Raw genomic sequence first — 43,457 nt, 5'->3', positions numbered from 1 at the left:
CCCGCGGAGCGGGCTATGACTCGGCAAGCCGAGTCATAGAGAAACGAATTGCGCAAGCGCAATTCGAATTCCGGCGCAAGCGCCGGAATGAAATTCCGCAAGCGGAATTTGAAAAGCAGGGTAATTCGCGCAAGCGCGAATTGGGACAGCCGCGCAAGCGCGGTTGCCTGAGCTGGCAACGAGAGCGGGGTGCATCACGCGCGGGCCTGTGTAGCGACTCGAAGTACCAGCCACCACCCCTTGCAGCGAATATGACGGACAGCCACTGCGGCAGATGCCGGCCTGCCGCGGTGAACGGGCTCCGCTGCGCTCTGCCCGAACCCCTCTGGAGCGCCCCAACTCGCTTCAGCATGTTCACCGGTCTCCCCCTCTCCTTCACTGCACTCCGCCGTCAGGGGTGCGGAGTCATCTCGCATCATCCTCGGTGATGCGAGATGACGTGAGGCTGATGCATCAAAGCTTTCCCCTGTGTAGAATCTGGTATCAGGCAGTACACCCAGGGACTACCTTCTTCACCCCGGGAATCCACTTCTGATGGCGCCTCACATCTCACGAAAAGGGGAACACCCGGGAATGACTGTGAAGCTGCGAGACCATCAGGTCGAGGCCGTGAGCAACATTGTGCGTGGCCTCGACATCCCGCCGGGCGGGATTCCCGGGCATGGTCTGCGTGGACAGGTGCACGCTGCCTGCGGTACGGGGAAGACGACTATTGCGGCGGCGTCGGCGAGGCGGCTGGTTCCGAGGGGGCGTGTTCTTGTTCTGGTGCCGACGCTGGATCTGTTGGCGCAGACGGTGAAGGCGTGGCATGACGTCGGGCATAGGGGGCCGGCGGTTGCGGTGTGTTCGCTCCAGGACGATCCGGAGCTGTGGGATTTGAAGGTGCGGTCCACCACGAATCCGGTGCAGTTGGCGTTGTGGCACGGGCAGGGGCCGGTGACGATCTACGCCACGTACGCGTCGCTGGGCGTGCTGGCGGAGGCGTTCGAGGGTGTCTATGGGCAGCAGTTGGCTCCGGTGGATCTGGCGGTGGTGGATGAGGCGCACCGGACGAGTGGGTCGATGGGCAAGGCATGGGCGGACATCCACAAGCAGACCGTGATTCCGGCGGTGCGGCGGTTGTATCTGACGGCGACGCCGCGGATCTGGCAGGAACGGCCGGCGAACTGGCAGGTGAAGGCTGGGGTGTTGGATCCGCTGCCGGAGATGATGGCGGCTTCCATGGACGACGAAGAGCTCTTCGGCCCCGTGCTGTACAAGCTGTCGCTCGCGTCGGCGGTCTCCCGCGGGCTGCTGGCGCGGTACCAGATCATCGTCCTCGAGCTGAAAGACCCGGTCGTCACACCCGAACGGCTGATGGGCGAGGAGCGGCACAGTGAGGAAGTGCGGGGTCAGCGCCTCGGTGCCCTCCAAGCCGCGCTCCTGCACACCATGAGCCAGCACAACCTCCAAACCTGCATCACCTTCCACCACCGGACGATAGAGGCTTCCGCGTACGCGGAGGGCCTTCAGCGCGTCGCCAAACGGCTGCACGCCGACCAGCCCGAGAAGTACCCCTCTGAGGTCTGGGCGGACTGGCTGTGCGGCGAGCATGTCCCCGAGCGCCGGCGGGACGTCCTCGGGTCCTTCGGGTCCACGGCGCGGCGGGCTGTGCTCTCGAACTGTCGGGTCTTGGGTGAGGGTGTCGATATTCGAAGCGTGGACTCGGTGGCTCTCTTGGATCCGAAGGGGGCGCCGCACGACATCGTCCAGGCCATCGGCCGGGCGCTGCGGCAGAAGCCGGGACAAGGGAAAATGGCCTCTCTGATCGTGCCGGTCTTCCTCCAGCCCGGCGAACAACCCGAGGACATGTTCACCTCTGGCTCCTACCGGCCCCTGGTTAAAGTCCTCGAAGGCCTGCGAGCCCACGACGAAGAAGCCGTGGAACTCCTCGCCATCCCCCAGGAACCCCAGAAAGACGTCGCGCAGCCGTCTGAGTTCATCGGTACGGCACCTGAAGAGGGCAAGGAAGAATCCCGCCTACTGCTCCGGTTCGCAGCCCCCAGGGATCCGGTGATGGTCGCGGACTGGGTGTCCTTCAACGTCATCGACACCGAACGCCAGGACTGGGCACGCGGCTGGGCGAAGCTGAAGACGTACGTCGAGCGGGTCGGGAACGCGCGGGTGCCCTACGGACATCGGGAGGGTGCGACACCGCTTGGGCAGTGGGTGGCAGAACAGCGAAGGGCGTACCAGGCAGGGCAGATGAGCGGCCAGCGCGCCCGCCGGCTGGAGAAGCTCGGCATGATCTGGTCGGTCGCCGATGAGCGGTTCCAGGAGAACCTCGAGGCCGCGAAGGCGTATTACAACCAGCACTGGACCCTGTGTGCTCCGAGGTCCGCAGTGGCCCTGTCCAGACCGGTAGGACAGTGGTTGAGCAATTTGCGCCGCCCCGGTGCGCTGGACGGTCACCCCGAGTGGGAGACAGCGCTCAAGAAGGTCGACGAGGACTGGAACCCGTCGTGGCCGGCTGAGTGGCAGCGGCACTACGCCGCCCTGCGCGAGCTCGTGCGCGACGAAGAGGGCCAGGCCGACGTCCTGCCCGGATTCACCGTCCACGGCATGGACATCGGGAAATGGCTCGCCCGACAGCGGACGCCGTCGGTCTGGCAGGCGCTGGCGAACGGGCAGCGCGAACGCCTGGAGCAACTCGGCTTCAAACCGCCGGCCCCGGAACCTGAGGCGACAACCGCGAAGTCACCCACAGCGTCTCTGAGCACCTTCGAGCGGGGCGTGGCGGCCCTCGCGCAGTACAAGGCCCGTGAGGGCTCCGTGACCGTCCCACGAGGCCACACAGAGCGGCTGGAAGACGGGGTGGAAGTCCGACTTGGCGTGTGGATCATGAACCAGAAAGGGCGCCGCGTGAAGCTCACCACCGACAAACTCGCCGCGCTCGCCGCGCTGGGGCTGGAGTGGGCCCTGAAAGGCTAAGAAACGGGATAAGTTTGTGGTTAAGTAAGCTTGCCTGGAGTGAGGGTGCAGGGTCATGGCATCTGAGGAAGAGCTGTTCGCGTCCGTCGACGCTCTGTTGAACGAGGAGCCGCATCTGCCGCCTCCGGCGGAGCGTGCCCGGCTTCGTGAGGCCGCCGGCATCACCCAGGCCCGCTTGGCCACCGCGCTGAAGACCACGACCCAGTCAGTGAAGAACTGGGAGAACGGCCGAAGCGAGCCGAAGTCGCCGCGCCTGGACGCATACCAGCGGCTGCTGAACGGGTGGGCGGCGAAGTACCCCGCCCCTGGCGCAGCTCCGACAGCCTCGGTTGCCGCCACGGCGCCCGCGGCGTCTACCGAAGCGGGTGCGTCCAAGGTGGAGAGGGCAGATGCCCCGCAGGCTCCCGCCGTTGCGGCTGCGGCGCCGGCGCGCCCCGCCGTCCGACCCGCTGCGTCATCGCGGCGTCCGGCCACGAAGAAGGCGGCGCAGCCCGCAGCCGACCCGCGCTTCCCACACGGGCCCCTCGCGGTCCTGGACGGTGACGGCTGCGCGTACGGCACGGGCGGCATCGTGCTCGACTGCCCCGCGACCACCGTGCCGGAGCTGGTGGAGTGGACGCTGCACGAGTCCGGCCTCGGCGCGCCCAAACTGAACCGCTACGGCAAAGACTCCGACCCCCTGATCGTCCTCACCGCCGCAGCCGCCGTGAAGCTCGGACTCCCCGAACGCCTGGAAGGCCATGAGCAGCGCCGCTCGCTGCGTCTGCCTGAGGATCACCCGGTGGTCAAGCAGGTGGGGAAAGCGAAATGGCGGCTCACCCAGCGCGGGTTCGGGCCGTGGGCAAGGATCTACCGCAAAGCCACCGGCACCCAGCGGCAGTGCGTGCAGCTCGCGATCCTGTCCTGGGACGCCCTCGATGATCGGTCCTGGCCCGGCGTCTCGGAGATGGAGCCGGCCGACATCGCCCGCGTCCTCGGCGTGTATGCCCAGCGGGTCATTACCCCGCGAGGGTCGACGGCCGTGTCCGGGCTGGAGCTGATGACGGCGCTGCGGCCGCCCACGCGCGCGGTGCAGGACCCGCAGACGGGGAACTGGGTGCCCGGCCACAACCCCGGCTCGCTGGGCACGGAGCCGATGGACCCGGCGCCGCCCGAGGCCACCGCCGAACACCCCGTCGTCGTCGACAGCGGCTGGAGCGGCGGGTTCCTGAACGAGGAGGCGTACCAGTGGGTGCGCGACGTCAGCCTGCTCAACGATGAGGAGTGCACGCTGCCGTACGCGGTCGGCCTGGACCTGAACACCGCCTTCCTCGCCGCCGCGGCTCGCCTGGTCGTCGGCCTGTCCGCCCCCGACCACTTCCACACCCCGACGTTCAACCCGAAGATCCCCGGCTCCTGGCTGGTCGATCTGTCCCACGTCGAGGTGGACCCGCGCCTGCCCTCGCCGTTCACGCCGGACGGCACCCGGCCGGCCGGGCCTGCCTGGTACCAGACGCACACCGTCGCCTACGCCCAGGAGCTCGGCTACAACGTCCAGCCCCTGGAGGCATACCTGCGCCGCGAGACCGGCGCCTACCTCGACCCGTGGCACGATCAGCTCAAGACCGCGTACGTCGACACCCTCGCCGACCTCGGCGTCACCAAGGACCTGACGGATGCCGAGTTCCTGGCGGCGATGGAGCGGCACAAGGACGTCGACCCCGCGATGGCGGCCGTGCTGGCCGCCATCAAGGCCACCGTCAAGGGCGGTATCGGCAAGCTGCGCGAGCGCCCGCAGGGCAGGAAGTACAAGGAGGGCGAGCGGTGGCCGGCCCTTCAGCGGCCAACCTGGCGCCCCGACATCCGCGCCGCCGTCATTGCCAAGGCCCGGGTCAACATGCACCGCAAACTGCGCAACATGGCCACGATGACGGGCCTGTACCCGCTCGCCGTCCTCTCCGACTGCGTCGTCTACCCCTCGCCAGGGGAGAGCCCGCTGGACTTCCTGCCGTATGCCGCGTCCGGCAAGCCGCAGCCCGGCGGATTCCGCCTCGGCCCCACACCTGGCCTGGCGAAACTGGAGGGCGTCCAGTCGATGCTCTGGGCGGTCGACCTGATGGAACAGGGCTACAACCCGGCCCGCCACATCAAAGGCGGCGACGCCGTCCTGGACGAAGGTGAGTAGGCGCTGTGGGAGAGATCGACGACGCCATCGAACGCGCCGACCGGGAGGGCTTCACCCGCCAGCCGCCCAAGACCCTCCAGGCACGCATCAACTTCCTGATGAAGCAGCTCAGGACGACCAAAGCCGTTGCCCAGGAGATCGGGGTCAGCCAGCGGTCGGTGGAGCGCTACCGCAAGGGCGAACGCAAGCACCCGCCCCAGGCGATCGCCGAACGGATCGACGCGGCCGTACGGGCGCGTTGGCAGCCCCAGGTACGCAGACGCCGCCGGAAGCAGGCCGCCACCACCACGGGCATCACGGTGGAGACGAGGGCCAGGTTCGGCTACACCGCACCCATCGGCACCACCGACGACGGACGCTTCCGACGGCTCACCGTCCACCTGCCCCCCACCTACGCGCAACGCCTGTTCAACGCCCGTGACACAGGCGCCAGCGACCAGCAGATGCACCAGATCATCGCCGAAGGACTCAAAGACATCTACTTCCAAGACAGCGGAGCCCGCGCCCTGGGACTCTCCGACGTCACCCTCAACGACATCGACTACCTCGACTTCGACTACTGACCCCGGCAGCAACCGGGAACCCGGACCTGCTCGTGTGACTTAGCGCTTGTTTGGCCACTTAAGTGCTTCACCTAGCCGTTCTGAGCACGGCATCTCGGCGAGCCGCCCGCAGCATCGGCGCCTTGCTGGAGGCGCAGCAGACCGGCTGGAGCCAGTAGGCGGAGTGCGGAGCAGCGGCTGCCGATGCCTCGCCGGGACAGTTGCGGCGAGCTCGGCCTATGGGGGTCTCTCCGGGCGGAAACGAATGATCCGGGCCCGCGATAGCGACGCGAGGGTCATGCTGTGCGTCGCAATTACGAACTGACAGCCCTGCGCGACCCGCTCGTACATCCACTGCACTTGCCGGGCACTGGCCTCCGGGTGCAGGCCAGCCTCTGGCTCATCGAGCAGAAACAGCCGGTTTGGCCCGTCCATACCTTCAAGGAGCGCATCCGAGCCCTCGGGCGAGGTGCCCAGGTACGACACGAACAGGCGGCTCTCCGGCTCCCGCGAGGTGGACCACCGCGCCTCCAGCCCCTCGGCGATCACACGGCTGAGTGAACTAAGCCCATGTGGCAGGCCGCCGTTGCTGAAGCGGCAGTGTGTCAGCAGTGCCAGTGCTTCCAGGACAGCCGACTTCCCCGAACCGTTCGGGCCCGCCAAGACAGTGATCCCGGAGTGGAACGAAACCCCCTTTTGCAAGCTTCGGATGATCGGCAAGGAGGACAGCCCAACGTGCTGCCCGCCGACCAGCCGCACCGACTGCAGGAATCCCGCCCATGTGCCGTTCTGGTGGGCGAACTCGTCGGAGAAGCCGTCGAGGACCTCTCCCGCAATCTCGACCTCTTGCCCCGTCAGGCCCAACATGCGGTCGACGTCGGCAAGCTCGCCATCCTGAAGATCGAGAGTCGGCGGAGCACTTGCCCTCGCGATGGTCGGCTGCGGCTCGCCGGGGCGGTCTCCTGGCAGCAGGAAACGGCTGAGATCGGCGACGTACTGCGACCACTCCACCAGCATGCGCTGGGCACGGTCCCGCTCCATCTCGGCAACGACCTGTTGCCACTCGCTCTCCTGCAGCCGGTGCTTCCATGCCAGCACCGACGAATCTCCCTCTGCCAGCTGTCCCCGGGCCTGAGCCAGCCGCAGATCATCCACGCGTTGCCGGATCCGCTCGCAGATCATCAGCAGGGCCCGTGCCACCTGCCGCATGCGGTCCCGCTCCGCCAGCAGCGCTGCCTCACGCTGCTCTGCCTGGCGCAGTTGCTCGGCGAGATCGAGTGCCCGGTGCGCCAGAGGGCTGTCCACCAGTTCGCGGTGAGAGACCGCCCTCTGGCAGGCCGCGTCCCAGGGGACGCGGACTTCGGCCAGACGCCGTTCCTGCAGTGCGGCGTTGTCCGTGGTGACATCCACAACGGCCTCGATGAATTCCCACGTCAGGCCCCTGCCCGCGAGGCGCTCATAAGTTGCAGTGCGTCGCGGCGGGGCACCATCGCCGAAGTGCTCCGGGGTAAACCGGTCGATCAAGGCGGGCACGGTGCAGCCGGCCTGGTCGAGCCACGACCGCAACAGCTGGGCCACTTCGTTGTGCGCGGCACTCGGTCCTGACAACGGCCCCCATTTCGTTCCCGCCCCGTTCATCGCCTTGCCTTCCTCCCCGCCTGCATCAACAGCCAGAACCATGCTGCCGTGCCGGAACCCCGTCCGGGCCCATCCGCCGGACAACCCGGACTGCTGGCCCGGCCCGCCCCGGCCGGACAAGGCTGAGCTCCGCCATCGGTTGACTCGCAAAGGAAAACCACAATGACTTCGCTCGACCATGATTCAGCACCGGCGCATTCGAGCCGCATGGAGAAGGCGCTGCAGTGGATCACCGCGCTGACTCTCCTGGCCACGGTCGCGGCCGTAATCGTGCTCGCCCTCACCGACAACGCCAGCTATCTCGGTACGGTCCTCGGGATCGGCGCTGCGGCGGCAGCCATCGGAGGGACCGTGCGCATTTGCATCCACGTCCGCGGCTGACTATTCGGCTGCCCTCGGGTGAGGCACACAGGCCGGCCCGGGGCGGCTGATCTCGTCGCGGACCGGTGAGTGCTCCAGTCGGCCACACTGGCCAACTGTGCCGCTCGGTCACAGCTCGTCTGAGCCGAAGCACGATAGTTGTCACACCACGGGATGGGTGGGGAAGCTGTTGCTGGCTGCGGGTGCCTTTCGGGTAGCTCCCTTGCAGGGTGAGATGACGCTGTCGTTCCTGGGGCGGATCGCGGACAGGTACGGCCTGACGGTGCGGAGTCTGCTGTCGTCGGTTACCGAAGTGGCCGGCCAGCAGGGCCTCGCCGGGGCTTTGCAGGGCGACAGTGAGGTGTTCTTGAACGCCGCGGCCCGGGACCGGGTCGCGGCGCTGTGTCGTGTGCCGCAGGTGGGCTTACACCGTGCGTTGCCAGCCTGGACGCGGGAGGAGCCGCTGGGCCCCTCAAAGGAGAGGCCGACGGCGCGGCTCCACAAGGGGGTCGAGACGGTTGCCGCCTGGGGTCCGGCGTGCCCGGGCTGTGTGGCTGCGCGGACCGGCCGCGTGGCACCAGCCCGGGTGTACCTGGCGGCGCACCAGCGGGTCTGCTCACGCCACCGGTGCTGGCTGATGAGCGTGCCTGGCAGCGGGGGCCGTGTCGTGGGGCTGGCCGGATGCCCGGAGGTGGTCCAGGCGCAGGAGGATCACCGGAGGCTGCTGCGCCGCTCCCCCGTCGCTGGTCCGGCGTTCGAGGTTGCTGAGGCGGTCACCGCCTCGTGGTGGGCGCAGAAGTGGCCCGAGGAGCGCCTGTGGGCGATGCGGCTGGTTGCGGCCATGCCCGAGGGCGAGGATCCGGTGCGGTGGCGGATCCTGGCGCGGGATCTGGTCACCTACCCAGAGACCGTCGCCCTCGCCACGCTTCTGGCCAGCCGGGCCTGGCGGCTCCGTGTCGCGGCCGACGGTGGTGGTCACCTCCCCTACCGGTTGGCTGATGTGCCCTGCGTGCCCCGCGAGCTGGGCCATCGCTTGAGGCGCCCGTGGCTCACCGAGCGTCTGGCCGCCTGCACCCACGGACCGCTGTTTGCCTGGACGTACCTGTGCATCCGTACGGGGGGCGGCAGTGGAGACGCCGAGCAGCGGTTGTGGCAGGTCCCCTTGGCGCTCCGGCCCCGGCCTCTCGCCGACGGTCTCGCGGGCTACCAGCGTCGGCAGACCGCGGGCCCAGAGGGTCTGCCGGCTCAGAAGCGGCTGCGGGGCCACAGCGTGCACGCCGACGGGGCCTTCGCGGCCGGCCTGGCCCACGCGCGCACGTACGCCGCCCGGCACGGCCACCTCGCCACTCGCCGCGACACGCGAGTCGGTTCCTTCTCCTTGGGGAAATGGGTGCACAACCAGCAGGCCCACGCCTTGGCCCTGCCTGAAGAAAAGGCCGCTGCCCTGAAGGAGGTGGATCCGTGGTGGAACATCCCCTGGTCGGTGAAGTGGCAGCGCTCCTATTACCGCGCCCGCGACCACGTCAGGCGCCACGGCCCCCTCAATGCCGCCGACGGCTTCCCCGATACCCACGTGCTGACTGGGGAGTGGCTGTACCTGCAGTGCACCGACTACGGCTCACTCCACCCCGAACAGCGCCGTCTGCTGGCCGACATCGGCATCACGGCCCAGGTTGCCGGTAGCGCACGCCCGCGCCGAACGAGCCGGACAGCGGGCATCGATAAGGCTGTTGCCTGTGCGCGCGTCTTCGTCGCCGAACACGGATGCCTGGCCCTGGCCACCAAGAACGTCTCGTACCAGGGGTTTTTGCTCGGGAAGTGGCTCGCTGCCCAGCGTTGCCTCACCCGCCGCCAGGACGAACCAGCGCACCTTCAGGTGCTCGACGCGATCGACGTGTGGTGGAACCCGCCGTGGCCCCTGGCGTGGCAGCGCACCTGGCACCGGATCCGCGCTCATGCCCAAGACCGGCGCCAAGGGGCTGCAGAAGAGGGCTGGCCGGACGGCAGTGACGGCTGGGCCACGTGGCTGTCCGTACAGTGCACCGGCTACCGGCAGTTGCATCCGCAGCAGCAGCATCTGCTGGCGGAAATCGGCATCACCGCCGAGACCGCCGCCACTCGCCCCCACGAGATCATCGCCCGGCTCTGCGGTACGGGCCCCGGGCTGGCCCACGCGCGCATGTACGCCGCCGCACACGGCCACCTCGCCACGCCCCAGAAGGCTTGCCTTGAGGGGTTTGCGCTGGGCCGGTGGCTGAGCGAACAGCGCCGCCAGGCGCGGGAGCAGCTTCGCAGTACAGGCGGGACATGGCCGGTCAGCACGCTCCTCGCAGCGCTCGACCCCTGGTGGAACCCGACCTGGTCCTTGGAGTGGCAACGCAATTGGAGCCGCGTACGAAAGCGGTCAGAGTCCGCGTCCGCAGCCGACAGCAGTGGTGGTACCGGCATTGAGGACCTCGAGACAGAGCTGGCCGGCTGGCTGAGGCACCAGTGCACCAGCTACGGCAGACTCCACCCCGGACAGCACCGCCTGCTGACCGAGATGGGCATCACCGCCGACATGGCCCGAGCCGCCCAACCACCGGCTCCCCGCGCCGAGCCCGGTCTCCTGGACACCGCTCTCGCGCAAGCTCGCGTCTACGCCGCCGAATACGGCCATATCGCCGCGCCCGCCAGCACCGTCCTCGACGGGTTCCCGCTGGGGAAGTGGCTGGCCTGGCAACGACGACGCGCCCGCCAGGGCCGCCTCTCCCCCACCCGGGCCGAAGCCCTGACCATGATCGATCCGTGGTGGAACCCGCCCTGGCCCCTGCAATGGCAGCAGGCCTACCACCGACTCCGCACAGCAGCTACAGGCGCCGACGGCCCACCGGTCACGAACCTCCCCCGAGGCCTTTGCCGCTGGATCCGTGTCCAGCAGGAGTCCTGGGAACATCTCCACCCAGGCCAGCAGGACCTCCTGACCGCCCTCGGCATCACACCCCACGCTGCCGTAGGCGAACGCCCCGCCCCGGCCACACGCTCCTACCCCGCCAGCCCCGGACTCGACCACGCACACGCCTACGCCGCCCGACACGGCCACCTCACCCCGGACAAACACACCCGACACGACGGCTTCCCCCTCGGCAGATGGCTGTGCCAGCAACGCCGCAAAGCCCGCGCCGGCGCCCTCTCCCCCACCACTGCAACCGTCCTCACCAGCCTGGACCCGTGGTGGAACCCACCCTGGCCCTACACCTGGCACCGCACCTGGCAGCAATACCGCACCACGATCAACGGGAACGAGACCCTCCCCCGCGCCCTCCAGCACTGGGCCAACGCCCAACGGAGTCAATGGAGCACCCTCCACCCCCACCAACAACAACTCCTCACCCACACCGGCATCACCGGATGAGCTCGCGGTGTCCAACAAGATCCGCGACCCCTCCGAGTGGTGCCGCCTCCGGCGGACATCTCCGCAGTCCCGCCACCGGCTGACACGGTCCTGCCTTCTGGCGTGCGCAGCGGTGTCCGCACACCGGGGGCCGGCCTAGGAGTGTCCTGAAGATCTTGAAGTTGCGCCCGGATTGCGTTAGTTCATGGCGATTTACATTTACTGGCAATCCAGGGCGAGCCGGGCGGCTGGAGCAAGATCTTCATCAGTCTCCTAGCCCCGAGAGCAGGCAAAGGACCCGCCGCCGGATTGGGGCCGGCGGCGGGTTCGGGCGGAGCCACCACAGCGTCCCGCAGAGCCACGCAGAGGGGATCTTGGTGGAGGGCGAGGCCACGCTGGTGTCTGAACTGGGCGTATGGGTCTCCAACGTCGAGGCCCGCCAGGACAAGCGCATGGTCGTACAGCGGGCCGCGCTCGTGGAGCTGGGAGTGGACTGGGCGTGACGCCGGTCGATCGCGGGCGTAGAACCAGCTGGGCATCCATGCATGCGCAAGACCCCGGGACGTCATGAAAGCTTCCCGGGGTCTCGTGCTGTCGGCAGGTTCAGGCGGTGAGTTTCTTGAAGACCGTCTCGAAGCGGTCGAGGGTCTCGTCATCTACCTGCTCGAAGAAGGCGTCCTTGTCGCGGGTGAGCTGGTGTGCGGGTCCGACGTGGTCGAAGTCCCGGGGCTTGTGCTGCTTCTCCCGGGCGATCCCGATGCGCTTGAGGATAGGGAGGGGCTTGTCGGAGGCGATCAGGTCGGCCTCGTTGATGGTGACCTCGGTAGCCCTGTTGTGGAGCCAGAGATAGTCCTTGGCAGAGAAGAGGTCCTCGATGTCGGCCGTCTCGGGGAGCCCTTCGAGTTGGCCGATGACGGTGATGTGGGTGGCGTCGACGTTGGCGGCCTGAGCGGCGCTGAGGACCTTGGTGGTCACCTTGGTGGTCTCGGCTCCGTCGATGAGCGCGCGGACGGACAGTCGGCGTCCCATGACGGCGACGAAGGCCGGCATGTTGCCGATGCCGCCGACCGGGATGATGGCCAGCCGGGGATCGAGGCCGGTGCGGCCCTTGCTGATCAGGTAGTCGGACATGCGCAGGAGGAAGATGAAGTCGCTACTGCCTTCCACCGCCAGGAGCGGGCCGGATCCGAGGAACAGGTGCTGCGATACGGAGTATCCGAGCGCCGCCTCCACCGGCAGGATCGTCTTGGGGTCTGCGGACAGGCTGACCGAGGTGATGACGACGCCCAGACTCGGGTCTTCGCGGGTCGCCTGATCGTGGATGGCGCGCATGGTCTCGTACCGCGTGGGGTCGATCATGTGCTGGGAGTGGGTGGTGTAGAGGACCTGCTGCTTGGGTCCGAGTTGCCCGTAGACGTACCGGAGGAAGTCGCCCTGGGCCTCGCCGTGCAGGCTGGTGCCCGGTTCGTCGAGCAGGACCACGACGCGCTCATCGGTGTCGCGGTAGGCGCTGAACGCGGCCAGGAAAGAGAAGAACCACTGGAAGCCGGTGGAGCGGGTGGAGAAGTTGGTCTCTACGCCGCCGTGCCGGTCGTCACGCAGCTCGATCTTGAGAAGCCGGTGGTGTGGCTGCGGCTGACCGTTGGGGTCTGGGGGCATGGCGATCAGATCGGTGTCGAAGACGACGGTAAGGGCGTCGTTCTGCTTCCAGTACTCGAAGACCTGATCGCTCAGGTCCAGGCTGGCGGCCTGAAGTTCGGCCTTGCGGCTGTCGTAGTCCTCGTCCAGGAAGTCTTCCGGCCCCTCGCCGGCAAGGCGGAGCAGGGACATCATGGTCTCGTCTCCGCGCTTCCACTGCTTGGCCTTCGCGCGTTCAGCGAGCGCGTGGAGGTCGCACTCGCCGGGGAGCAGTTCGTAGGTGGAGAAGTAGAAGAACCGGGGGAGCAGCTCGATCAGCTGCTCATGCTGCTCGTCGTCGAGGTTCTCTTCGACGTACTGCTTGTGCCGGTCCAGCTCGACCGGGATCTTCTCGATCGCCTTGACCCGGGCCGTCTTCTTGCCGGCGCCCACTTCCCTCGCCCGGGCCTTTGCTGCGGCGCTCACAGCCTCGATGCTCGTGTGGTCCCCGGCGATGGCCTCGCGGTCGTCGGTGTTGTCGACGCCAGCTTCTTCGAAGACATGGCTCAGGATATCCCCGAGGGTGCAGTACACCTCGGCTCGGAGGCTGCCGTCGTACAGGCGTGACGCCTTGACATAGGTACCCGCCGGCGGGCGTACGCCGACCACATCTTCAAGTGCGTCGACGTCCGCGTCTTCCAGCGCGAACATGGCCGTCACAGGAGCGACCTTGTCGAGGTTCTTGGAACGGCGGTCCCTGGACAGGTGCCGCCGCGGATAGTCGGTGGTGACGTGGAAGTCGTCCGCGTTGTTGGCCGGGTTCAGCCGATGCAGAGCCTTGAGGATCGTCGTCTTGCCCGACTCGTTCTTGCCGATCAAGCATGTGACCTGAGGGTCGACCGCCATGGTCTGCTTGTTCGTGATGTTGCGGAACGCCTCGATCTCCACCGAAGTCACCAGCATGGCACTCCCCTCCAAGGGCCACGTTGCCCTTGCCTGTTCCGCGCAGCGTGCAACCTGTGCCAGACGGGACAGGTGCGAGCGCGCGTTATGTCTTATTCCGCCAGTATGAATCCCGCCACTGACAGTGGCGTCCCGCTTTTCGACGAGGACGTCGCGGTCGACGTACGGATCGACACAGCGAGGACATGAGCGCGCGCTGCTTGCGTTCTGCTGACTCGACCCAGCTGGGCCCGCGTGACTTCTGCCGCTCCGGCTTGGCGAAGAGACTGGGGCAGCAGCTTGTGGAAGGGGCACCCCCTACGGCCGTCCCGCGCGGATCCGGTTTGCTTGATCTGATGGGCATCCGTTGCGAAAGCGCCCGCCCGAGACGGCGAACACGAGACCGTGGTGGAGTGCCCCATCACCCCGGTCTCCTGCGGACCGCTCCCCTGCAGGGAGAGACGACCTCCTCGCTGATCTGCCGCATCGCGAGCCGCTACGGGATGGAAGCGAAGGTGTTGCGGTCGTGCTGGCAGTGGCGCAACTACCCGCCGGGGCACGACGGCGGGGGCGCGCGGGCCGACGCCGAGGTGCTGCTGAACGCGACCGGACGGCAGCTCCTGGCAGGCCTGTGCGGCATCGGAGAAGACGTGCTGGCGCGGGCGTTGCCGTCCTGGGGACAGGAGGACGCCAAGCTGTCGGCCGGGAAGAACGGGGTGCCGGCGGCGGCGTGGCGGACCGGCGGCGCGGTCGCCGGACCGGTCGCCTTCGGCTGCCGTCTGTGCGCGGCCCGACGCACGGGGACGGACGCGCGGGTGGTGCGGTACACGCCGCGATGGGAGCGGGTGTGTGTCCGGCACGGGCGGTGGCTGCTGGACGCGGACGCCGACCAGCCCTTGGAACACCTGGACATACGGGATCTGCCGGAGGTGGTCGCGGCGCAGCGGCGGTGGGCGAAGGTGGCACGGCGGGCGGTGCGGGCCGGAGTCGAGCCGGAGAGGGGGTTCGCGCTGGCGCACGCGGTGGTGGCCCGGTGGTGGGAGCAGGCGCTTTCCTGGGAGCGTGAAGTCATCTGGCCACGCCGCCTGCACCAGGTCGCGGGCGGCAACGCCGGGACGGAGCTGGAGCGGTGGCGGATCGTGGGCCGGGACGCGGTCGTCTTCCCCGAGGTGGTGGCCGTCGCCGACGCGCTGCTGGACCCGGTCATGGCCGAGTTGGCGTGGCCGGACAGCGGGGCCGGGCAGCCGCGGCCGCTGCCCGCTGACGGGGCGTTCTGCCGCCGGCTGGGTGAGCGGGTCGGGCGGGGGTGGCTGGGGCCGTTGGCCGCCACCGACTACGGCGGCCCGCTGACCTCGTGGATGGGCGCGGTCATCCGCATCCGCCGCGGCGCCGGGGGTCCGCCTGGTTACGGCAACGATCCGTGGTGGCTGAGGCAGGAGCACCAGCCCGAGTCCATGGCCGCCCAGCTGCGTGTCCTGTCCGAGGAGCGCAGCGCGCCCGGCTCGGGCACCACGTGGCGCTCTGCGGTGTCGGCCGAGCAGCGGGCGCGGATCACCAGTCTGGTCAACGACGCCGAGGAGCAGCTGACCCAGCTGCGCGGTGCCCAGTACGGCAAGACCGCCGACGCCGCTCAGCAGTTGCTGGGCAACCTCGGCCATGCCGCCACTCTGATCGAGCAGGCCGTACGGGAGACCGCTGCGGCAGCCCTCGGGGCCGGGATGGTGCTGGAGGATCTGGCGCGCTGGGCCCGCCTGCCGGCCGATGTCCTGGCCGAGGCACTCCCGGACCACCGCAAAAGGCAGCCTGGAAAAGAGCGGTGAGCGGGTGTCAGGAGGCAGGCAGGGTGTGCACGGATCGTGATCTGCAGGGCATACCTCATCGCCCGGCACTCGTGATCAGAATCCGTGAAGCCGCCCACCAGCGGGGCGGGACGGGCTTGACTGGGGCGCGTGGGCAGCAAGGACGCAGCGGCCGCATCAGGCGGCCGCTCACAGCACATGCAGACGGACACCGGATCCGAGTGGGAGGCGGTCTTTGTCGACCCCGTCGGGCAGGTGGTGCAGCAGCGGTGGGCGGACGCGGTTCTCGCGGTGGCCTTCGAGGATCTGGAGCCGGTTTCGGCGTTCCCGGTGGTGCCAGGGCGGCGGTGGGGGCCCGGACAGTGGTGGTCGGCCACGACCGGCCGACATGTGGCCTGCGGGTCGGCCGCGATGCGGGCGCAGCTGATGGTGCTGGACCGCGACCCTGAGGTGGTCGGCCTGGCAGGACGGCCGGTCCGTCTGCTGTGGCGGGACGCGCGCGGCCAGGTGCGCTCGTGGGTGCCGCAGCTCTTCGCCCGCCACCGCGACGGCACCGCAGTGCTGGCCGACTGCCCCAGCCACCCGGAGGCCGGCGGAGAGCGGGCGCAGCGGGCTGCGAGGGTCCTGGAGGAGGCGTGCGTGCAGGCTGGCTGGAGCTACCGGCGCCTTGAGCCGCTGGAAACGACCCTGGCTGCGAACCTGAAATGGCTGGCCGGCTACCGCCACCCCCGCAACGCCGGCCGTCCCCCTCTCGCGGCCGCCGTCCGTGAGGCGTTCACACAGCCGCGGCCTCTGATCGAGGGCACCGAAGCGGCGGGCGACCCGATCGAAGTCCTGCCCGCCGTCTTCCACGCCCTGTGGCACGGACACCTCACCACGCCCCTGGACATACCGCTGCACGAGCGGGTCCTCGTCAGCACCGGCGCCGGCGCTGCGAACGGCCGCAGCGGCCCGGGCAGCGGGAACGGGCGGTGAGCGGGCGGCGTGGCGGGCGGCCGGTGCTGCAGGTCGGAGCACACGTCCGCTTCCGTGACAGCACCTGGCAGGTCATCGCTGTGGCGGGGCAGCAGGTCCACCTCGCCGGTGAGACAGGAGGAGACGAGACGGTCGTGGCCGGGCATCTGTTCGCCGACCCGTCCTTCACCATCGTGGGCGCCGAGACGCCCCAGGCCGTGACGCAGTGGGGTCTGTTCGAAACCGCGCCCGAGGGCGCGCGACGCAAGGCGCTGGCCTGGCAGCGGCACATCCGCGAGGTGGAGTCCGGCCTGCCCGGCGGGCCGGACAGCGGCGGGGTGCCCCGGCCCGAGTACGACCCCGACCGGTTCACGCTCGCGCAGCGCGAGGAGGCCAAGGCCGCGGAGCTGACCGCGATCGGCTTCGGACCTGTCTCCCGGACCACGGTGCAGCGCATGCGCCTGGCCCACCGCAAACAGGGCTTGTGGGGGCTGGTCGACCACCGCACCACCCGCCGCCCCAGCCCGACCGGGCGCACCGACGAACGCGTCATCACCGCCATCGAGGAGGCGCTGCGCCGCCAGCGAGGCCGCTCCAAGGGCACCGTCAAGGGCCTGATGCCCCTGGTCACCCAGATCCTCTCCGACCGGCATGGGCGCGGCACGGTGACCATGCCCTCCCAGGCCACCTTCTACCGGCTCGTCCACCAGCTCGCCGGTCCCGCCGAACACCCCCACCGCCCCGCCCGGACGCTCCCCTCCCCGGCCGGCAGGCGGGCGTTCACTCCGACCGTGGCGCTGCGGCCGGGCGAGCAGGTGCAGGTCGACACCACGCGGCTGGACGTTCTGGCCGTCTTCGACGACGGCACCACCGGCCGGCCCGAACTCACCATCGCCGTCGACGTGGCCACCCGCGCCATCCTCGCCGCCGTCCTGCGCCCCGCCGGCACCAAGGCCGTCGACGCCGCCCTGCTGCTCGCCGAGATGGCCGTCCCCCACCCCGCCCGCCCCACCTGGCCCGACGCACTGCGCCTCGCCCACACCCAACTCCCCCAGCTAAAGCGGATGATGGGTCTGGACGAACGCCTTCAGGGCGCAGCCGCCCGGCCGGTCGTGGTGCCCGAGACGATCGTCGTCGACCGGGGCAAGATCTACCTGTCCACGGCGTTCAGCGCCGCCTGCGAGAGTCTCGGCATCAGCGTCCAGCCCACCCCGCCCCACGCCCCCGCCGCCAAAGGCATCGTCGAGCGCACCTTCGGCACCATCAACGCCCTGCTGTGCCAGCACCTGCCCGGCTACACCGGCTCCGACGTCACCCGCCGCGGACCCGACGCCGAAACCGAGGCCTGCTTCAGTGTCGCCCAGCTGCAGGACCTGCTCGACGAATGGCTGATCCACTACCACCACCGCCCCCACGAAGGCCTGCGCCACCCCACCCTGCCCAAGAAGGCCCTCACCCCGAACCAGATGTGGGCCGCCCTCATCGCCGTCGCCGGCCACGTGCCCCTCCCCCTCAGCGGCAGCGACTACCTCGAACTGCTACCGGTGCGCTGGCAGGCCATCACCGAACGCGGCATCCGCATCGACCACCGCACCTACGACGCGGACGTCCTCACCCCCTACCGCGGCCAGCCCTCCCCCGTCACCGCGCGCGGCGGCAAATGGGAGATCCACACCAACCCCCACGACGCCCGCCAGGTCTGGATCCGCCTGCCCGACGGACACCTGTCAGAGATCCCGTGGATCCACCGCGACCACATCCACGAGCCGTTCAACAGCGCCACCTGGCAGCACATCAAAACCATCACCACCCGCCACGGCGACCGCGACACCCACGAAGCCGACCTCGCCGACGCCCTCGACCAGCTCATGCGCCGCGCCCACACCGGCACCGCCACCGCAGGCGAGCAACGCCTGATCACCCGCACCGCACCGCTGAAAACACCCCCGCCCACGGCCGGCACCCGCACGGCCCACGCCCCGGAGCCGCAGGCCGACGGATGGGACGACGACAGTCTCGACGACCTCGACGACCTGCCTGACGACCCAGAGCAGGCTGACGGCGAGGAGGAAACCGTCGACGACGGCGACGCGCCCGTCCCGTACACCGGACTCGGCCTCTACGACCCCGCTCAGGAAGCCCTCAACTGGTGACCAGCCCCGCACGCAACCACCACGCCACCACCGACACCGAGCCCCTGCTGCCCGGCACGCACGCGGCAGAGCCGGAGTGGCCGATCACCACCTGGCAGGGCTGGCAGCACTTCGCCACCACCCCGCCCCTCGCCCCGCCCCAGCCCGGCCATACGCCCCGTGGCGCGGAAGAACGCCTCGCCTACCACTCCGCGTTCGTCACCGTCCGCACCCCCGCCATCAACACCCTCGCCACCCAGGTCCGCACCCTGATGCTGCTCGGCCGCCACCAGCAGACCACCGCCCGCCCCTCACTGATCGTCACCGGCCCCGCCGCAGCCGGTAAAACCACCGCGCTCCTCGAAGTCGGGCGCACCTGCCACCTTGCCCACACCCGCAAGAACCCGGCCCCGCCCGGACGTGCCCACGAGCAGGTGCCGGTCGCGTACCTGCTGGTGCCGCCCGGCGCCACCGCCAAGACCCTCGCCATCGAATTCGCCCGCTACCTCGGCATCCCCGTCACCAACCGCATGACCCAGGTCCAGATCACCAGCGCCGTCTGCCACACCTACACCCAAGCCGGCGTCCGCCTGGTCCTCATCGACGAGATCCACCGCCTCAACCCGCGCACCACCACCGGCGCCGAAGCCGCCGACCTGCTGAAAGACCTCACCGAACGCATCAAAGCGACCTTCGTCTACAGCGGCATCGACGTTGCCGCCACACCCCTGTTCAGCGGCATACGCGGCGCCCAACTCGCTGGCCGCGCCAGCCTCATCACCTGCGGCCCTCTCCCCGCCCGCCACGGCACCCGCCGGCCCTTCACCGACCTCATCACCGACATGGAAACCGCCCTCGACCTCACCCAGCACACACCCGGCACGCTCCCCCGCCACGCCACCTACCTCCACCAGCGCACCGCCGGCCGCATCGGAAGCCTCGCCCGCCTCATCCGCCAAGCCGCCATCACCGCCATCTGCGACGGCACCGAACGCATCACCAAAAAATCTCTCGAAGCCATCCAGCTCGACCACCTCGCCGAAGAAGCAAGCCGCCCGCGCACCCGCCAACCCACCAGAACGGCATGATCAGGCCGTGAAGAAGACCACGGATTCGCCAATTGGCGAGGAGTTCGCCGCTCTCTGCGACCGGGTGTGGGACGTCCTGGTCCCCGCCCGTGCCAGCTACCTGGCCCACGTCTCACCCCACTACGACGAGGTACTCCACGACGTCGCGCAGCGAACCAAACATTCCGGCAGCCTCGGCAAGACGGACATCGCAGCCCTCGTCGTCTGGAAACGGCTCTCCGCACAAACCCGCTGGGTGACCGCCCTCATGTCCCTGCCCGACACCCACGTACGAGCCGTCACCGAACGGGCCGTCACCGCCGTCCGCGACACCACCCTCACCCGCAGCGAAGCCGCCCGCACAGGACGCGGCATCATCGCCGAACTGCCCGGCTTCCGCACCGGCGACGCCCTCGCCTCCGCCATCCTGACCGCAGCCACACCCCAGCGGATGGCCGTCTACGACCGCCGCGTCCAACACGCCCTCGACACCCTCCGCCTCCCCCTCACCCCCGCACCGGGACGCTACGGCCGCTACCTCCAGCTCCTCGACGACCTCCTCCACCACTGCGGAGCACACGCCGACGGCTGGACCGCACGCGACATCGACACCGCCCTGTACTGGACCGGCGGCAACCCGCTCCAGCCGACACCGGTGTAGGCCCACCCACACAAGCCCTGACCACGCAACAAGCCGCTGACCAGCACAAACCCGCACCAGCTCTTTAGATACCGAACACCATCACCAACACCACACCACCGTTATCAACAAACCCCGAACAACCGCAGGCCAGACGCCCCATCACCACTTCCTTCAGCGTCCCGCAAGCGCCGGAATCGTTATCAACGAATCCACAACACCCCAGCTCAAGCCACCCACACCACACCAACTACGAACCCCGGAATCACAGGAGGGCTGCGCTGGAAGCGGTGGACGAGGACTGGAACCCGTCATGGCCTGCCGAATGGCAGCGGCACTACGCCGCCCTGCGCGAACTCCTGCGCGACGAAGACGGCCACACCGATGTCCTGCCCGGCGTCACCATCCACGGAATGGACATCGGACGATGGCTCGCCAAGCAGCGCCAACACGACGTCTGGCAGGGGCTGTCCGCGGGGCAGCGGGAACGCCTGGAACAGCTCGGCATCATGCCCTTGCCCCCGGGGGCGGAGAGGCAAGCGCCAGCGACGGCCTCTTCTGGGGGGTTCGAGCGGGGGGTGGCAGCCCTGGCCCAGTATCAGGCACGCACCGGGACAGTGACCGTGCCCAGAGGTCATGTGGAGCGGCTGGAAGACGGGACCGAGGTCCGGCTTGGAGTCTTCTTGAGCAATGCCAGGAGCAGGCGCGCCAAGCTCAGTGCCGACAAACGGCAGCGACTCGCCGGCCTCGGGCTCGACTGGGCATGAAGGACGCCAACGTCGGTGGCACAAGGGGGAATTCATGGATCAGGCAACGGCCACGCTGCTGGGCGCAGCAGTTGGGGCATTCGGTTTCGTCGTTGTCGGTGCCTTCGCGTCGGCGGCAATGCGTCGGCAGGTAACTCATTGGACGGCTCTTGGCGAGCGGGAGTGATGCCGGCGGAACTGCCGGGACGTGTGTCTGACGTTCACGGCTGCCTGCCGCAGTGCCCCGCAGGAACTGGTATCCGCCGTCGACTGTCAGGGTGCCCATCCGGAAGAATCGTCAGAGAACCTTCTCTGCGACGTGGCAGGCCCTGGTTCTCATGGACACCTGCTTTGGTGCTGTTCGGCTCGAAGTTCCAGAGGCTGTCCTGGAGGCAGCAAGTGCCCCAGGCCTTGCGGGTCGGTGGGCGTCCCGCGCCGCTTCCCCCTGCGTCCTGCTGATGGCATGGAAAGTGGCCGTGCGCCGGTCGACGCAGCCGTGGAACAGGTCACCGCCGCGAAGCGTGCTTTCGCCGTGGCGGCACGGAGCGAAGTGATGAGGGCAGAGTGACCCACCTGGCACTCGAGTACCGCGGTCTGCCAGGAAACGGCACCGCGGTGAAGCCCAGCGCCTTCCATCTGGACACGAAGTCGAGGCGCGCCAAGCACATCACCGGCGAATTCATACAACTCGCCGCTCATGGAGTCGGCTGGCGGGGGTGGGTGCGACGCCGCTGACGGATCGATTCACCTCCCACGGAACTGTTGTCGGGCGGGCAAAGAACAAGGCGGTGCTGTCCCTCACTTCGGACCTCCCCTCCTCCATCCTCAGCAGGATCCTCGGCATACACATCAGCACGGCAGTCGTCTGGGTCCGGTTCATAGAACGTGATCGTGCTGCTCTCAGCGGCGCCAGAGCTTCCGGCGGGGACGGCAGGAAAGCTGATGACAACGCGGGGGCCCTGGCCGACCATTGTCCGGTGACCCGTGACCTGCAGAGCTTCGCCCTCAGTGTGGTCGTCCCCGACCAGGTGATGCGTGGAAGCACAGTGGAAGTACGCCCACGGATCGAAGGGCGGGACATTGTGGCTGAGGCGTTCGACGACGGGCCGTGCGAGGACCCGCGTCACCTTCTCTTTCCTGACGGGCCGCTTCGTGCTGACGTGTCTTCGCGCGAGGTTCGCCTGGCAGAGGCAACGTGCACTGAAGGATGCTGTGGCGCTCTGTATGTCACGATCCGCCGTGACGGCGACCAGGTCATCTGGGGGGCATGGCGTAACCCTGATGCTGTTGAGGTCGGCCTGCCGGAGTTCAGATTTGACGCTCAGCAGTACCATGCGGAGGTCGAACGCGCGACATTGGACCGCTCCTGGGAGTGGCCGGCCAGGACGGTTGCCCGTCTCCTCGAAGAGGAGCTTCGGCGGCGCACCGCCTGGCTCGAGCGCTGGGAGTGTGAGCTTGCCAGCGTGTCTGCCTGGCTCTGGGAGCCGGACCAGATCAATCTCTTCTTCTTCCACCCGGGCGGAGCCGCCGTCAAGGAGGACCGTCCCTGGCTCCAGTTCCGGATGACACTGAACGTCTCCGGCGGCGATCCGGCGGCACAGGCACAGCAGTTGGCGGAGGAACTCACGGCGTTCGACCCGCGCCTGGCTGCCGATGTCTGCGGAGGCTCGCCGGAGTTCGCTCGTCAGCTTGGTTACCCCTGGCCGCAACGGCACATGCTGTGATGCTCGGGAACGGAGTAGTCCAGAAAAAGGGGCGCGCTCCGTGAAGAGTCCTCGACGGCTCACCTCCGCTGGGCCGGCGAAGGTGCAGCGACGGTCGGCGTCCGGACGTTCCTCGGTCTCCGGGGCCCCTGCTCGCCCGCATTCTCAGTTCGCCCCGCTCGTCCGGGGTGGGGCGAGTCCTCCGCTCGGGGCGCGCAGTGGCAGGCGGGACTATGTGGCAGGGGTTTGTCCGTCACCGTCCCCCGTTCCCCCTCTATCGAGACACCAGGGCTTGCTGACAAGACAGCCACCGGTGCCTCACGGTGAAAGGGGGAGGCAGCCCTCCGAGAAGCCCGCAGCGCGATCAACGCCGGCGGGGCTGCAGGGCCGCTCGGTCACGCCAGTAGTCCGCGTTGCGAGGATCGGCCAGCCATCCGGTCACACGCTCAACGGCTGTTGCGAATGCCTCGGGCAACGAGATCTCCTCGTCCACAACCAGGCTGAGGGCATCAACGTCATGGGTGCCATGGTCGGTCTCGCACCAGCAGGCGACATTCACCGCCGCGTCCACTGCCAGCCGGCCTCTGTCCGCCCAGACCACCTGCAGCAGGAACTCCAACTGGTCACCGCCGTCGTCGTGCGCGACCACGTCGATACCCAGCACCACAGGCGTCCCTGACTGCCCGTCGGGGAAGACCGCATGGTTCAGTTCCCATTCCCACTCCACCATCTCTCCGGCGGCCCGGGCCGTATCAACAGCACGGGCCGCACGTCCCAGGCTTTCCAGGTCAGCAGCAGACAGATGCGGGAAGAGCGTGGTCAAGGGGACATCGTCGAAGGTGCCTCGGCTCATGGGCATGAGCCGATCATCCGGTCTCTCCCGCTCGGACGACAAGCATCATCTGCCGCGACGTCTCCCCCTCCCTCCCCCAGCGTCCCCCAGCGCCACCGTGACGGCCGACAAGCCGAGCCCCTCCCGGGCTGTCGGTGAGTCTTACGATCTCCCCCCGGCGCAAATGCCTCGGCGTCCGAGGGGACACCTTGGACTGGTGGACGCCTGCGCCATGTCGCCTTGTGCCTGGTGTGCCGGCGGTGCCTCAGGGGGGAACCGCCGATGACCGTGTTGTGCACTCGAAACCAACGGGCGTCCACAGGGCGGGGCGTGAGAGGGTGCGGCTCTGTCCAGGGCAGCGGGACGAGTGGGGCTGATCTACGGTTACGACATCTCTCTGCGTCCTGGAAATGTCGCCAGGGCGCTGGCCGGGCTGGCGTCGCCAGGCCGTGACGTGCCGCCGCTCGAGGTCACCCTGCCCGGCGGTGAGCCGATCGTCCTGCCGTTCACGTCTCAATTCGGGAGCGGGCCGGTCGACTGCTCCACGGGCAGCACGCTCGACCTCGACACGTCCCTCAAGTTCGACGCCGATGATGCCTTGCGTGCTTATGCGCAGCAAAGCGGCTCTGGGCCGGGGGCGGACGGACGGGTCCGGGTCGGGTACATCTACGTGACGGTCCGGTCCGTGTCCCTTCTGCATCCTGGTTACCCGTCGGTGCAGTGCTGGGCCGCGACGTCGGGGACGAGCCGGCTGTTCGCGCGGTCGGCCGGTGTCAGGACGGTGTTCACCGCTCCCGCCGCCGGCAGCGGGGGTGTGTGCTGTCTGTTCGACACCGGTGACGGCGCCCCCGAGCAGGTGTGCCGGCCCAACGGTGAGATCGTCCGGGAGACGGCCGGCGGTCCCCGCTTTCCGGATCGGGGTGCGCTGGTGACGGCTTGGCCCGACCCGGGTAAGTGAGTATCGGTGTCCCTCTTTGCAGTGGGAGTACCTGCCGCGGGCGTCGGTTTCGGCTCCCGCATGACCTGTCGGCGCCGGCTGTGCGACTAGAACGGGGCCGGCGTCCGGCGGCGGCTCCGCGAGGTCCTGTCGGCCGAAGTCGAGGTGGCCTCCCGCCGGGATTGATCCCGGGATCGGCAGCAGGCTGGTGCCGTGCCGTCGGCGGGGGAGGCTGGCCCGCGGCACGGCAGGCGCGGGCAGACCGTGCAGGCCGTGCAGAGCGCGGCGACGGGGACCGACCGGTGCGCTCGGTCTGGTTCTCAGCGCCGCCGTGTTCGGACAGCCCACTGTCTCGACGTCGGCGTCGGCCATGTGCGGGCTCTGCTGCCCAGGGAGCGGGAACACGGCGTCCTGGAGGAGGGCGTGGTCCGGGTCTGCCCGTTGAGGCACTCCGGCCTCGACTGCCCGGGCCGCTGCAGCTTCGCCGCCGGCCCGCCATGCGAGGGTCTGCGTCCCCTGCGGGTCCGGACGGCCGCCCGGCTTGAGGAGGACGACGAGGGTGCCGGGCATGGTGCGGCGTCGGGGCGGGTGTCGGGTCGCAGTCGATGAGCGGCGCAGGTTGTGGAGCGGGTGTCGGCTCGGGGGTGATGGGGTCTGGTGGTCTGCGGCTGCGCTGTGTGGGGGCGGTGAGCGGAAGCGTTGGCGCGGCAGGGGGCGGGGGCGGGGCTGCGTGTTTGCCGGGGCGGTGGGTCAGAGCACGGCGAGGCGGTCCACCAAGAGCTCCACCCTGTGGGCTGCGTCCTGCGGCAGCAGCCGTCCGGCCCGGGTCAGGGTCGCGAGGCCGTGCAGGGATGCCCAGAACACCTCGGTGAACAGGGCCGGGTGGACACCGTTCCCGGCGACCTCGCCCAGGCTTTCCAGCAGGGCGGCGAAGGCGTCCTTCAGGGGTTGCGGGGTGTCCTCCTGCGCGTAGGCCAGGCCGCCGTCGAGCTGGAAGAGGGCGTCGTAGACCGCCGGGTTGCGTGCGGCGTAGTCGAGGTAGGTGCGGGCGAGCGCGGTGACCCGTTCGCGAGGGCCGCTGGCGGTGGCGGTCGCGGTGCGCACGGCTGCGGCCAGTTCGGCGGCGCCCTGGAGGGCGACGGCGCCGATGATCTCGCGTTTGCCGCGGAAGTGGCTGTAGAGGACGGGCTGGCTGTACTCGATGCGTTCGGCGAGGCGGCGGGTGGTGACCGCGTCCCAGCCCTGCTGCTCGGCAAGTTCACGGGCTGTCGCCACGATGAGGCGCTCGCGTTCCGCCCGCTCGCGCTGCTTGCGTTCCTGAACCGACATACCCCGGATTCTAGCATCGCTAGACAATCGAGCGGCAGCAGTACTAGCGTTGCCTCATCATCTAGCATCGCTAGATCCCTGGAGGGGTCATCATGCTCACCGCACTCGAGGTGTTCACCACCGTGACCGTCGGCCTGATGGTGGGAGTGGAGTTCTCCGTCGCCTTCGTCATGAACCGGATCTTCAACGCCCTCCCCGAGGACGCCTGCCAGCTCGCCCGCGCCCACGGAGGCCGCATCCTCGGCGCCCTCATGCCGTTCTGGTACACCGGCTCGCTCGTCCTCAGCGCGCTCTGGGCCATCGCCGGACACGACCGCCCCGGCACCGCACTCGTCGTCACCGCCACCGCACTGCTGACCGTCAGCGTGATCATGTCGCTCCTGCTGCTCGTCCCGATCAACAACCGGAGCAAAACATGGACCCCCCAGAACCGGCCCACGGACTGGAAAGAGCAGATGAACCGCTGGGACCACTACCACTACGCCCGCGTCACCGTCATCGTCGCCGCCTTCACCCTCCTGACCACCGCCCTGACCTGAACCCGCCCACACAACCCACACGGCCCGCGAGGAGAGGCACGGTGCCGCCGGCGAAGACCGGCACCATCCCCGCCGCCGCCCCCAACCCTCCCCACCCCCCGGTCCGGATCCCCTGCTCCGGGCCGGAGACCGTCCCGCGCCCGCAGACGCCGACGGCCTCCCGGCCGTCAAGACAACCCCCGACGCCTCACCGCCCCGATACCCGGGGCGTCACTGCCCTGGTACCAGGTGCCCTGCCGACGGCAGACCACCACCGGGCGCTGAGGTGCCAGCGCCGTCCGGGGCGGCGCTGGGTGTCGGCGCTGGGGTGTCGGTACGTCGCCGGCAGTGGCGTACCACGGCGATGATGTCTGCGTCTGCCGTCGTGAGCGGCCCGTCAAGGTCCGGCGCGGGGCCGCAGGCTCGCGCCGACAGAGCCAGGGCCGGGGCCGGCCGGTGGCGGTGCGCCGGGGGACGAAGTACGGCTGTCGGCGGCGCAGTTGACGGATCCGCGGGGTCGCACCCGCCTCCCCAACCCACCGCCTCCATGTCGGGGGCCCGTGCGGGAGCAGGCCGTGCCGGGGCCGCCCGCAACATCAAGCGCCACGCACGCGGCAACGGAGAGCCGTCGGCCACCACGCCCTGCGGCCGCACAGGAGCCGCTGGGGCCACACGCTGGAACAACTCCCCCAACCCGTCCGGCACCAGACATTCCATCATTGCCGTCACGAACACCTAACCTTGCGGCCACCCCAGTTGAGACGATCTCTCATGTCACTACGCTTGAGGCGTGACTGAACCGATGGCCGGCAGGCCAAGGCTGCGAAGGCCGAGAGAACTCAGCAATGTCAACGAGTTCCTCAACGAGGTGAGGCTCCGCCCCGGGATATGGGTACGCCGAAGCTCACTTCAGCATCTGTACTCCATGCTCATCGGCTACGCAATCGCCTCCGACATCCATGACACCGAAGAAGATTTCGACTTCGGGAACGACGGCCCCTTCTCCCAGTGGCTGTGGAAACGGCTGGGCATGGCCTACCCCAGCGCCCTGGGCTGGGCCGTCGAGATCGAACGAGCAGCCGAGGCAGCCGGCACCCAGCCGATGGAGACGTTCTTCTCCCTCTTGGACGAATTCCGTGCTGAACAAGGTGAATCACGGAACATGGACGAGGAATGCAGTCCCTGACGAGCGCCTCATCCCAGCCGAACCCGCACATCGCCCTGCAGGCGCGCCCACCAGGAGCCACCCCATCACCGTGCCAGCCGCCGTAGTCCCTCCTTGCAAGTTCCCCCCGTTACCGTCTTCGTGGCTCCGCAATGGGGCTACCGGCCTTCGGGGCCGGCATGACTTCTCCCCTTGTTGATGATGATCCGGGGGTGGTGTCACCGGGTCCGGAGGCATCGACGGACCGCTGATGAGGGGCTTGAGCACCGGTTTCACCCGAGCCGGAAGAGCTCTCCGTAACGTGGGTGTGGCAGCTCGGTGCCCAGGCAAGGCCGGACGAAAGCGTGATGGAAGGGCCTGCACGTGATCGACACCGGCGACATTGACGTCTTCCTCGGCCTGGACGTCCGCAAGGGCGAACACCACACCACCGCCGTCACCCCGGCCGGGAAGAAGGCCCTCGACAAGCGCCTGCCCAACACCGAACCCAAGCTCCGCGAGCTGTTCGCCAAGCTGCAGGCCAGGCCCTGCTCTGCCTCACCAGACGCCGGGCAGATGTCCTCTTCGCGATGCTCCGGGACGGAACCTTCTACGAACCACAAACCATCCGGGCGATCGCTCCGCAGACCTAGTGCTCTGACCGCATACGTTCGCCGGGTTGGGTGGCCGTGAGGTGGTGGGGGCCAGGCTTGTGGCTGGGGCGTCCGCCTATGCTCAGCTCGTGCAGCGGTCCGATAGAAGCGATCCTTTGACCATGGCGTTCCCAGCCGAGCTTGCAGGCGATGCCGAGGCAGTAGCGTCGGTCATGCCTGCTTCTCGCCTCCTGCCGGCAGCGCCGTTTTCGGTCGTTGTGGAGGGCCAGCAGGTCTTGATCCCCGAGCGCCTCTACAACGACGAACCGCCGGCCGACGCGGTGACGTCACTTTCCTCGCGCCAACGGCAGCTTCTCCACTGCCTTTACTCAAGGCACTGCGACGGGGTGGTCAGGCAACGCCATCTGGAGAAGATCGTTGGATCCACGGACCCGTGGGTCGTCCCCTTCGTCGTGCAGCTGGTCGGCGAGTACGTCTTGGAGATCCTGATCGTCATCTGCGATGAGCTCCGTGATCTCGCCGCGCCCGGCACCGGCGGCCATCTCGCTTACGGGCAGTTCATCGTGGACAACCCGGCCTACTTCGCGCGCACTCAACGGCGGGTCGTGAGCTACTGGAGTTGCTACTACCGCGGCACCTACGCGAGTTTTCAGGGTTACCCGGGGCGCACTCTTCTTGACCTCCTGCGGTCCGCTGCCTCCGACAGAGCCGGGCATTCCTGGCCCAACCTTGCTCCAGTCGCCAGCAGGGTGGACGGCTACTGCTAGGCCCCGGCCGGGCAGGGTCGCCGGGCCGTCAAGCCGCATCGGCGAGAGGCTGCCCGCCCCAGCGGATGCCCTTCTCGCTGCGGATGCGGGCGCGCTCGCGGCGCTGGGCGGCCAGCACGTCGGCGTGTCGGGCGTTCTTGTTGCGCCAGCGGAGATAGGCGTGCAGGGCCCGGGTCTGGACGGTGTGGTTGCGGTGGTGGGAGTTGGCCAGGGTGAACTGCCGCAGCGGCCCGAAGTGGGCCTCGATGGGGTTGGCCCAGGACGCGTAGGTGGGTGTGAAGCACAGCTCGACCTTGTTCCGGGCCGCCCACCTGCGGATCTTCCAGTTCAGGTGGGCGGAGAGGTTGTCGAGGATCACGTAGATCGGGGCGCCGTCCGGGCGGGCGGCTCGGATCGACCGCAGGGCGGCCCAGGTGTGGTCGATGCCCTTGCGGCGCCGGTTGATGCCCCACAGCTTGTCGTCGCCGACCGAGTAGCAGCTGTGGAAGTAGGTGATGCCGTGGGTGCGGCGGTAGGTGGCCGGCGGCCGGTCGGGGTGGCTATGTTCGGCCCAGCAGGAGCCGGCGGTGGGGCGGGTGGTGGCCGTCTGGATGACGAAGTCCTCGTCGTCATGACTCAGCAGGCGGGGACGGCCTCCCGCCCACTGAGGGTTGAGGCATGCGAGCCCGATCTCGTTGAAGCGGTGGATCACGTCGCGGACGGTGTCCTCGTCCGCTTGGACCAGACGGGCGATGACCGGGACGGTGCTGCCGCCGGCCGAGGCCAGCAGCATCATCGCCCGCCGGAAGCGCACCGAGTTCGTGCTGCCCCGCCGCACAATCTGCTGGAGCTTCTGTCCTTCCTGCTCCGTCAGCCTCCGGACCCTGACCGGCGGTGCCATTCCGCCTCCCCTGCTGGTTGGAAGCGTCGTCACTTCCAACCAACACAACGAGCAACCCGGTGAACCTATACGGTCACAGCACTAGACCATGGTCAGGAGGTGATCCGTCGGGCCGTAGTCGATCTTCCAGTCGGCATAGACCCCACAGAATCCATCCTTGATGCACCGCAGGCCCACGGTTACCCAGCGGACCGATCCGCCGTCGCCAAGTGAGAACGCGACCGCGGCCTCGAACTCCTCGCTCCCGCAGGGGCAGCCGGCCGCACCGGGCTCGTCGTCCTCCCAGGACTCCTCGTTCCAGTACTCCTCGCTGTCCGCGATGAACGCACGGCTGCCGCAGCCAGAGCACTCCCGTTCCGCGCCGGACGCATTGACCAGCACGAAGAACACCCGGCCGCCGCACTCACACACGGAAGCACCGATCTTCACCGGGCGGCCGTCGACAGCACCCCGCAGGAACACCAGGAGCTCCGCGGAGACACCCTCACCAACCTGATCATCAGCATGCACGGACACATCGTTCCAGACGCCCCGAACTCACACCCGACCAGCTTGACCAAAGACATAGGGGCACCCCCCGAGCGGAGCGGAGCAGACAGGGAAGCTGAAGACACGGTCCATCGCGCCTCCGGTTCCACCTACGCCTGCGCAGAGTAGACCGCCGGCAGCTTACGCACGGCGGTCACGGCCGACGGTTCACGATGGAAGCCGGCGACCTCACGGCAGATCACCGGCAGCACACCAGTTCCGGCACCTGGGTCCAGACCACCGCCGTCCAACACCACACCGAGCAGACCTCGGTCCGCAACCTGACCGTCGAGGACCTGCACACCTACTACCTCCAGGCGGCGGCACCGCGGTCCTCACCCACAACGAAAACCCGCCCGTCCGCCCCTTGAAGGTCTACACCGACCTTCTCAGAATAGATCCGGGACCCAACAGCGGGCGAAGTACGGCCGCCGCCGGCACAGTTGACGGACCCGCGGGATCCCGCCTCCCCAACCCACCGCCTCTGTGCCGGGAACCCGTGCGGGAGCAGGCCGCGCCAGGGCCGCCCGCAACATCTCGCGCCGTACGACCGGCGGTGCGCGGTGACCGGGACAGAATGTGAACGGCTGGGAGATCCGGAGAGTGCGGTGAGTGCCTCATCCACGGTCTCGTCCCGCCACAGACAACTCCGACGGCCGGAACCAGCACAACCCGAATCCCGCTCGCTTCGCCGCAGCAGCGCCGGCGAAGCCCGGTGAAAACGGTGTGTACAGTGAGAACTGCGCGGATGCGATGTTTCAGCCGAATGCGGTCTCGCATTCCCGCTTCGCTGCCGGCTGGCCGGTCGGCGATGCCGACGAGACGGCCGGACTCTTCCGCCGTGTGCCGGAAGTAGCGCAGCGGGGTGGATGGCCGCGGCTGATGACAGCGGCCGATCTGGGAGCACTGTCCGGCGGACCGCTCCACGGCTGCGGTAACCCGGGCGGCCTGGCCGTGGCCGCGGAGGAGCCGGAGGAGGAGCCGGAAGTGGCGAGGCAGCCACCGGGCCACACCGAGCAGCCGGGAACGTGACCACAGGAAGTCCATACGTGGATCTTTGCTCCGGACGTGCCGGGTCGAGGGCCCGCGGGGGCGAGCGCCGGGGCTGGGCAGGACTCAGGGCTGTCGGGTGGGGCGCCGGAGCAAGCCCGTGGGCCCGGAGATCACCCGTGACGCCCCGGGGCTGCGGGCGGCGCCGGGGAAGGGGCCGGCGCGCAGGGCTCGCACACGAGCGGACAGGACGGACCGGCCGTGCTGCCCGGCACGACGGCCCTGGCCGCCTCGACGGGCCGGGGCACGGAGGTCCTCCCACCCTCACCCATGCCGGCACGGCCTCCCCGCCCGGCCCGGCGCGCACTTCCGCTCGCCTCCCCGTTCCCGCAGCGGCTGCACCGGTCACCGGCCGGGCACGCCCACAGCGCCCGAAGGCCGACCGCGGCAAGCCGGCCACCCAAGACCACCCGCTGCACGCCACGCATCGCAGCCACCCGGACCTGCCCGCGACCATCGACCCCCGCCATCGGCGAACCCGCCACCCGCCAGGTGCCGCAACTCCTGCCCGGCCCCACAGAACTGCTGCCGCTCCCCGCCCTGCCCTCGACCGTGCCGCAAGGACCCGGCACCCTCCGATCCGTCCCGGCACCGCGACGACCGGCGCTCACGCAGGAGGAGGCCGCCACACTCCGGGCGAACACACAACGGAGGCGAACCACCGACCCGGCACACCGGCCTGCACGCCGTCCCCCACTGACACGGGCGGGCGCCGACGCAAAGACCGTGGCCCCGACGCCGGTCAGACGCCGGCCAGTTCGGCCGCACCGAACGAGACGTCGAACCGGTCGCACCAGATGCTGAGACTGGTGTAGCGAGACAGGTCCACGCCAGCGGGCACGGGGTAGTTCTGGCTGCCCTTGTTGCCCTTGAGCCTGCCGAGACTGACGTGCTCCCCGTCGTCGAAGACGTACCAGCCGGCCCGCCCCTCCCTCACCGGCGCATCGGTCAGCCACACCCTCAGATCCGGCCCGCTACTGGTGTCGAGATTCTCCAGCCGCACCACATGAGAACCATCCGCCAACCGAACCAGCCTCACCGTGCCCGACGTAGCATGCTCATGACCGACCAGCTCACCGCCCGCCACCGTCAGCGACCCCGCAGCCCCAGAAACGGTGACAGAAGGCCCCGCACCGGGCATGCCCGACGTCCGCACCGTGCCAGGCAGCGCCTCGTCCACGGTCACGTCCTGCCACAGCTTCCACGGCTGAAACCAATACAGCCCCAAACCCGCCCCCGCGATCACCACCGCCAAGACAGCGCCGACCAGCCGCCCACGCCCCGCCGTCCAAGTCCGCCACATGCCTCTCCGCCTCCCCACAGACCGTTTCCTTCACCGCCCCAATTCAACGCGGCAGGCGGGCGTCGTGGAGCCCCCAAGAGATGACAGAACCCTTACACCACCACGAGCGACACCAGCCACACCCCCCTGCGCGCTGCACGCCGCCGCGGCCACCGCACACCAACGCCTCACCCCCACCAGGCCCCACCAGTGGGAGGCACACCGACCGCGGCACGCTCGTCCTCAAAGTCGAGGGCATCGCCATCACCGTCGACCTCGCCCAGACCGAATCCCTCATCCCCGTCACTACCAGCCCCGGCAGCCCCTCTTCCACCGGCAACGGGTAACACCAACAACCACGGACGCCGGTGCCTCCCTGACCACCGCGCACAGCGAGGCGGCTGCCGGCCCGCGCGGCCAGATGGCCAGGCAGCGCGCCGGGAGTTGGCCGCGCGGTGCGAGCTTGTCGAGCAGAGTTACCCGAAGGAGGTGGGCGCCGCCCCCCCCACCCCGATGACCGGCTTGGAGGAGGCGCATCGCCTGTGCGTTCAGCCCGGGAAGGAGCCGCTCCCGGCCGAGCAACGGATCGACTGGACGGCAAAGCCAGCGTGGGTACGGGCCGTCGCCCCGGCCGACGTGTCAACACCCCAACCCATGGAAGCGCTGGTCCCAAGGGACTGACCGGCCGAAGCGGGTGCGATCCGGCCCGCCCTCCTCCTTCGCCACTCCCCCACGCCCGTCACACCGGACACGGAACAACCCCGCAGCGAACTGGATCACCCAACCGACACAACCCCTGGTCGCTGGTCCTGGCGTCGCGACCCTGAGCCACATGAAGCAATCGCGGCCAGCCGGCGTCGTCCGGGGCGACGGTACGGGTAGAGATGGGCTCCGAGTACACGGTGGGCGAGGAGAATCCATGGCGTTGATCGAGGTAACCAGCACCGAACAGTTCGAAGAGCTGCTCCGTAGGAGTGAGAAGGCGGCCGTGGAATTCACAGCCGCATGGTCTGGCCCTGGCCAGCTCATCCATCCCGTGTTCGAACGACTCTCAGAGCAGTACCACGACATCGGGTTCGTGTCCGTGGACGTCGACAGGGTCGCTCCCGTGGCCCAGGCGTACGGCATCCGAGCCATGCCCACCTTCATCTTCTTCAAGCACGGCGAGAAGAGCGACGACCTGATGGGGACGAGCAAGGCCGGTCTCGAAGGCAAGGTGAAGACGCTGGCCTCGTAGTGTTCGGCGCACAGCCGCCCACCACCGGGCCACCCGCCACCGGCTCGGAGGGCCGCGACCTCGCCACACAGAGCCCGTTGAGCCACGAGACCGCGGGGATCAGAACGGACACGGCGACGACGACTGCCTGGCGAGTTCTCGGGCCTCGGTAGGATCAGCGCTCTCACAGGGGGTGTGATGCGAACGTCGGGGCAGGGCGGCGCGGGGAAGAAGTACGCGCTGACCTCGGACGAGGCCGACAGCGACTTCTGGGGATTCGCTCACGAGGCCGAGGGGATCTTCACCCCCCGGCCGGACGAGCGTGAAGAGGGCGGCGCACGCCGCGTGCGCCTCGAAGGCTGCCTCCCCCAAGGTGGCCTGCTGAAGAGCCTCGATCATGTCGGCGGTCGTCGCGCCCGGGCAGGGAACGCCTGGCTCACTCTTCTCGACGGCGACGGTGTCACCATGGGGTCCTACTTCGTGGGCGAGGTCACCGTCGTCGACGTCGAACCTTCCCCCGATGCAGCCGGTCTGGTGGACCTCACGGTGACACTGTGGTGCGCGGACGCGCTGCCCGGTTCGGAACGCGTATGGGACCTGGTACGCACAGGTCACCTGAACCGGACCGGCATGTGGCACGACCTTGCACCCGCGGACAGACACGCATGGCTGTCGGTGGCGCTGTGGTCCCGGGGATACAGACACCGGGAAAGGCCCGACGCCCCGGCAGGGCAGATGTTCACCCTGGACGGACGGCACATCGTCGACGAAGACAGCTTCTACTGCGCCATCGGTGAGGCCGTCAACGGACCCGGCGGATACTTCGGCTGGAACCTCGACGCCCTCGACGACTGCCTTCGCGGCGGATGGGGCGCCACGACTCCCTTCACCCTGCGCTGGAACTCCTCGGCCGACGCCCGGGCACGGCTGGCCGAACGCCTGCCCGTCAGCAACCGTGAGACCACGGTGTTCGACCTGATCCTGGAGATCCTCGAGGAACGAGGCGTCAGCGTCATCCTTCACTGACAGCGCACCGTCTCAGGCAGTGGCCCGCGCAAGGACATCCGCACTCCTGCGGACGGCCGCGCGCGGAACGCCGAGAACACCATCAGGCTGCTGACGCAGCGACGCGCGCTCGGGCACTGCGACGACGCGATTGGCCCGGGTCGCGGCTTCCTGCCTCACGCCGCCGCGCGTGCGGGCCGTCTCCATGCCACTGCACCTCCTCCCGGACGCCGGGACACACCGCAGGAGCACCTGGCCTGCCGGCGGTGGCGCGTCACCAGTGCCAGCCAGTCCCCTCGACGCCCCCGGTTCTTCGCACCGCCCCTCACGCGGTGGCCGTCGTGCCCTCCCCGCATGCAACTGCCGGACGCTTCCGGGTGTAGCGGCTGCGCATGGCGTCGCTCGCCGAGGGGCCCGCCGCGAAGACATAGGCGCGGCTGTCGTCGAGACGGCGGCCGGTCCTGGCGTCGACGACCACGGGCTCGACCTCCTCCCCGGTGTCCGCGTCAACCAGGATCATGCTCCGTTCCCGGGCCGTCAGCCGGGAGTTGCCCCACGCGGCCAGAGTGACGATCACCGGACGCAGGGAGCGCCCGAGCTCGGTGAGCACGTACTCGTGACGGACAGGGTTGCTCTGGTAGGGCCGGCGCTCCAGCAGGCCGTCCGTGACGAGAGTCTTCAGACGTGCGGTGAGCATGCTGGAGGATCTCCACGTCCTCCCGCAGGCGGCGGTTCTCCCGCCGCAGTTGGGCCATTTCCTCGCGTTCGCTGCTGGTCAGGCCGTCGCGCTCGCCCGCGTCGACCTCGGCCTGCTTGAGCCAGTCGCGCACCGCGGTCTCGGTCAGGTCGAAGTCCTTGGCGACCTGACCGACCGAGCGGTCACCGCGTCGGCACAGTTCGACGATCTCGGCCTTGAACTCCGGCGTGAACGAGCGGCGAGGACGCGGCTTCTTCTTCCCCATGCTCTCCATGATGGACATCATCCTTCCGAGGCCGAAGCCCCTGATCTTCGATGTCCGTCAAAGCGGATCAAGCCCAATCGCTGCCGTCCAGGCCGGGGCGGGAACCTTGAGGACGGCCTGGTGAATCTGCTCATTGATGGTCATGCCGACCGAGTACTACAGCCACCGGCCGCGCTGGGCGAGCCAGGCGACGAACTCGTGGGTGCCGCCGCCGGAGTCGGTACGGATCAGCGTCCGGCGTCCGCGCCGGTACTTCTTCGGTAGTTGCGCCAAGGCGAGTTGGGCCGTGGTGATGTGGTCGGCGGCGGTGTTGCTGCCCGCGTTGCCCGGTCTGAGCAGGCCGGCGACCAGCTCACCGCTCCCGCCGCTTCCGTGATCCACGAAGCCCATCAGGGGGTGGTGTCCGAAGGTCTTCTTCCAGGTCGCGGTGGCGTCCTGCTTCTCAGAGTGGGCCAGCACGAGCACCCCGTCCAGGTCCACGATCACCTGCCCCGCGGCATCCGGCGCCGCAGCGCCGGCCAGCTTCCAGACGCGCTCACGCGCTTCGGCCCGAGCGGCCCTTATAGCGGACAGGGCCTTCGGCCCATCTGCGGCGAGGGCGTCGACGAGCCGGGAGACCACCGGTGGAGGGCTCGGAGATGATGTTGACCCTCTGTAGCGCGGGCGGGCCGCCGCACAGGCTGTCGATGTCCTTGACGTAGTACGGGGACCGGACGGCGCAGATGTCCTCCTTGGACTCGCAGGTCGCCGGGCCGGTGGGCAGCTTGAAGGTGACCGGCAGGCAGTCGGGGGACGACGCCTTCCCTGCCGGAGTTCCCGCTTCCTGTCCGGCCTCTGGAGCGTCCGCGGCCGGGGAGGCTGACACCGCTTCCGGCGAGGCGGTCCGTGCTGCGGAGCGGTGGCCGGGGGCGGACGCGGAGGCCGTCGTGCCCGCCCCGGCCCGCGTGCCGCCCGGCTTCCCGTCCCCGTCGTGTGCTGCCATCAGGTAGGTGCCGACGGCGGCCACCGCGACCACGGTGACAGCGGCCATGGCACCGAGCCAGGCCCGGCGGCGGGCGACCCTGCGCCAGGCCAGGGCCCCGGCCGGGTCGTCCTCTGCCGTCGACAGACCTTCCTTCCGCAGGCAGCCGGCCTGGATACCGCCGACGCCGCGGCGGTCGAGGCGGGCAACGGGACGACACGATCCAACGTCGGCCTGCCACTTTGCCAGGTGGGTCCAGCTCCAGAGTGCATCGCGGCGCGGCAAGGAACCGGTTTCCCGGCGCGGCGCTACCGTCATGAGGGTGACAGGAATCAATGCCGACCGGCGATGGTCCGATTCCATGCCGGCGGCCTATGAGCAGTACCTCGTGCCGGTGGTCTTCCGACCCTTCGCCGAGGACCTGACCGCTCGGGCGGCGGCGCTCCACCCTCGGCGGATCCTCGAACTCGCTGCAGGCACAGGCGTGTTGACGGCGGAGCTGCTCACAGCGGCGCCCTCGGCCGAGGTGACGGCCACCGACCTGAACGAGGCCATGGTCGCTTTCGCGTCCTCCCGGGCTCCTGGCGCGGTGTGGCGCCAGGCCGACGCGCAGCGGCTGCCGTTCCCGGACGGCGGCTTCGACCTGGTGGTCTGTCAGTTCGGTGTGATGTTCTTTCCCGACCGTATCGAAGCGTTCACCGAGGTCCGTCGGGTGCTGACCCCGGGCGGCCGGTTCCTATTCAACACCTGGGGCCCGCTCGGGACGCACGCCTTCGAAGTCGCGCTGCAGGCCGGACTGGAGCGGGCCTTTCCGGCCGACCCGCCACGGTTCTTCCAGACGGTTCCGCACGGCTATGCCGACCCCGCTGTCGTGGCCGCCGATCTGGCGGCCGCCGGGTTCGCTGTCGAGTACGAGCAGACGCTGACGCTTCAGGGCCGGGCCGAGTCGACCGCCGACCTCGCCACCGGGTACCTCACCGGGACGCCGGTGCGCGCGGCCGTTAACGAGCTCAGCGACGGATCAGCCGTCCGGGCCACCGTCATCGAAGAGATGACGGCCCGTCTGGGACCAGGACCGGTCACCGCCCCGATGTCGGCGTACGTCTTCCGCGCCGCGGCCTGAATGTGAGGAACAAAGCACTGGATCTGAGGCAGTCGAGGCAAGACCGTCCGGCTGTCTGACGGCGAACCCGCGCGCAAGGGTGCCCTGTGGAGCCCTGGTCGATGCGCGGGTTGCAGCGCAGGCAGGTACAGGAGGTCGCGACGCACCCCACTCGCTTGCGGGATGGACCAGGTAGCGGAGGTTCGGACAGGGATCGGGTCCTGTCGCTGACGCGCTACCGGGGTGGAGCGGTGTCGTAGGCGTGCCGGGACTGCTCGACCTTGTCCAGGTTGCCGGCAGCCCATTCGGCGAGGTGCGCGAAGAGCGGGGCCAGGCTGCGGCCCAGCTCGCTGATCTCGTACTCGACCCGAGGGGGGACCTCCGGGTGGTACGTACGCACGACCATGCCGTCGCGTTCCAACTGGCGCAGCCGCTGGGTCAGTACCTTCGGCGTGATCGTGCCGATCCGTCGTTCCAGTTCGACGAACCGTTGCCGGCCATGCACGTGGAGAGTCCACAGGATCGGCGTGGTCCACCGGCTGAACACGATGTCCACGACCGCACTGGTCGGACAGGCGAGTTCCGGGTCGGTCGTAGCGGCTGCCACCCGGTCGGCGTCGCCGGCCATACACACCCCCTCGGGATAGTCACTTTCCTGTAGGTACCTACTATATCGACGATGTTAGCGTCCCCGTGTCGCCCGGAGAACAGCTCTCGGCGGCGGCCCCGCCCGCTCGGGCGGCGACAGCCATGCTGAATTGACACGGGAGTTGCTCATGTTCGTAGTGACGGGTGCGACCGGTAACGTCGGCCGATCGCTCGTGCAGATCCTCGCGGCAGCCGATGCGCAGGTGACCGCGACATCCCGGGGGATCTCGGACGCGGACGTGCCGGACGGCGTCCGGTACAGGCAGGCGGACCTGGTCGAACCTGAGAGCCTCCGGCCCGTTTTCGACGGAGCCGACGCGCTGTTCCTGCAGAGCGGCGGCTCCAGTGCCCACCTGCTGAGCCCACGGGGCATCCTCGACGTCGCCAAGGCCGGCGGTGTCAGGCGGGTCGTCCTGCTGTCCTCCCAAGGAGTCGCGACCCGACCGCATGCGGCTTCTCACGGGGACCTGGGACGATCCATCGAGGACGCCGTCCGACAATCAGGCATGGACTGGACGGTCCTGCGCCCAGGAGGCTTCAACTCCAACGCGTACGCCTGGGTCGAGTCGGTCCGCGCCCTGAGGACCGCCGCCGCGCCGTTCGCCGACATCGGCCTGCCGACCATCGACCCGGACGACATCGCCGAGGGCGCAGCCGCAGCCCTGCGGGAGGACGGCCACGCCGGGCAGACATACGAGCTGACCGGCCCCGCCCTCAGCACGCCCCGCCAGCGGGCCGAGGCGATCGCCGACGCCCTCGGCGAACCCGTCCGGTTCATCGAGCAGACCCGCGACGAGGCCCGCGCGCAGATGCTGCGGTTCATGCCCGAGCCCGTGGTCGAGACCACGCTGACCATCCTGGGTGAGCCCACCCCCGCCGAGCAGCGCATCAGCCCCGACGTCGAGCGGCTCCTCGGCCGCGCGCCCCGCACCTTCGCCGACTGGGCCCAGAGCCACATCGCCGTCTTCCGATAGGCCCTGCGTCTCCGGCCAAGGCATTCCCAGCGATCCGTCACGACGCACCGCCGACCGCGCCCAGACGTTCCCGCACCTCGGAGCGAGGGCCCAAGGGCCGAGTTCGACGGCGAGGCCGACCACGTCCGCCTGCTGGTGGACCTCCCGCCGAAGATCGCCGTGTCCGGGCTGGTCGGCTCCCTCGATGGCGTGTCCTCGCGCAGACTCCGCCGGGAGTTCCCCGACCTCGTCCGCCACTACCGGCGGGCACAACGACTCTGGTCCGGCTCGTACTTCGCCGGACCGGTCGGCGGCGCACCGCTCAGCATCGTGAAGCAGTACGAAGCAGTACGAAGCAGTACGTTGAGCAGCAGAACCGGCCGCTCCGCCCCGGACCGATGCGAACACCGCGGATCCGTGCACACCGCCGAGGCCAGAGCAGCTCTCAGAACCGCCTCACCACCGGACCGAAGCCCGGTGCACCCCCGAACAGACCCGGTAGCCAGCCCAGGTCGCGCACAAGGTCGGGTAGCTGGTGCCCGATTCCTGACCGGGTGGCGACGCCGGTGAGACCCGCCCCCATCGGGCGTATGCGACCAATCCTCCGCTCGCGTGGCCTCGGATTACCCAGGGCCGTCCCGCCCCGCCGCGCCTATGGGAGAGTCATTGTGAAGGAACCGGTGTACATCGGCAGCAATCCATCTGCCCGACCTGATCTGCAACATCTGGTCCACGAGGTGGCGCTGGGTGATCAGGAGGCTTTCGCGGCGGTCTACGACGCCGTGGCCGGCTCCGTTCTCGGGGTCGCCCGGGCCGTTCTGCGTGATCAGGCCCAGTCGGAGGAGGTGGCGCAGGAGGTGCTGGTGGAGGTCTGGCGCACGGCCCCGCGTTACCGGCCCGAGCGGGGCACGGCCATGAACTGGATCCTCACCCTCGCCCACCGGCGGGCGGTGGACCGGGTCCGCTCCGTGGAGGCTGCGGCGGCCCGTGACACCAGGGCCGCGCTGCTCGACCATCAGCCGGCATACGACGAGGTGACCGAGCAGGTCGAAACGCGGCTGGAGCAGGAGCAGGTGAGGCGCTGCCTGCGCACCCTGACCGAACTGCAGCGTCAGTCGGTCACACTCGCCTATTACGGCGGCCTGACCTACCGGGAGGTCGCCGAAGCACTGGCGCTGCCGCTCGGAACGGTCAAGACCCGGTTGCGCGACGGGCTGATCCGACTCCGAGACTGCCTGGGGGTGACGGCATGACCACGGCCGACCTGCATACCCTGGCCGGCGCCTACGCCGTGCACGCGCTGGACGGTCAGGAACGTGCCGCCTTCGAGCGTCACCTGGTCGGCTGTGACGCCTGCGAGCAGGAGGTCGCCGAGTTCACAGCCACCGCCGGGCGCCTGGCCCTGGCCTCCACGGTGCGCGCCCGCCCCGTCATGCGGGAACAGGTGCTGCAGCGCATCACGACCGTGCGGCAGGTTTCACCCGGTGCCGCGCCGCTGGAGCGGGTACGCCGTGGCGCGCTGCGCGGAGGGGCCCTGGCGCGGTGGGCGCTGGCCGCGAGTGTGGCCGCCGCCGTGTTCGGCGGCACCGCCGTGTGGCAGTACGAGCGTGCCCAGGACGCGTCACGCGAGGCCGCCCGGGCGCAGCGGCAGGTTGAGGACGTGGCGGGCGTGCTGGCCGCGCCTGATGCCAAGTCGCGTTCGGCGAAGGTGGCGGGCGGCGCGGGCACGCTGGTGGTCTCCGCCAGCCGGGAGCGGGCCGTGTTCGTCGCCTCAGGGATGTCCGCGCCGCCGCGGGGCAAGGTGTACCAGCTGTGGTTCGCCGACGACGGCGGGAAGATGCGTTCGGCCGGCCTGATGGACCCCGACCGCAGCAGTCAGGCCGTACTCATGCAGGGAGCCGTCGACGGTGCCTCGGGCATCGGCATCACGGTGGAGCCGGCCGGTGGATCGAAGCAGCCGACCTCGACGCCGGTGGCCCTGCTCGGAGTGCCGGCTTGACGGTGCGCGTGGAGGGTCCGCCCGTCGGACGGGCTCTCCACGCGGTCACGTCCGGGCCAGGCCGTGTGGGGGCACGGGGGCGGGGGGCTTCTCGGTGGGTGCGGGGCGGGCGTGCCGCCGCGCGGGCTAGGACGGCGACGTGTGCGATGAGCGGGGCACAGCCCGCACAGACTTCCTCGACGCTCCACACGCGGCCCACGGTCGGGGCGTGGCGCAGGATCAGCACGACGGTGCCCGCGCAGTGTGCGGGGGTGTCGGGGGCGGCGCAGCGTTGGGTGCCGCAGTGGCAGTAGGCGACATGCCGCCGTACCGCCGGATCCGCAGTCTCCGTCGTGGCCCTCGATCGCAGAGCATTACGGGTCGGACGAAGCGACCGGACGGCGAGAAGTGGAGCATCGCATTCCGGCTCAAGCCTTGATCAACTTCCTTATGCATCTCAAATCCACTCGCGTAGAATCCAGGAACATCCGGGGGAAATTGACCTATTTCTGCAGGCCCCGGACTTTGCGTTCCAAGCGAAACGGGGAGACTCATGAATAAGGTGTCGAAAACTCGCGCCGCCATTGCGCTGCCGCGGTGCCTGCAATTCTGGTGGCTGTCTCTACACCTGCGTCGGCATCCGACAATATCCTGTGGCGCAACAAGCAGACGGGCGGGTGTCTCCGAGTCTGGAACACCGCCAACGTCGACACCAGCGCCGGGGCCTTGGTTCATTGCGTCGACGTCCCCAAGGGAGTCAGCATCAGATGGGACGATTCACAGGAAAGTCTTGAGAACCCGAACGGCGCCTGGAAGATCACGACCAGGAACACGTTTTTCGAAGGCCGCTGCCTTACCAGCTGGTACGCCGACGGGAGCGGAGTGGGCAAGGTCTACATCGAGCCCTGCGACCGCAAGGCGAATTACTATCAGCAGTGGTATGAGAACTGGAAGGGCGACGGCATGCAGATCGTCAACCGGCAGACCGGTCTGTGTCTCGACGGTGACGCCGATGGCCGCGTCTACACCAACACATGCAACGGCAGCGACTGGCAGATCTGGAAGTAGGCCCATTCCGGACTCAGGACCGCAAGCTGGTTCTTCCCCTGCCTGCTGAAAAGCTCCGCCGGCACCTCGGTACCGGAGGAGCTTCCTGCTTTCACTATCAGCCGATCGGCAGCCCGGCGAAATCATCCTCGATACCGTTGGGGTTCGAGCTGAATTCAAGGAAGCCAAACGAGTCCGACCGCATCGAACAAGCACGGGGATTCGCCTGGTTCGACGAACAATTGCCTTCGCGCGGGCGAGCGAAGCGCGGCGGCGACCGCGCGGTACTTGGGGTCTCGCCGGGCTCACGGTCCGCCCCCTCTCCGCCCCACTGTCGAGCCGGCTACCGCATCCACCTGCTTGTGCCGGATATTCCCGACGCAGTGGCCCGGCTGCGGATTACGGCCCGCGACCTCCAGCACGCCCGGCACCTCGGCGCCGCCCGCTCCGCGTCCACCGCGCACCGGACCGCCTGCGCCGACCGCCTGCTCGACACACTCGCCGCGGCGGAGAGTAAGCGCCTCGCCGACCGTGTCGTCGTGCCCGGGCATCTGGGCAGTGTCCTGTACCGCAACGTCTTGATCAGCGGGATCTGTGAAACCGGAGTCGACGCGATGCGTGCGTCCGTCGGATGCGGTCAGTTCGTGGGTGTGGGCATGACCGCCGAGGCGGTCCTCGGCCTCGTACAGGGTCACGTCATGGGCTTCGCTCAAGATGTGTGCAGCAGTCAGCCCCGCTACCCCGCTGCCGATGACGGCCGTACGGCGCAGGCTCTCCGCGCGGGTGACCTGCCCGCTCGGGGTCGCCTCGGGCGGTCGTTCCATGGTGTCCTCTCCTTCCCCGGACGGGTGAACGGCGCGTTCAGAGGGCTGGTCCGCAGGCTATGAGTCTGCGGACCAGCCCTCTGGTGAGGGGCACCCGCCTGGCGCCTGCCGGTGGGGGCCGGCGGACGCCCCGGCAGGAGGACGCGCGCCGCCCGAGTCGTTCCCGTCACGGCGACCGGGCAGGCGTGCGTCCTCGGCTCGTGGTGGTGTCAGCTCTTGGGCATCAGGACGGT

The 43,457-nt window shown here is 69.1% G+C and carries 36 protein-coding genes and 7 pseudogenes (1 of these 43 only partly in view); 29 read left to right on the top strand and 14 right to left on the bottom strand.

What is annotated here, in order from left to right; all coding sequences use genetic code 11:
* The first annotated feature begins 573 nt into the window (after nt 1-573).
* The 3 genes from AFM16_RS38210 to tpg are packed head-to-tail and all read left to right on the top strand — an operon-like array spanning nt 574 to nt 5,697.
* Nucleotides 574-2,970: a DEAD/DEAH box helicase gene (locus AFM16_RS38210; RefSeq protein ID WP_078631439.1), complete on the top strand. Its 2,397-nt coding sequence runs from the start codon at nt 574-576 to the stop codon at nt 2,968-2,970.
* Nucleotides 2,971-3,025: 55 nt separating this feature from the next.
* Entirely contained in the window at nt 3,026-5,134 is a 2,109-nt protein-coding gene (gene tap, locus AFM16_RS38205) for a telomere-associated protein Tap (protein WP_078631440.1), read from the top strand.
* 5 nt (nt 5,135-5,139) lie between these two features.
* Nucleotides 5,140-5,697, top strand: coding sequence for a telomere-protecting terminal protein Tpg (gene tpg, locus AFM16_RS38200; protein ID WP_078631441.1), 558 nt, complete (start codon nt 5,140-5,142; stop codon nt 5,695-5,697).
* A gap of 216 nt (nt 5,698-5,913) precedes the next feature.
* Here tpg and AFM16_RS38195 read toward each other — a convergent pair whose 3' ends face one another.
* Entirely contained in the window at nt 5,914-7,356 is a 1,443-nt protein-coding gene (locus tag AFM16_RS38195; protein WP_167797118.1) for an AAA family ATPase, read from the bottom strand.
* 120 nt (nt 7,357-7,476) lie between these two features.
* On the opposite strand from AFM16_RS38195, the gene AFM16_RS39215 reads away from it, so the two are divergent.
* The 4 genes and pseudogenes from AFM16_RS39215 to AFM16_RS38185 all read left to right on the top strand — a co-directional run bounded on the left by AFM16_RS39215 (nt 7,477) and on the right by AFM16_RS38185 (nt 11,550).
* Entirely contained in the window at nt 7,477-7,695 is a 219-nt protein-coding gene (locus tag AFM16_RS39215; RefSeq protein ID WP_143648267.1) for a hypothetical protein, read from the top strand.
* A 97-nt stretch (nt 7,696-7,792) separates the two neighbouring features.
* Nucleotides 7,793-8,299 (top strand): annotated as a pseudogene (locus tag AFM16_RS40720) (TniQ family protein); the annotation flags it as partial.
* Between the two features lie 12 nt (nt 8,300-8,311).
* On the top strand, nt 8,312-11,068 hold the full coding sequence (locus AFM16_RS38190) for a helicase associated domain-containing protein (RefSeq protein ID WP_256861255.1): 2,757 nt from the start codon (nt 8,312-8,314) through the stop codon (nt 11,066-11,068).
* A gap of 356 nt (nt 11,069-11,424) precedes the next feature.
* Nucleotides 11,425-11,550: a helicase gene (locus AFM16_RS38185; RefSeq protein WP_078631443.1), complete on the top strand. Its 126-nt coding sequence runs from the start codon at nt 11,425-11,427 to the stop codon at nt 11,548-11,550.
* A 100-nt stretch (nt 11,551-11,650) separates the two neighbouring features.
* Here AFM16_RS38185 and AFM16_RS38180 read toward each other — a convergent pair whose 3' ends face one another.
* Complete coding sequence (locus tag AFM16_RS38180) at nt 11,651-13,627, bottom strand: AAA family ATPase (RefSeq protein WP_078631444.1); 1,977 nt, start codon at nt 13,625-13,627, stop codon at nt 11,651-11,653.
* 392 nt (nt 13,628-14,019) lie between these two features.
* Between AFM16_RS38180 and AFM16_RS38175 the strand changes: the two genes are divergently transcribed.
* The 7 genes from AFM16_RS38175 (at nt 14,020) to AFM16_RS38145 (ending at nt 22,668) form a co-directional block, all read left to right on the top strand.
* Nucleotides 14,020-15,426 (top strand): TniQ family protein, encoded by a 1,407-nt coding sequence (locus AFM16_RS38175; RefSeq protein WP_078631445.1) that lies wholly within the window; start codon nt 14,020-14,022, stop codon nt 15,424-15,426.
* Between the two features lie 129 nt (nt 15,427-15,555).
* Nucleotides 15,556-16,380, top strand: coding sequence for a TnsA-like heteromeric transposase endonuclease subunit (locus tag AFM16_RS38170; RefSeq protein WP_370627974.1), 825 nt, complete (start codon nt 15,556-15,558; stop codon nt 16,378-16,380).
* Nucleotides 16,377-18,512: a TnsB C-terminal domain-containing protein gene (locus tag AFM16_RS38165; RefSeq protein ID WP_078631447.1), complete on the top strand. Its 2,136-nt coding sequence runs from the start codon at nt 16,377-16,379 to the stop codon at nt 18,510-18,512. The genes AFM16_RS38170 and AFM16_RS38165 overlap by 4 nt, the downstream gene beginning before the upstream one ends.
* A gap of 83 nt (nt 18,513-18,595) precedes the next feature.
* A complete protein-coding gene (locus AFM16_RS38160; RefSeq protein WP_078636770.1) occupies nt 18,596-19,579 on the top strand; it encodes a TniB family NTP-binding protein in 984 nt (327 codons plus the stop codon).
* Nucleotides 19,580-19,586: 7 nt separating this feature from the next.
* Nucleotides 19,587-20,219 (top strand): hypothetical protein, encoded by a 633-nt coding sequence (locus tag AFM16_RS38155; protein ID WP_078631448.1) that lies wholly within the window; start codon nt 19,587-19,589, stop codon nt 20,217-20,219.
* Nucleotides 20,220-20,488: 269 nt separating this feature from the next.
* Nucleotides 20,489-20,965 carry a helicase associated domain-containing protein gene (locus AFM16_RS38150; RefSeq protein ID WP_306293460.1) on the top strand — a complete coding sequence of 159 codons (477 nt, stop codon included), beginning with the start codon at nt 20,489-20,491 and terminating at the stop codon, nt 20,963-20,965.
* Nucleotides 20,966-21,921: 956 nt separating this feature from the next.
* On the top strand, nt 21,922-22,668 hold the full coding sequence (locus tag AFM16_RS38145; RefSeq protein ID WP_179123230.1) for a hypothetical protein: 747 nt from the start codon (nt 21,922-21,924) through the stop codon (nt 22,666-22,668).
* Nucleotides 22,669-23,011: 343 nt separating this feature from the next.
* Here AFM16_RS38145 and AFM16_RS38140 read toward each other — a convergent pair whose 3' ends face one another.
* A complete protein-coding gene (locus tag AFM16_RS38140) occupies nt 23,012-23,470 on the bottom strand; it encodes a hypothetical protein (RefSeq protein WP_245177568.1) in 459 nt (152 codons plus the stop codon).
* Nucleotides 23,471-23,933: 463 nt separating this feature from the next.
* On the opposite strand from AFM16_RS38140, the gene AFM16_RS38135 reads away from it, so the two are divergent.
* Nucleotides 23,934-24,437, top strand: coding sequence for a hypothetical protein (locus tag AFM16_RS38135; RefSeq protein WP_245177569.1), 504 nt, complete (start codon nt 23,934-23,936; stop codon nt 24,435-24,437).
* A gap of 729 nt (nt 24,438-25,166) precedes the next feature.
* On the opposite strand, the gene AFM16_RS38125 is transcribed toward AFM16_RS38135, so the two are convergent.
* Nucleotides 25,167-25,745, bottom strand: coding sequence for a TetR/AcrR family transcriptional regulator (locus AFM16_RS38125; RefSeq protein WP_078631452.1), 579 nt, complete (start codon nt 25,743-25,745; stop codon nt 25,167-25,169).
* Between the two features lie 92 nt (nt 25,746-25,837).
* Between AFM16_RS38125 and AFM16_RS38120 the strand changes: the two genes are divergently transcribed.
* The 4 genes and pseudogenes from AFM16_RS38120 (at nt 25,838) to AFM16_RS38105 (ending at nt 28,788) form a co-directional block, all read left to right on the top strand.
* Entirely contained in the window at nt 25,838-26,284 is a 447-nt protein-coding gene (locus AFM16_RS38120) for an anthrone oxygenase family protein (protein ID WP_078636768.1), read from the top strand.
* A 769-nt stretch (nt 26,285-27,053) separates the two neighbouring features.
* Nucleotides 27,054-27,449 (top strand): hypothetical protein, encoded by a 396-nt coding sequence (locus tag AFM16_RS38115; RefSeq protein WP_245177929.1) that lies wholly within the window; start codon nt 27,054-27,056, stop codon nt 27,447-27,449.
* A gap of 342 nt (nt 27,450-27,791) precedes the next feature.
* Nucleotides 27,792-27,953 (top strand): annotated as a pseudogene (locus tag AFM16_RS38915) (IS110 family transposase); the annotation flags it as partial.
* 229 nt (nt 27,954-28,182) lie between these two features.
* Nucleotides 28,183-28,788 (top strand): hypothetical protein, encoded by a 606-nt coding sequence (locus AFM16_RS38105; RefSeq protein WP_078637257.1) that lies wholly within the window; start codon nt 28,183-28,185, stop codon nt 28,786-28,788.
* 28 nt (nt 28,789-28,816) lie between these two features.
* Here AFM16_RS38105 and AFM16_RS38100 read toward each other — a convergent pair whose 3' ends face one another.
* Both AFM16_RS38100 and AFM16_RS38095 read right to left on the bottom strand, forming a co-directional pair.
* On the bottom strand, nt 28,817-29,668 hold the full coding sequence (locus AFM16_RS38100) for a helix-turn-helix domain-containing protein (RefSeq protein ID WP_078636765.1): 852 nt from the start codon (nt 29,666-29,668) through the stop codon (nt 28,817-28,819).
* A gap of 81 nt (nt 29,669-29,749) precedes the next feature.
* On the bottom strand, nt 29,750-30,178 hold the full coding sequence (locus tag AFM16_RS38095; RefSeq protein ID WP_078637256.1) for a hypothetical protein: 429 nt from the start codon (nt 30,176-30,178) through the stop codon (nt 29,750-29,752).
* A gap of 191 nt (nt 30,179-30,369) precedes the next feature.
* Between AFM16_RS38095 and AFM16_RS38090 the strand changes: the two genes are divergently transcribed.
* On the top strand, nt 30,370-30,567 hold the full coding sequence (locus AFM16_RS38090) for a hypothetical protein (RefSeq protein WP_078636764.1): 198 nt from the start codon (nt 30,370-30,372) through the stop codon (nt 30,565-30,567).
* Between the two features lie 355 nt (nt 30,568-30,922).
* Nucleotides 30,923-31,228 carry a hypothetical protein gene (locus AFM16_RS39210; protein WP_143648553.1) on the top strand — a complete coding sequence of 102 codons (306 nt, stop codon included), beginning with the start codon at nt 30,923-30,925 and terminating at the stop codon, nt 31,226-31,228.
* Between the two features lie 760 nt (nt 31,229-31,988).
* Here the strand turns inward: AFM16_RS39210 and AFM16_RS38085 are convergent.
* Nucleotides 31,989-32,549: a DM13 domain-containing protein gene (locus AFM16_RS38085; RefSeq protein ID WP_078636763.1), complete on the bottom strand. Its 561-nt coding sequence runs from the start codon at nt 32,547-32,549 to the stop codon at nt 31,989-31,991.
* 898 nt (nt 32,550-33,447) lie between these two features.
* On the opposite strand from AFM16_RS38085, the gene AFM16_RS38075 reads away from it, so the two are divergent.
* Together AFM16_RS38075 and AFM16_RS38070 are read left to right on the top strand one after the other, a co-directional pair.
* The gene (locus AFM16_RS38075; protein WP_167797337.1) at nt 33,448-33,765 is read left to right on the top strand and encodes a thioredoxin family protein; all 318 of its coding nucleotides are present in this window, start codon (nt 33,448-33,450) and stop codon (nt 33,763-33,765) included.
* A gap of 177 nt (nt 33,766-33,942) precedes the next feature.
* Nucleotides 33,943-34,770, top strand: a complete 828-nt coding sequence (locus AFM16_RS38070) for a barstar family protein (protein WP_078636760.1) — start codon at nt 33,943-33,945, stop codon at nt 34,768-34,770.
* A gap of 304 nt (nt 34,771-35,074) precedes the next feature.
* Here AFM16_RS38070 and AFM16_RS38065 read toward each other — a convergent pair.
* The 4 genes and pseudogenes from AFM16_RS38065 to AFM16_RS39205 form a co-directional block, all read right to left on the bottom strand.
* Nucleotides 35,075-35,455, bottom strand: a pseudogene (locus tag AFM16_RS38065) (winged helix-turn-helix transcriptional regulator); the annotation flags it as partial.
* 22 nt (nt 35,456-35,477) lie between these two features.
* Nucleotides 35,478-35,711 (bottom strand): annotated as a pseudogene (locus tag AFM16_RS40410) (transposase); the annotation flags it as partial.
* Nucleotides 35,712-35,786: 75 nt separating this feature from the next.
* A pseudogene (locus AFM16_RS38055) lies at nt 35,787-36,335 on the bottom strand (transposase); the annotation flags it as partial.
* Nucleotides 36,247-36,741: a hypothetical protein gene (locus AFM16_RS39205; protein ID WP_143648551.1), complete on the bottom strand. Its 495-nt coding sequence runs from the start codon at nt 36,739-36,741 to the stop codon at nt 36,247-36,249. The pseudogene AFM16_RS38055 and the gene AFM16_RS39205, both read right to left, overlap by 89 nt.
* 292 nt (nt 36,742-37,033) lie before the next feature.
* Between AFM16_RS39205 and AFM16_RS38045 the strand changes: the two genes are divergently transcribed.
* Nucleotides 37,034-37,795 (top strand): class I SAM-dependent methyltransferase, encoded by a 762-nt coding sequence (locus AFM16_RS38045; RefSeq protein WP_030793273.1) that lies wholly within the window; start codon nt 37,034-37,036, stop codon nt 37,793-37,795.
* 214 nt (nt 37,796-38,009) lie between these two features.
* Here the strand turns inward: AFM16_RS38045 and AFM16_RS38040 are convergent, their stop codons facing one another.
* Complete coding sequence (locus AFM16_RS38040) at nt 38,010-38,402, bottom strand: winged helix-turn-helix transcriptional regulator (RefSeq protein ID WP_030793275.1); 393 nt, start codon at nt 38,400-38,402, stop codon at nt 38,010-38,012.
* Nucleotides 38,403-38,550: 148 nt separating this feature from the next.
* Here AFM16_RS38040 and AFM16_RS38035 point away from each other — a divergent pair, with 148 nt between their 5' ends.
* From AFM16_RS38035 to AFM16_RS38010, 5 genes and pseudogenes are all read left to right on the top strand, one after another.
* Nucleotides 38,551-39,396, top strand: a complete 846-nt coding sequence (locus AFM16_RS38035) for an NAD(P)H-binding protein (protein WP_030793277.1) — start codon at nt 38,551-38,553, stop codon at nt 39,394-39,396.
* 84 nt (nt 39,397-39,480) lie between these two features.
* Nucleotides 39,481-39,717: pseudogene (gene tnpA, locus AFM16_RS38030) on the top strand (IS200/IS605 family transposase); the annotation flags it as partial.
* A 326-nt stretch (nt 39,718-40,043) separates the two neighbouring features.
* On the top strand, nt 40,044-40,628 hold the full coding sequence (locus AFM16_RS38025) for a sigma-70 family RNA polymerase sigma factor (RefSeq protein ID WP_030793279.1): 585 nt from the start codon (nt 40,044-40,046) through the stop codon (nt 40,626-40,628).
* Complete coding sequence (locus AFM16_RS38020; RefSeq protein WP_030793283.1) at nt 40,625-41,374, top strand: anti-sigma factor; 750 nt, start codon at nt 40,625-40,627, stop codon at nt 41,372-41,374. The genes AFM16_RS38025 and AFM16_RS38020 overlap by 4 nt, the downstream gene beginning before the upstream one ends.
* Nucleotides 41,375-41,950: 576 nt before the next feature.
* Nucleotides 41,951-42,421, top strand: a complete 471-nt coding sequence (locus tag AFM16_RS38010; RefSeq protein ID WP_078636757.1) for an RICIN domain-containing protein — start codon at nt 41,951-41,953, stop codon at nt 42,419-42,421.
* 575 nt (nt 42,422-42,996) lie between these two features.
* On the opposite strand, the pseudogene AFM16_RS38005 reads toward AFM16_RS38010, so the two are convergent.
* A pseudogene (locus AFM16_RS38005) lies at nt 42,997-43,224 on the bottom strand (FAD-dependent oxidoreductase); the annotation flags it as partial.
* A 209-nt stretch (nt 43,225-43,433) separates the two neighbouring features.
* A protein-coding gene (locus AFM16_RS38000) for a fasciclin domain-containing protein (RefSeq protein ID WP_030793292.1) crosses the window boundary here: on the bottom strand, nt 43,434-43,457 show its 3' end. 639 nt of this gene lie beyond the right edge of the window; only the last 24 of its 663 coding nucleotides appear in the window; the start codon falls outside the window, past its right edge; it ends in the stop codon at nt 43,434-43,436.

The sequence above is a fragment of the Streptomyces antibioticus genome (assembly GCF_002019855.1).
Classification (GTDB): domain Bacteria; phylum Actinomycetota; class Actinomycetes; order Streptomycetales; family Streptomycetaceae; genus Streptomyces; species Streptomyces antibioticus_B.
Note: the sequence above shows the minus strand (reverse complement) of the source record. Positions and strands in the feature narration are given on the sequence as shown.

Excerpts from the sequence above, each read along its gene's own strand:
- AFM16_RS38045 (WP_030793273.1), top strand. The coding sequence starts at position 37,034 with ATGCCGGCGGCCTATGAGCAGTACCTCGTGCCGGTGGTCTTCCGACCC.
- AFM16_RS38075 (WP_167797337.1), top strand. The coding sequence starts at position 33,448 with ATGGCGTTGATCGAGGTAACCAGCACCGAACAGTTCGAAGAGCTGCTC.
- AFM16_RS39205 (WP_143648551.1), bottom strand. The coding sequence starts at position 36,741 with ATGGCCGCTGTCACCGTGGTCGCGGTGGCCGCCGTCGGCACCTACCTG.
- AFM16_RS38210 (WP_078631439.1), top strand. The coding sequence starts at position 574 with ATGACTGTGAAGCTGCGAGACCATCAGGTCGAGGCCGTGAGCAACATT.
- AFM16_RS38020 (WP_030793283.1), top strand. The coding sequence starts at position 40,625 with ATGACCACGGCCGACCTGCATACCCTGGCCGGCGCCTACGCCGTGCAC.
- AFM16_RS38125 (WP_078631452.1), bottom strand. The coding sequence starts at position 25,745 with ATGTCGGTTCAGGAACGCAAGCAGCGCGAGCGGGCGGAACGCGAGCGC.
- AFM16_RS38120 (WP_078636768.1), top strand. The coding sequence starts at position 25,838 with ATGCTCACCGCACTCGAGGTGTTCACCACCGTGACCGTCGGCCTGATG.
- AFM16_RS38195 (WP_167797118.1), bottom strand. The coding sequence starts at position 7,356 with ATGGTTCTGGCTGTTGATGCAGGCGGGGAGGAAGGCAAGGCGATGAAC.
- AFM16_RS38085 (WP_078636763.1), bottom strand. The coding sequence starts at position 32,549 with ATGTGGCGGACTTGGACGGCGGGGCGTGGGCGGCTGGTCGGCGCTGTC.
- AFM16_RS39215 (WP_143648267.1), top strand. The coding sequence starts at position 7,477 with ATGACTTCGCTCGACCATGATTCAGCACCGGCGCATTCGAGCCGCATG.
- AFM16_RS38190 (WP_256861255.1), top strand. The coding sequence starts at position 8,312 with ATGAGCGTGCCTGGCAGCGGGGGCCGTGTCGTGGGGCTGGCCGGATGC.
- AFM16_RS38105 (WP_078637257.1), top strand. The coding sequence starts at position 28,183 with ATGGCGTTCCCAGCCGAGCTTGCAGGCGATGCCGAGGCAGTAGCGTCG.
- AFM16_RS38100 (WP_078636765.1), bottom strand. The coding sequence starts at position 29,668 with ATGGCACCGCCGGTCAGGGTCCGGAGGCTGACGGAGCAGGAAGGACAG.
- tap (WP_078631440.1), top strand. The coding sequence starts at position 3,026 with ATGGCATCTGAGGAAGAGCTGTTCGCGTCCGTCGACGCTCTGTTGAAC.
- AFM16_RS38090 (WP_078636764.1), top strand. The coding sequence starts at position 30,370 with ATGGAAGCCGGCGACCTCACGGCAGATCACCGGCAGCACACCAGTTCC.
- AFM16_RS38180 (WP_078631444.1), bottom strand. The coding sequence starts at position 13,627 with ATGCTGGTGACTTCGGTGGAGATCGAGGCGTTCCGCAACATCACGAAC.
- AFM16_RS38070 (WP_078636760.1), top strand. The coding sequence starts at position 33,943 with ATGCGAACGTCGGGGCAGGGCGGCGCGGGGAAGAAGTACGCGCTGACC.
- AFM16_RS38040 (WP_030793275.1), bottom strand. The coding sequence starts at position 38,402 with ATGGCCGGCGACGCCGACCGGGTGGCAGCCGCTACGACCGACCCGGAA.
- AFM16_RS38035 (WP_030793277.1), top strand. The coding sequence starts at position 38,551 with ATGTTCGTAGTGACGGGTGCGACCGGTAACGTCGGCCGATCGCTCGTG.